Origin of the sequence: Pseudomonas sp. Fl4BN1 (assembly GCF_009908285.1) — a bacterium.
GTDB lineage: Bacteria > Pseudomonadota > Gammaproteobacteria > Pseudomonadales > Pseudomonadaceae > Aquipseudomonas.
This window is the reverse complement of record NZ_JAAARM010000019.1, coordinates 1-56,636: the sequence shown is the minus strand read 5'-3', so window position 1 is coordinate 56,636 and position 56,636 is coordinate 1. Positions and strand designations below refer to the sequence as shown.

The 56,636-nt window shown below is 58.9% G+C and carries 53 protein-coding genes and 1 pseudogene (1 of these 54 running past the window's edge); 23 read left to right on the top strand and 31 right to left on the bottom strand.

Annotated features, from left to right (window positions below):
- Together GV818_RS20995 and GV818_RS20990 are read right to left on the bottom strand one after the other, a co-directional pair.
- Nucleotides 1-326, bottom strand: the 5' portion of a protein-coding gene (locus GV818_RS20995; RefSeq protein ID WP_161777402.1) for a transporter substrate-binding domain-containing protein. It extends 3,322 nt beyond the left edge of the window; only the first 326 of its 3,648 coding nucleotides appear in the window; its start codon is at nt 324-326; its stop codon lies beyond the left edge, outside the window.
- A gap of 134 nt (nt 327-460) precedes the next feature.
- Nucleotides 461-1,636, bottom strand: coding sequence for an EAL domain-containing response regulator (locus tag GV818_RS20990; RefSeq protein ID WP_161777401.1), 1,176 nt, complete (start codon nt 1,634-1,636; stop codon nt 461-463).
- A gap of 394 nt (nt 1,637-2,030) precedes the next feature.
- On the opposite strand from GV818_RS20990, the gene GV818_RS20985 reads away from it, so the two are divergent.
- Nucleotides 2,031-2,660, top strand: coding sequence for a response regulator transcription factor (locus GV818_RS20985; protein WP_161759291.1), 630 nt, complete (start codon nt 2,031-2,033; stop codon nt 2,658-2,660).
- A 1,758-nt stretch (nt 2,661-4,418) separates the two neighbouring features.
- Here the strand turns inward: GV818_RS20985 and GV818_RS20980 are convergent.
- Nucleotides 4,419-5,627, bottom strand: a complete 1,209-nt coding sequence (locus GV818_RS20980) for a M24 family metallopeptidase (RefSeq protein WP_161759290.1) — start codon at nt 5,625-5,627, stop codon at nt 4,419-4,421.
- Nucleotides 5,628-5,934: 307 nt separating this feature from the next.
- Between GV818_RS20980 and GV818_RS20975 the strand changes: the two genes are divergently transcribed.
- Entirely contained in the window at nt 5,935-6,693 is a 759-nt protein-coding gene (locus tag GV818_RS20975) for a LuxR family transcriptional regulator (RefSeq protein ID WP_161759289.1), read from the top strand.
- Between the two features lie 94 nt (nt 6,694-6,787).
- On the top strand, nt 6,788-7,690 hold the full coding sequence (locus GV818_RS20970) for a proline iminopeptidase-family hydrolase (protein ID WP_161777400.1): 903 nt from the start codon (nt 6,788-6,790) through the stop codon (nt 7,688-7,690).
- A gap of 73 nt (nt 7,691-7,763) precedes the next feature.
- Here the strand turns inward: GV818_RS20970 and GV818_RS20965 are convergent, their stop codons facing one another.
- The 3 genes from GV818_RS20965 to GV818_RS20955 form a co-directional block, all read right to left on the bottom strand.
- Nucleotides 7,764-9,062, bottom strand: a complete 1,299-nt coding sequence (locus tag GV818_RS20965) for an NAD(P)/FAD-dependent oxidoreductase (RefSeq protein WP_161777398.1) — start codon at nt 9,060-9,062, stop codon at nt 7,764-7,766.
- 60 nt (nt 9,063-9,122) lie between these two features.
- Complete coding sequence (locus tag GV818_RS20960) at nt 9,123-9,296, bottom strand: DUF3094 family protein (RefSeq protein WP_043274580.1); 174 nt, start codon at nt 9,294-9,296, stop codon at nt 9,123-9,125.
- A gap of 190 nt (nt 9,297-9,486) precedes the next feature.
- Nucleotides 9,487-10,116 carry a DUF1780 domain-containing protein gene (locus GV818_RS20955; RefSeq protein WP_161759286.1) on the bottom strand — a complete coding sequence of 210 codons (630 nt, stop codon included), beginning with the start codon at nt 10,114-10,116 and terminating at the stop codon, nt 9,487-9,489.
- 156 nt (nt 10,117-10,272) lie between these two features.
- Here GV818_RS20955 and GV818_RS20950 point away from each other — a divergent pair, with 156 nt between their 5' ends.
- The 3 genes from GV818_RS20950 to GV818_RS20940 all read left to right on the top strand — a co-directional run bounded on the left by GV818_RS20950 (nt 10,273) and on the right by GV818_RS20940 (nt 11,705).
- The gene (locus GV818_RS20950) at nt 10,273-10,740 is read left to right on the top strand and encodes an FAD/FMN-containing dehydrogenase (protein ID WP_161777397.1); all 468 of its coding nucleotides are present in this window, start codon (nt 10,273-10,275) and stop codon (nt 10,738-10,740) included.
- Nucleotides 10,737-11,426 (top strand): energy-coupling factor ABC transporter permease, encoded by a 690-nt coding sequence (locus tag GV818_RS20945; protein ID WP_161777396.1) that lies wholly within the window; start codon nt 10,737-10,739, stop codon nt 11,424-11,426. Before GV818_RS20950 ends, GV818_RS20945 begins: the two co-directional genes overlap by 4 nt.
- A gap of 63 nt (nt 11,427-11,489) precedes the next feature.
- Nucleotides 11,490-11,705 (top strand): hypothetical protein, encoded by a 216-nt coding sequence (locus tag GV818_RS20940; RefSeq protein WP_161759283.1) that lies wholly within the window; start codon nt 11,490-11,492, stop codon nt 11,703-11,705.
- Between the two features lie 19 nt (nt 11,706-11,724).
- Here GV818_RS20940 and yacG read toward each other — a convergent pair whose 3' ends face one another.
- The 4 genes from yacG to GV818_RS20920 are packed head-to-tail and all read right to left on the bottom strand — an operon-like array spanning nt 11,725 to nt 14,637.
- Nucleotides 11,725-11,928 carry a DNA gyrase inhibitor YacG gene (gene yacG / locus GV818_RS20935; RefSeq protein ID WP_161759282.1) on the bottom strand — a complete coding sequence of 68 codons (204 nt, stop codon included), beginning with the start codon at nt 11,926-11,928 and terminating at the stop codon, nt 11,725-11,727.
- Complete coding sequence (gene coaE / locus GV818_RS20930) at nt 11,925-12,548, bottom strand: dephospho-CoA kinase (protein WP_161777395.1); 624 nt, start codon at nt 12,546-12,548, stop codon at nt 11,925-11,927. The genes yacG and coaE overlap by 4 nt, the downstream gene beginning before the upstream one ends.
- A complete protein-coding gene (locus tag GV818_RS20925; protein WP_161759280.1) occupies nt 12,545-13,417 on the bottom strand; it encodes a prepilin peptidase in 873 nt (290 codons plus the stop codon). The genes coaE and GV818_RS20925 overlap by 4 nt, the downstream gene beginning before the upstream one ends.
- Before the next feature lie 2 nt (nt 13,418-13,419).
- Nucleotides 13,420-14,637 (bottom strand): type II secretion system F family protein, encoded by a 1,218-nt coding sequence (locus tag GV818_RS20920; RefSeq protein ID WP_161777394.1) that lies wholly within the window; start codon nt 14,635-14,637, stop codon nt 13,420-13,422.
- Between the two features lie 332 nt (nt 14,638-14,969).
- Here GV818_RS20920 and GV818_RS20915 point away from each other — a divergent pair, with 332 nt between their 5' ends.
- Together GV818_RS20915 and GV818_RS20910 are read left to right on the top strand one after the other, a co-directional pair.
- On the top strand, nt 14,970-15,386 hold the full coding sequence (locus GV818_RS20915) for a pilin (RefSeq protein WP_161777393.1): 417 nt from the start codon (nt 14,970-14,972) through the stop codon (nt 15,384-15,386).
- A 240-nt stretch (nt 15,387-15,626) separates the two neighbouring features.
- On the top strand, nt 15,627-15,983 hold the full coding sequence (locus GV818_RS20910) for a BON domain-containing protein (protein WP_161759277.1): 357 nt from the start codon (nt 15,627-15,629) through the stop codon (nt 15,981-15,983).
- 193 nt (nt 15,984-16,176) lie between these two features.
- Here GV818_RS20910 and GV818_RS20905 read toward each other — a convergent pair whose 3' ends face one another.
- The 15 genes from GV818_RS20905 to dksA form a co-directional block, all read right to left on the bottom strand.
- Nucleotides 16,177-19,089: a DUF748 domain-containing protein gene (locus GV818_RS20905; RefSeq protein ID WP_161777392.1), complete on the bottom strand. Its 2,913-nt coding sequence runs from the start codon at nt 19,087-19,089 to the stop codon at nt 16,177-16,179.
- A 105-nt stretch (nt 19,090-19,194) separates the two neighbouring features.
- The gene (locus tag GV818_RS20900) at nt 19,195-20,211 is read right to left on the bottom strand and encodes a class I SAM-dependent rRNA methyltransferase (RefSeq protein ID WP_161777391.1); all 1,017 of its coding nucleotides are present in this window, start codon (nt 20,209-20,211) and stop codon (nt 19,195-19,197) included.
- Nucleotides 20,212-20,334: 123 nt separating this feature from the next.
- On the bottom strand, nt 20,335-21,201 hold the full coding sequence (locus GV818_RS20895; protein ID WP_161777390.1) for an oxygenase MpaB family protein: 867 nt from the start codon (nt 21,199-21,201) through the stop codon (nt 20,335-20,337).
- Nucleotides 21,202-21,254: 53 nt separating this feature from the next.
- A complete protein-coding gene (acs, locus tag GV818_RS20890) occupies nt 21,255-23,192 on the bottom strand; it encodes an acetate--CoA ligase (RefSeq protein ID WP_161777389.1) in 1,938 nt (645 codons plus the stop codon).
- A gap of 127 nt (nt 23,193-23,319) precedes the next feature.
- Nucleotides 23,320-24,984: a glucose-6-phosphate isomerase gene (pgi, locus tag GV818_RS20885; protein WP_161759272.1), complete on the bottom strand. Its 1,665-nt coding sequence runs from the start codon at nt 24,982-24,984 to the stop codon at nt 23,320-23,322.
- Nucleotides 24,985-25,229: 245 nt separating this feature from the next.
- A complete protein-coding gene (panD, locus tag GV818_RS20880; protein ID WP_161759271.1) occupies nt 25,230-25,610 on the bottom strand; it encodes an aspartate 1-decarboxylase in 381 nt (126 codons plus the stop codon).
- Between the two features lie 104 nt (nt 25,611-25,714).
- A complete protein-coding gene (gene panC, locus GV818_RS20875; protein ID WP_161777388.1) occupies nt 25,715-26,575 on the bottom strand; it encodes a pantoate--beta-alanine ligase in 861 nt (286 codons plus the stop codon).
- Nucleotides 26,572-27,372, bottom strand: a complete 801-nt coding sequence (panB, locus tag GV818_RS20870) for a 3-methyl-2-oxobutanoate hydroxymethyltransferase (RefSeq protein WP_161759269.1) — start codon at nt 27,370-27,372, stop codon at nt 26,572-26,574. The genes panC and panB overlap by 4 nt, the downstream gene beginning before the upstream one ends.
- 394 nt (nt 27,373-27,766) lie before the next feature.
- Nucleotides 27,767-28,246, bottom strand: coding sequence for a 2-amino-4-hydroxy-6-hydroxymethyldihydropteridine diphosphokinase (folK, locus tag GV818_RS20865; RefSeq protein ID WP_161759268.1), 480 nt, complete (start codon nt 28,244-28,246; stop codon nt 27,767-27,769).
- Between the two features lie 3 nt (nt 28,247-28,249).
- Nucleotides 28,250-29,647: a polynucleotide adenylyltransferase PcnB gene (locus GV818_RS20860; protein WP_178125036.1), complete on the bottom strand. Its 1,398-nt coding sequence runs from the start codon at nt 29,645-29,647 to the stop codon at nt 28,250-28,252.
- 745 nt (nt 29,648-30,392) lie between these two features.
- Nucleotides 30,393-31,814, bottom strand: coding sequence for a sigma-54-dependent transcriptional regulator (locus GV818_RS20855; RefSeq protein WP_161759266.1), 1,422 nt, complete (start codon nt 31,812-31,814; stop codon nt 30,393-30,395).
- Between the two features lie 22 nt (nt 31,815-31,836).
- A complete protein-coding gene (locus GV818_RS20850; protein WP_178125035.1) occupies nt 31,837-34,791 on the bottom strand; it encodes a sensor histidine kinase in 2,955 nt (984 codons plus the stop codon).
- Entirely contained in the window at nt 34,775-34,951 is a 177-nt protein-coding gene (locus tag GV818_RS20845) for a hypothetical protein (RefSeq protein ID WP_003176118.1), read from the bottom strand. Before GV818_RS20845 ends, GV818_RS20850 begins: the two co-directional genes overlap by 17 nt.
- Nucleotides 34,952-35,028: 77 nt before the next feature.
- The gene (gluQRS, locus tag GV818_RS20840) at nt 35,029-35,913 is read right to left on the bottom strand and encodes a tRNA glutamyl-Q(34) synthetase GluQRS (protein WP_368668951.1); all 885 of its coding nucleotides are present in this window, start codon (nt 35,911-35,913) and stop codon (nt 35,029-35,031) included.
- Nucleotides 35,914-36,080: 167 nt separating this feature from the next.
- Nucleotides 36,081-36,521, bottom strand: coding sequence for an RNA polymerase-binding protein DksA (gene dksA, locus GV818_RS20835; RefSeq protein WP_011063504.1), 441 nt, complete (start codon nt 36,519-36,521; stop codon nt 36,081-36,083).
- Nucleotides 36,522-36,859: 338 nt separating this feature from the next.
- Between dksA and GV818_RS20830 the strand changes: the two genes are divergently transcribed.
- Nucleotides 36,860-38,032 (top strand): pyridoxal phosphate-dependent aminotransferase, encoded by a 1,173-nt coding sequence (locus GV818_RS20830; RefSeq protein ID WP_161777387.1) that lies wholly within the window; start codon nt 36,860-36,862, stop codon nt 38,030-38,032.
- On the top strand, nt 38,032-38,745 hold the full coding sequence (gene sfsA / locus GV818_RS20825; protein WP_161777386.1) for a DNA/RNA nuclease SfsA: 714 nt from the start codon (nt 38,032-38,034) through the stop codon (nt 38,743-38,745). The genes GV818_RS20830 and sfsA overlap by 1 nt, the downstream gene beginning before the upstream one ends.
- Here the strand turns inward: sfsA and GV818_RS20820 are convergent.
- Nucleotides 38,742-39,059: a Rieske (2Fe-2S) protein gene (locus GV818_RS20820; protein ID WP_161759261.1), complete on the bottom strand. Its 318-nt coding sequence runs from the start codon at nt 39,057-39,059 to the stop codon at nt 38,742-38,744. The two genes, sfsA and GV818_RS20820, sit on opposite strands and share 4 nt — an antisense overlap.
- Nucleotides 39,060-39,275: 216 nt before the next feature.
- Here GV818_RS20820 and GV818_RS20815 point away from each other — a divergent pair, with 216 nt between their 5' ends.
- From GV818_RS20815 to GV818_RS20800, 4 genes and pseudogenes are all read left to right on the top strand, one after another.
- Nucleotides 39,276-40,151 (top strand): heme/hemin ABC transporter substrate-binding protein, encoded by an 876-nt coding sequence (locus GV818_RS20815; protein WP_161777385.1) that lies wholly within the window; start codon nt 39,276-39,278, stop codon nt 40,149-40,151.
- Nucleotides 40,152-40,201: 50 nt separating this feature from the next.
- Nucleotides 40,202-41,185 (top strand): FecCD family ABC transporter permease, encoded by a 984-nt coding sequence (locus GV818_RS20810; RefSeq protein ID WP_178125042.1) that lies wholly within the window; start codon nt 40,202-40,204, stop codon nt 41,183-41,185.
- The gene (locus GV818_RS20805) at nt 41,185-41,952 is read left to right on the top strand and encodes a heme ABC transporter ATP-binding protein (protein ID WP_161759258.1); all 768 of its coding nucleotides are present in this window, start codon (nt 41,185-41,187) and stop codon (nt 41,950-41,952) included. Before GV818_RS20810 ends, GV818_RS20805 begins: the two co-directional genes overlap by 1 nt.
- A gap of 20 nt (nt 41,953-41,972) precedes the next feature.
- Nucleotides 41,973-42,823: pseudogene (locus GV818_RS20800) on the top strand (ChaN family lipoprotein).
- A 233-nt stretch (nt 42,824-43,056) separates the two neighbouring features.
- Here GV818_RS20800 and GV818_RS20795 read toward each other — a convergent pair.
- From GV818_RS20795 to GV818_RS20780, 4 genes are all read right to left on the bottom strand, one after another.
- Entirely contained in the window at nt 43,057-43,857 is an 801-nt protein-coding gene (locus GV818_RS20795; protein ID WP_161777384.1) for a Crp/Fnr family transcriptional regulator, read from the bottom strand.
- A 13-nt stretch (nt 43,858-43,870) separates the two neighbouring features.
- Entirely contained in the window at nt 43,871-44,143 is a 273-nt protein-coding gene (locus GV818_RS20790; protein WP_161759255.1) for a TfoX/Sxy family protein, read from the bottom strand.
- A 228-nt stretch (nt 44,144-44,371) separates the two neighbouring features.
- A complete protein-coding gene (locus GV818_RS20785) occupies nt 44,372-44,716 on the bottom strand; it encodes a pentapeptide repeat-containing protein (protein WP_161759254.1) in 345 nt (114 codons plus the stop codon).
- A 93-nt stretch (nt 44,717-44,809) separates the two neighbouring features.
- The gene (locus tag GV818_RS20780) at nt 44,810-46,366 is read right to left on the bottom strand and encodes an AAA family ATPase (protein WP_161759253.1); all 1,557 of its coding nucleotides are present in this window, start codon (nt 46,364-46,366) and stop codon (nt 44,810-44,812) included.
- Between the two features lie 115 nt (nt 46,367-46,481).
- Here GV818_RS20780 and mrcB point away from each other — a divergent pair, with 115 nt between their 5' ends.
- The 9 genes from mrcB to msrQ all read left to right on the top strand — a co-directional run bounded on the left by mrcB (nt 46,482) and on the right by msrQ (nt 56,432).
- The gene (gene mrcB / locus GV818_RS20775; protein ID WP_161759252.1) at nt 46,482-48,806 is read left to right on the top strand and encodes a penicillin-binding protein 1B; all 2,325 of its coding nucleotides are present in this window, start codon (nt 46,482-46,484) and stop codon (nt 48,804-48,806) included.
- Between the two features lie 16 nt (nt 48,807-48,822).
- Nucleotides 48,823-49,569, top strand: a complete 747-nt coding sequence (locus GV818_RS20770; protein ID WP_161759251.1) for a tetratricopeptide repeat protein — start codon at nt 48,823-48,825, stop codon at nt 49,567-49,569.
- Nucleotides 49,569-49,904, top strand: coding sequence for a YqcC family protein (locus tag GV818_RS20765; RefSeq protein ID WP_161759250.1), 336 nt, complete (start codon nt 49,569-49,571; stop codon nt 49,902-49,904). Before GV818_RS20770 ends, GV818_RS20765 begins: the two co-directional genes overlap by 1 nt.
- A gap of 546 nt (nt 49,905-50,450) precedes the next feature.
- Entirely contained in the window at nt 50,451-52,175 is a 1,725-nt protein-coding gene (locus GV818_RS20760) for an acetolactate synthase 3 large subunit (protein ID WP_161777383.1), read from the top strand.
- 2 nt (nt 52,176-52,177) lie between these two features.
- Nucleotides 52,178-52,669 carry an acetolactate synthase small subunit gene (ilvN, locus tag GV818_RS20755; protein WP_161759248.1) on the top strand — a complete coding sequence of 164 codons (492 nt, stop codon included), beginning with the start codon at nt 52,178-52,180 and terminating at the stop codon, nt 52,667-52,669.
- Nucleotides 52,670-52,714: 45 nt separating this feature from the next.
- Nucleotides 52,715-53,731, top strand: a complete 1,017-nt coding sequence (gene ilvC, locus GV818_RS20750; RefSeq protein WP_003228216.1) for a ketol-acid reductoisomerase — start codon at nt 52,715-52,717, stop codon at nt 53,729-53,731.
- 146 nt (nt 53,732-53,877) lie between these two features.
- Nucleotides 53,878-54,735, top strand: a complete 858-nt coding sequence (gene pssA / locus GV818_RS20745) for a CDP-diacylglycerol--serine O-phosphatidyltransferase (RefSeq protein ID WP_161759247.1) — start codon at nt 53,878-53,880, stop codon at nt 54,733-54,735.
- A 63-nt stretch (nt 54,736-54,798) separates the two neighbouring features.
- Nucleotides 54,799-55,812 carry a protein-methionine-sulfoxide reductase catalytic subunit MsrP gene (msrP, locus tag GV818_RS20740; RefSeq protein ID WP_161777382.1) on the top strand — a complete coding sequence of 338 codons (1,014 nt, stop codon included), beginning with the start codon at nt 54,799-54,801 and terminating at the stop codon, nt 55,810-55,812.
- Entirely contained in the window at nt 55,812-56,432 is a 621-nt protein-coding gene (gene msrQ / locus GV818_RS20735) for a protein-methionine-sulfoxide reductase heme-binding subunit MsrQ (RefSeq protein WP_161759245.1), read from the top strand. Before msrP ends, msrQ begins: the two co-directional genes overlap by 1 nt.
- Nucleotides 56,433-56,452: 20 nt before the next feature.
- Here msrQ and GV818_RS34260 read toward each other — a convergent pair.
- Nucleotides 56,453-56,636, bottom strand: a 184-nt coding sequence (locus GV818_RS34260) for a hypothetical protein (protein ID WP_218586300.1), incomplete at its 5' end; no start/stop codon positions are given.

Below are 56,636 nucleotides of genomic sequence, written 5' to 3'. Positions count from 1 at the left end.
GCTTTTTCTCGGCTTGCAAAGGGCACGACCTTGATGCGAACCCCAAGCATCTGCCCAATCAGTGCACTGACATCGGCGGTAATACCCTCGTAGTGACTGTCGTTGTAGCTGACATTGAAGGGAGGTGACTCTGTGGCGACAGCGCCGATTTTCAGTTCCGACTTGTGGCGCAGCCAGGACCAGTCTTCATCCTTGAGTGCGAGATCGTGGTGATCGAGACGGACCATGCTGTACAGCGTGTCGGGCATGGTCAGTGTCTGGGCCTTAGCCGGTTGGGCGCCCATTATCGCCAAGCAGATAAAAAGCCAGATAAGTCGTGAATGCATGATCGCTTCAGAAAGTAGGGAGCAGGATGACGTGACCAACGAGTAGAAACGTAATGATTGTTGGAAGGACGGTACAGGAACATGGGCTATGGGTCGTCATCTTGATCTGTGGGTCAAGCCGTTTCCATGAGGGGCTAGCGCATGCAATAGGCGATGAAATGGCTTTCCGGCATCGGGCGTGCAAACAGAAAACCCTGGGCGACGCTGCATCCGAGTTCCAGTAGGCGTTCCTGCTGTTTGCGGGTTTCCACTCCCTCGATAATCAGTGACATGCCCAGGGAGCGGGCCAGGGCCACGGTGTAGCCAATCACCGCGCAGCTTCTGGATTGATGCCCCATCTTGCGTACGAAGCTGCCATCGAGCTTGATCTGGCTGAAGGGCAGCTCACACAAACGATCGAGGGAGGAGTAGCCGGCACCGAAGTCGTCCATGGCCAAGCCGCAGCCCATTACACGCAGGCGCACGAGGTTTTCCAGGCTGCTGGCGGGAGCGCTGATCAAGCTGGTTTCGGTGATTTCGAAGGTGATGCTGCTGGACGGAACCTGAAACAACGTAAGAAATGAAGTAATGGATTCGGTCAGGGTCTGGGAGGCCAGTTGCGATGGGTGCAGGTTGAACGAAAAACCCAGGGGAATGCCTTTCTGCGCCAGTCTGCGACGCAGAGCCAGGCCCTGATCAAACAACTGCCAGAATAATCGGTCCAGCAGATTGTGGTGTTCCATGATGTACAGGAAGTGCGACGGTGGCAGTACTCCCAACTCTGGGTGATTCCATCGGGCCAGTGCTTCTACGCCCAGCAGCGAGGCGCTGTCGAGGGCTACCTTGGGTTGGTAGTAGGGGCTGAATTCACCGTTATCCAGGCCGCGAACCACATCCGTCAGTGTTGGCAGTTCGGATGTCTTCAGAGGGCTGATCAAGTCATGACGCAGGGCTCGATAGCGGGTCAGCAAGCTGGTGAGGCGTTCCAGATCGAAGGGCTTGCCCAAGTCTCCAAGGAAGTTAAGGCCCAGGCGCTTGATCATCGAAATGGCGGTTTGCCGCAGGATCGGATCTATCTGACTGCACAGGATCACCGAGTGAAGCTTGCCACTTTGGCTGGCGTGGCGCAGGAATGCCAAACCGTCCATTCCGGGCATCTTCAAGTCACAAATGGCAATTTCCATCCTCTCGCAGTTCTCCAGCAACGCAAGTGCTTCGCTACCGCTGGCGGCCTCATGCACCCTTCCCGGCATTACTTTCTTCAATGCGGCGATGGTGACCAGGCGTTGCAGAGGTTCATCTTCCAGAACCAGAACGTTCAAGTCTTGCATTGCAGGCTCGCGTAATTATTTGCCGGCCATCTTACTTAAGCCTTTTGAGCTGATGCCATTAGGCGAATCCCTATGCGGTGTAGGAATTTTCCTAGCGAAAAATCAGACCGTCTGATTCGTTAAACAGAAGTCATTAACCTCTTGTGTCCTAAGATATTTGCCCGGAGTCTGACTTTCTTGGGAGCGATCCGGCTGTTGGAATTTTAAAATTCCATTCAGGCCGGCTGCAGGGAGGCGAGTTGAAGTGACAGCATCATCGTATCCTGTACGTGGCGCCCGCGAAGTCAGAACTTTATGTGAATACGAAAGTTGCACTTGATTGAGATGCAATAACGTATATTTTTCGAGCGCTCATGGCTGACTGAAGGCCAAGTTTTTAAGGTGAAATGACAATATGCACAGCGTATTGATAGTTGATGATCATCCTGTTGTTCGACTTGCTGTTAAGGTCCTGTTGGAAAAAAACGACATACATGTGGTGGCCGAAACGGACAATGGACTGGATGCGTTGGAACTGGTTCGCGAGCACATGCCGAATGTGGTGATTCTGGATATTGGCATTCCCAAGCTGGATGGTCTCAAGGTGCTTTCACGCATCAAGGCGCTGGCCTTGCCCACCGAAGTACTAGTGCTCACCTCGCAGTCCGTTGAAAGCTTCTGCAGGCGCTGCATTCAGTTGGGCGCGCGGGGCTTTGTCAACAAGGAGGAAGGTCTGAGTAATTTGGTGGTGGCCTTGAATGCCGTGTTGGCGGGTTACACGTTTTACCCATCTTTGGCGCTGGATGCTTCCGTTCCGGCCGCGGAACAGCAGTCCGAGGCTGAGCAGATCGGCTTGCTGACCGATCGGGAAATGATCGTGCTGCAATACTTGGCTCAGGGGCATTCGAACAAGGCCATTGGTGAAAAACTGTTTCTGAGCAACAAAACAGTCAGTACCTACAAAACCCGTCTGTTGCAGAAATTGGGCTTGGGTTCACAAGTAGGCCTGGCGGAATTTGCCAAGCGTAACGCGTTGATTCCTTGAGGCTGGTACTGCTGAATAGTTGCTTAAGAGGGGAGCGGTGCTCTGTGCCTGTTTTTCTATTTGATAATGGGTGATACACCAATCTTGCTGTTTGTGAGCAACTAAATAAGTGACAGGTCAGGTGCCTGGCAGTTTTCGAGTTGTCTGGTTTTTTGGACTTCAGGGCCCATCATGGGTGGGTCTCTGAAGGGGCTTGATCATTAAGATTTTTCTTGTTGATGTTGTGGTCGAATTAATGGTTTTTTGAAGTTTCTGATGTGGCTCTTGCTTGGTTCCTAAAATGTAATGGAACGTGCTTCGGAGGTTTTCTACGTAAATGTCTGGCCTGTATTTTTTGTATATTATTTGTTTGTAGTTTAAGTCGGTTTTGGCATGATGTAAGTAGAGGTAAATATATAAGTCGTGCTCGGTGGCTTGAATATTCCCAGTAGACGTTGCTGCCATAATAATTGCTCGTGGCGGCATCTACGCTTATGGGCGGCGGCAGGTCATGGGAGCGAAAAAACAAACTCAATGGTTAAAGCTGTCGCTTCAATGTTTGGTTTCCTGGAGTTGTAAGATCCAGATAGTAGATGTTGACTCTATTTAAGCCTGTGCTCTAGAAATGGTGGAAAGCCTACTCGAAGGGAGTTGCCCATCGAGTTGGGCGGTTTTTATTTTTCAGCGCTGAAGACCGCTATTCTCACCTGGATCTTTTGCGGCTAGCCCGGGATAGGGCTCAAGGCGCCAGTCTGGCGATTGCCAGTGGTTACTGCAGGTTGCTCACGTTGGGTACCACTTCGCCGCCCTATTAGCTGTCCAACGGTAGCAGTTTTCTGTATTTCACGGCCTGCTTGGGCAACACTGTTCCCGCGAAAAGCTATGGCGAATCGCTAGCAGCGGTAGTCGTTTCGGGCTCGATGTTATTGCCAACTTCACTCTGGCTTGTCCGCAAGTTCCGGTGCAGATGAGGCTGCAGAGGACCATCGACACTAATGTGTGGTCCAGATGCTCGGAGCAATTGCCGATGTTGCCCGTGCGGTACGTCTTGAACGTCAAGTATCAGGCTGTCTACATGCGCTAGCCCCAACAAGTAACGGTTTTTACGGTGGTCATTCGGTGCGTTTTCTGCAGTTTGTGAAAGGGGGAGAGTGCTCGACTCCTGATCATTTCCAGGCATCATCCAGGATATTGGCATTCAAATTAAGGACGCTGGTAGTGAGGCGATCTTTAGCGATTTTCCTACTACTGGAAGTGAAGTATTCGCCTCTGGCATAGAGCTGGTTACTTGTTGGCGCTTATCGGTGGTGGTCCTTTGCTTGGTTCGAGAAAGCATCACGCGACTATCAGGTTCAGGACTTGTCATTGCAGATGGATGAGTGTTCTTAAGCTTGCAAGGAAGTTTGCCTCTTGGCTCCGTCGAGCGTATGGGTAACCACACACTTTGTGGCCTGTCGCGGGTTTGGCTGGAGCAACTGAAGAGTCTGGATTTCAAGGGCTAGCAGAACCTTGACCTGAGTCTGCTCTCTAAGGCCAACTTCACTTTGGCCGGCCAGTACCTTCTAGCGGTTCATGTCAACCGTGACCCGCTCGCATAAAAGGCCGGCACGGTCCGCTGCAAACTCGCAGCCGGCCAATCTTGGAAATGTGGATGAACGCCCTTTCGCCAGCAACGAGCTCTCCGGGGGAGCAGTGGCTGGTCTTGGGGTGAAGGACTATTCGTGAGTGGCCCAGGGAGGCTTCGCCGGAGTATTCGACCCACAGGCACGATGACGAGCTTCAACCAAAAATGTTGTGCTGCGGTCCATAAGGCAGCCGAGTGATGTTCTCCGCGCCCAGTTGATTGACGATCAGGATGTCGTGCTCGCGATATCCTCCGGCGCCGGGCATGCCCTCGGGCAACCTGATCATCGGCTCCATGGATACCACCATGTTTGGTTCCAATATGGTGTCTACGTCTTCGCGAAACTCCAGCCCGGTCTCGCGCCCGTAATAGTGGTTGAGAATACCGAATGAGTGGCCATAGCCGAACGTGCGGTATTGCAGCAGGTCGTGCTCCAGGTAGATCTCGTTCAACTGCCGGGCGATGTCACTGCAGCGGGCCCCGGGCCTGATCAACTGCAAGCCTGCCTCATGCACCTGGACGTTGATTTCCCATAGCCGTAGATGGGCCTCGGGGCAATGCCCAAGGAACAGTGTGCGCTCCAGCGCGGTGTAATAGCCGGATATCATCGGGAAGCAGTTGAGGCTGAGAATTTCTCCTGGGCTGACCCGTCGCGAAGTCACCGGATTATGGGCGCCATCGGTGTTGATCCCTGATTGAAACCAGGTCCAAGTGTCCATTAACTCGGCGGCGGGAAAGCTTCTGGCGATCTCTCTCACCATTGCCTGGCTGGCGTGCAGTGCCACTTCGTACTCCGGTACTTGATCCTGCAATGCTTCGATGGCGGCGGCTCCGCCAATATCGGCGATGCGTGCGCCGTGGCGGATCAGCGTCTGTTCCTCGGCGGATTTGAGCATGCGCATGCTCATGCAGGGCGCGGCGATGTCCAGCAATTGTGCCTGGGGATAGAGTTCGGTGAAGGCCAGGTGATTGGGCAGGGTCAGTTGATCAAACTCCAGCCCCAGCCGTGCAACCCGGGGCAGGGCTTGCTTGACCGCAATGAAGAAGTTGCCACGTTGCCAGTCGGTGTAGACCACCTGCGCGTCACAGACCGCCCGGCGTCCAGGCTGGCCGCCGTCGATATTGGCGCTGATCAGCACCGTACCTGCCTGGGTCACTGCCAGAGCGTACTGGCGGCCAAAGGAGCAGTACAGGAAGTCGGCGTAGTAGTTGATGTTGTGATACGAGGTGAACAGCACCGCGTCGATTTCATGCTGTGTCATGTAGGCACGCAAGCTGTTCAGGCGTCGGGCATATTCTTTCGTCGAGAAGGTTGAAGGGGATTTTTCACCGTTGCGGATCTGAAGGGTCTGGGGCATCTGCATGGCACGGGTCCTTGTCTGCAATGAACGATGCTTGACGCCACATTTGGGTGGGCCATGAAGCAGCATTGCAACAGATAGAGGATGCGCGAGCATGCGCAGTACCGACCTTGAGGTGGTCGCAAGCGCTGTTATCCGGGCGAGCGGCACGCACCAGCAAGCCTTGGAACGGATCAGGGACGCGCTAAGGGCCGAAGCCAGTTGCAAATCACAACCTGGTAGTTCTTATAGGTTTTGCCTGGCTCGTTGCTATCGGGCGTGGCATCCTAGGTGCCTGCGTTAAGGCCCAAACAGTAAGGAAGCTGAAAGGATGCAGAGCAGACTTGCGGAAGTTAACACGCGTATTTTGTCTGGAAACTCATTACACGAGCGGATGACGGGGACCATGACAGTGGCCTCCGAGTTGGGTTTCGATGCCTTGGTTTACGACTACAGCCCGGTTCCCTTCGACCAAGAAGGCGAGCTGATCATCCCCGGTGCAATGGTCTGTAATACCCCCAAGGACTGGCTGGAGCTCTGGTGCGATGAGGGCTACTACCATATCGATCCGGTTCAGCAGGTCGCGCTGGACAGGACTTCTCCCTTTATCTGGTCGTATAAACCCGAGGCGGAAACCGTCTTGCGTCAGGCCATGGGGCAGCAGCACGCTCCAGTATCGAGCTATCTGCAGCATCATCAGATGGCCCATGGTGTGACCGTCCCTATCCACCTGCCCAGGGGTGGCTTCGCCAGCCTGACCGGTTTGCGTTCGGGCAACACCCAGGTAGCGCTGCACGACCTGCAGCATGTCCTGCCCCACTTCACGCTTCTCGCTCATGTGTTGCAGGAGCGTCTCTATCCGCAACTTAGTAAAAGTGCTCACAGTTATCCGGTTCATCTGACCAGGCGTGAGCGCGAGTGCCTGAAATGGGCAGCAGAGGGAATGACCTCCAGCGAAATTGCTGAACGACTGAAGCGCTCGGTGGCCACGATCAATCTGCATCTGACGTCGGCGATGCACAAGTTGGGTGCGAAAAACCGGGTTCAGGCCGTGGTTCGAGCGGTTCACTATCGCTTGCTGGATAACTGACGCGAGCACAACCCGCTCTGTCGTATCGGTGATGCCGGGCGCGGGGCAGAAGATTGAATGACGCAGGGTGATTGTCATCAGGGAGTGAGGCGCAATGAATGCAAGTAAACCGCCACAGGAAGGCTATGCCTCCTTCGGCGCCAACAAGACCTGGTATCGAGTGACAGGAGATCTGCAAAATGGTCTTACGCCTCTGGTGATCCTGCACGGCGGTCCGGGCTGCACCTACGATACTGTCGATGCCTTCAAGGATGTGGCGGCAAGCGGGCGGGCGATCATTCAGTTCGATCATCTCGGTAGTGGATTCTCCACCCGCCTGGTGGATAAGGATCCGTCATTCTGGACGGTTGAGCTGTTTCTGGAGGAACTGGACAACCTGCTGGATCACTTGCGCATCAGTGAGGGTTACGCGCTGCTTGGGCACTCCTGGGGAGGCGTGCTGGCCAGCGAGCATGCAGTATTGACCCCCTCGGGCCTGCGGGCCTTGATCATTGCCAATGCTCCAGCCGATATGCGCACCTGGGAGGCTGAAACCCTTCGATTACGCGAAGCTTTGCCGGAAGAGGTTCGGCAGGTGTTGATCCGGCACGAGCAGGCCGGGACGCTCCAGAGCGCCGAATCTGTGCAGGCTTCGCAAGTGTATTTTGAGCGACACGTCTGTCGACTCCGGCCATGGCCCGAAGAGGTGGTGCGGATGTTTGCCAGAGGGCGTTGCGACAGTGCGATGGGCGGTGCGGCTCAGCGTGCTGAAGACTTCCCACTCCTGGGTAATCTACGGGACTGGAGCGTTGTCGAGCGTTTGTCTCGTATCCAGATACCGACCCTATTGATCTCCGGACGCTATGACGAAGCCACTCCAACGGTGGTCAAGCCCTATCTGGAGAATATCCCAGACATCCGCTGGGCCTTGTTCGAAAGCTCCAGCCACATGCCCCATGTCGAGGAGCGAGTCGCTTGCATGGGGACCGTGGTGAGCTTTCTGGATGAGTGCTTGTAAGCGAGCAACCACTGGATCAGCGACCCGCACGTCCCACTACATTGCGTAGTGTGGCGTGCGGGGTTTCAGGCGCTTAGTGCAACTTCAAGCGTGGATCTGTGCCTCGTCCAATCCGGCTGCCAAGCATCAGCATCGCGGTGCGGAAGACGCCGTACAGCGCCATCTGGTGCATGCGGTACAGCGAGATGTAGAACATCCGCGCGAGCCAGCCTTCCAGCATTACGCTGCCGGTCAGGTTGCCCATCAGGTTGCCTACCGCCGAGAAGCGCGACAGCGAGATCAGCGAGCCGTAGTCGGTGTACTTGTAGGTCGGCAGGTCCTTGCCTTCAATGCGCAGCTTCAACGACTTGGCCAGCAACGACGCCTGCTGATGCGCGGCCTGTGCCCGTGGTGGCACGTTACGGTCGCTGCCCGGCTGCGGGCAGGCGGCGCAGTCGCCGAAGGCGAAGATGTTCTCGTCGCGGGTGGTCTGCAGAGTCGGCAGTACCTGGAGTTGGTTGATGCGGTTGGTCTCCAGGCCATCGATATCCTTGAGGAAGCCCGGTGCACGGATACCCGCCGCCCACACCTTGAGGCTGGCGGCAATGGTCTGGCCATCGGCAGTGATGAGACTGTCGGCGGTCACTTCGCTGACCGAGGCGTTGGTCAGGACCTTGACCCCAAGTTTCTCCAGGGTTTTGTGCACCGGTCCGCTGATGCGCTCGGGCAGGGCCGGCAACACCCGTGGCCCAGCCTCGATCAGGGTGATGTGCATGTTTTCCGGTTGAATCCGGTCCAGGCCGTAGGCGGCCAGTTCGTGCGCGGCGTTGTGCAACTCCGCCGCCAGCTCCACACCGGTGGCACCCGCGCCGACGATGGCCACGCTGATCTGTTCCACTGCATCGGTTTGCCCTGCGTGGGCCCGTAGGTAGTGGTTGAGCAGTTGCTGATGGAAACGCTCGGCCTGTTTACGGGTGTCGAGGAACAGGCAATGTTGGGCCGCGCCCTGGGTGCCGAAGTCGTTTGTAGTGCTGCCTACGGCGATCACCAGGGTGTCGTAGCCCAGCTCGCGGGCCGGCAACAGCTCCACGCTTTCTTCGTCGTAGGTGGCAGCCAGCTGGATCTTTTTCTGCTGACGATCGAGCCCGCTCATACGTCCCAGCTGGAACTCGAAATGGTTCCATTTTGCTTGGGCAACATAATTGAGTTCGTCTTCGGAAGAGTTCAGCGAACCGGCGGCCACTTCATGCAGCAGCGGTTTCCAGATGTGGGTCAGGTTGGCGTCCACCAGCATCACGCTGGCGGTGCCGCGCTTGCCCAGAGTCTTACCCAGGCGGGTCGCCAACTCCAGGCCGCCGGCGCCGCCGCCAACGATGACAATACGATGAGTCATGGGGATATCTCGCAAGGCTAAAAGAAATCGGGGCAGTCAACCGAGCGAGCGCGATGCAGCTCATAGCGTCAGGTAACTGATGAAACGGCTCAACAGGCCCAGGGCGACGGTCACCACCACGACCACCACGAGGAGCATCCACGGCCGGAAGGGCCGGCGCTCGACTCGATGCTGGGGCAGTTGTAGGTATTCTTCGACATGGCGTTGGTCGTCGGGGTTCAGACGGCTGCTCATAAAAGGCCTCGTCAGGTAGACGTTGCAACTCGAAGGAATGTTACAGAGCGGTGTAATCCGCACTTGTAACGGAGCATAGCCGCTGCCGCGTGGGGTCCGAGGGCGAGATTCCGGTGTCGGCTGGCAAGTGCGCTTTTTTACCATTGCCGAGCAAATTCCGCCATGCCCACGCAAGGCTGATTGACGGGTTTTACAAACTGATGCCGACGTCGAAAACGATGCTGCGCCCCAGGTTATTGCGCAGAAACTCCGGAGCATCCGGGTGCGCGAACAGTACCCGGGCGAAGGTCGGCCCCACCAGGGATAACGAGCGCCAGCCCTGGCGCAGGTATTCGGTGGGCGGCGGGAAGTGGCTGTTCAGGTCCAGCACTTCGCGCTTCAGGGCAGCGAAGGCAATGATGTCCAGCTCCCCGAGGTTCATCCCACGCTCCTGGTAGTTGTGGGCTTTCTTGCGCAAGGTCGGCGCCAGGCGCAGCAGTAATTCGTTGGCCGGGATGCGCTTGGGCTTGGCTTCGCGGCGTACCAGCTGGCTCAGGGAAAACGCACTGCGTCGGCGTTGCAGTTCAACACGCCATTCATCGTTGAGCCGACGGCCTTCGTCTAGAACGAAAAACACTTCGAAGCTGGCTTCGCGAAACAGCACATCCGGCGGCTCCTGCCCGGCGGCGGTGAACTCGTCATTGCGGTAGGGAATATTCAGGCCTTGCAGCAGGCGCTGGCAGACCCAACGCTCACGCTCCCATTTGCGGGCATTGGACAGGAACGCGTTGGCTTGTTCGGCCTGGATGGTAAGCAGGCGCAAAAAATCTGAGTCATCCATATCCCCAAGCTTAGCGCCCAAATGTGACCTTAAAAACCAGGGCCTTGGAAAAAAGCGTCCGAAGGCGCTGTTCTGAGGTGCTTATGCACCGTGCTGGAGCCTGGTCAGGGGCGGTGTAGACTGTTTGCCGTGCAATCGATCAATAAGGAGTGTGCCGTGAAGCGCTGGTCAATTCTGTTGCTGGGCCTGTTGCCGTTATGGGCCCAGGCCCTTGAAATCGGCGAGCGTCTGGCGCCCTGGACCTTGCTCGATCAGTACGATCAGGCCTACAGCCTCGATAGCCAGGCCAAGGTCCTGTTGGTGGCGCGTAGCATGGACGCGGCCAAGGTGGTGAATGCGGCGCTCAAGGACCAGCCCAAGGGTTATCTGCAGGCGCGCCATGGCATCTTTGTCGCGGATATCCAGCGTATGCCGACACTGATTGCCAAGATGTTCGCGGTACCGGCCATGCGTGACTATCCCTATCGGGTGATGCTCGACCGGGACGGCCGGGTGGTTCCGCGTTACCCAGGCGCCGAGGACAAGGTCCTGTGGTTGCAACTGCAAGATGGCCAACTGGTTGGCCGGCAGGAATACGCTACCGCCGAGCAGTTGGCTGAGGCCCTGGAGCGGCTCCAGCCATGATCAGTTCGGCACTGCTGTCGTCGCAGAGCCTGATCTTCGGTTGGCTGCTGTATGTGCCGCTGCTGCTCTGGGCGGTGTGGCGGGCGCCGTGGGTCGAGTTGTTCACCGACAGTCGTCGTCAGCATCTGCTGTTCGGTACGGTATTCGCCTTGTTCCTGCTGTGGCTGGTTCGTCGGGACTTCGATACCGGAGTGTCCTACCACTTCATCGGCATGACCGCGGTGACCTTGCTGCTGGACTGGCCGCTGGCGATGGTTGGAGGTTTGATTGCGCAACTCGGATTGTTGGCTCTGGGCCGCCAGGACCTGGCGGCGCTAGGGGTCAATGGCGTTCTGCTGATTCTGCTGCCGGTGGCGGTGACCGAGGCTTGTGCTTGGCTGGTGGAGCGGGCCCAGCCGCGTAATCCCTTTGTGTATATCTTCTGTTCCGGGTTCTTTGCCGCGGCACTGTCGGCGCTATTGTGCCTGCTATGTGGCCTTGGGCTCTTGTGGTTCGACGAGCGTTTCGTCATGCCTGAGTGGCTGGAAGACTTCGTCGGCTATCTATGGCTGATCATTTTTCCGGAGGCGTTCATCAACGGCATGGTGATCAGTGCCCTGGTGGTGTTCTGCCCGGAATGGCTGGAAACCTTCAATCGCACCCGGTACCTGGCCGCGCCCTGGAAAGACGAGGAACCGCGCCCTTGATCCATATCAACCCCGAGGTTTCGGCCGGGCTGCATGCTCGGCGAAAATCTCAGGAGTGCGATCATGAGTGTCTACCAGTGGGCGCGGCAGGAAGTGCGTGACAGTCTGCAAGGTGCCCAGCAGGAAGGGTTCGAGCCAGGGTTGAGCTTGCGCGCCCTGCTCAGTGCGGTGGTGCAGCAGAGCAAGAGCGTGCGCAGTATTGAAGACCTGGCGGACGAGTTGCAGTTCCTCGCGGAAAACCTCGACGACGATCAGGACTACAGCTTCATGCGGCCCTGACTGGCGTCAGACTGAGCACTCAATGAGCGCGGGGCGGCAGCTCTTCGGAGAACAGGTCGTCCTCGGCATCCGGGCTCACCGGAATCTTGTGCTCCTCGGCAGCCCAGGCTCCTAGGTCGATCAGTTTGCAACGGTCAGAACAGAAAGGCCGGTTGAGGTTGGCCGCAGTCCATTCCACGGGGGCGCCACAGGTTGGGCATTCGACGGTCAGGGATTGGCTCATGACTGGCCTCCACGCAAAGTTAGGTAAAAGTGATGCAGGCGTTCGACCTCGCTGCGCAACCAGGCGTGGTCGCGGTCGTTGACCAGCACATCGTCGGCGTGACGCAGGCGCTCCTCGCGGCTGGCCTGGGCCTGGAGGATCGCTTGGACCTGCTGTTGGCTGATCTGGTCACGCTGCAGGGTGCGTTCGATCTGCAGTTGCTGCGGTACATCGATCACCAGAATCCGTTGGGTCATCCGCGATTGGCCGGACTCGATCAGTAGCGGCGACACCAGAATCGCGTAGGGCGATTCGGCACGGGCCAGATGGTTGACGATCTCCTCGGCAATCAATGGGTGCAGCAGGGCCTCCAGCCAGCGGCGTTGCTCGGGGACTTCGAAAATCAGCTTGCGCAGGGCCGGGCGGTCCAGTTGGCCGTCGGCCTGCAGCACACCGTCACCAAAGTGTCGGGCAATCTGTTCCAGGGCCGGACGGCCGGGTTCCACCACCCAGCGAGCGGCGTGATCGGCGTCGATCACGTGCACTCCCAGGTCAATGAAGTGCTGGGCGGCGGCGCTTTTACCGCTGCCGATGCCGCCGGTGAGACCTAGGGTCCAGGGTGTGTTTACGGAGCGAGTCATTGGAAACCGACAAACTGCAAATAGAAGTTGGTTATTTGACCACCCCAGAGCAAGGCAATCCAGCCGGCAATGGCCAGAAAGGGGCCGAAGGGGATCGGCGTTGAGGTCTTTGCCTGGCGCAGGCGTAGCATGACAGTGCCAAGGATTGCCCCTGTCAGGGATGACAGGAGCAAGGTCAGTGGCAGAATTTGCCAGCCACCCCAGGCCCCGAGCATCGCCAGCAGCTTGAAGTCGCCGTGGCCCATGCCGTCCTTGCCGGTCAGCAGCTTGAACAGCCAGAACACCGACCACAGGAACAGGTAGCCGATCACCGCGCCCCATAAGGCATCTTCCAGGCTGACCAGCAGGCCGAAGCTGTTGGCGATCAATCCCAGCCACAGCAGCGGCAACACCAGTACGTCCGGCAGCAACTGGTGATCGGCGTCGATCAGGCCCATGGCCAGCAACCCCCAGCTCAATATCAGCAAGAGGCCCGCCGGCCAGCCGAAGCCGAAGTGCCAGGCAACGAATGCCGAGATCAGGCCGCACGCCAGTTCGGTCAGCGGATAGCGCAGGCTGATGCCGGTCTTGCAGTGCGAGCAGCGACCGCGCAGCCACAGATAACTGAGCAACGGGATATTTTCCCAGGGGCGGATTGGCTGCGTGCAGTGCGGGCACTGGGAGTGGGGCAGCAGCAGGTTGTAGGGGGCAGCCGCGGGCTCAGGTGGCAGCCCCAGTACTTCGTGGGCCTGGGCTCGCCAGTCACGTTCGAGCATCTTTGGCAGGCGCCATACCAGCACGTTGAGAAAGCTGCCGATGATCAGTCCCAGTACCAGGGCCGACACCACGAATGCCAGGGGGTAAAGGGTCAGGACTTCAGTCAGGGACATGTTCAGATCGCTGTACCAAGTTGAAAGATGGGCAGGTACATGGCGACCACCAGGGTGCCGACGATACTGCCCAGAATGACCATGATCAGTGGCTCCATGAGGCTGGTCAGGCTGTCCACCAGGTTGTCCACCTCGACCTCATAGTGCGTTGCGACTTTTTCCAGCAAATGATCCAGGGTCCCGGATTCCTCACCGATGGCCGTCATCTGGATCGCCATAGTAGGGAAGACGCCGCTGGCGCGCATTGCAAAGTTCAATTGCATGCCGCTGGCAACCTGCTGGCGGATGCGCTCGATCGCTTGCCCGAAGACCAGGTTGCCACTGGCCCCGGCCGCTGACTCCAGGGCCTGTACCAGGGGGACACCGGCAGCGAAGGTGGTGGCCAGGGTGCGGGCATAGCGAGCCACCGCTGACTTGTGCAGCAAGGGGCCGGCCAGGGGCAGCCGCAGCAGACTGACATCCAGGCCTGCGCGCAATCGTGATGAGCGTCGATACGCCCAGCGCACTCCCAGCCCGGTTGCCAGGCTGCCGGCCAGCAACAGCCCACCGTGGCGCTGAATGAAATGCGAGAGGGCAATGACCCATTGGGTCAGCAATGGCAGTTCTGTGTGGAAACTGGCGAATAGGCTCTGGAACTGAGGGACGACCTTGAGCAACAGGATGCTGCTGACGATGATCGCTACGCCGACCACCGCCAGGGGATAGACCATGGCCTTCTTCAGTCGGGCCTTGAGGTTCGCGCTCTTTTCCTTATAGGTGGCGACCCTTTCCAGCAGGGTATCCAAAGCCCCGGCCTGTTCGCCGGCTTCCAACAGGTTGCAGTACAGCTCGTCGAAATAGCGTGGGTGCCTGCGCAGTGCGGTGGCCAGGTTGGAGCCGGCCTCAATGTCGCGTTTGAGGCTGACCAGCAGCTGGCGCATCTGGGGGTGATCGAAGCTCTCGGCGATGATCTCGAAGGACTGCAGCAGCGGCACACCGGCCTGCGTCAGCGTCGCTAACTGCCGGGTGAACAGGGCAATCTCCTGGGCCTTGATCCGCTGACCCAGTCGGGGCCAGCCCCTTGGCTTGCGTCTGACCCGGGTTGGGGTGATGCCCTGCTTGCGCAGTCGTGCCCTGATCAGCGCCGGATTCGCCGCGCTCAGTTCGCCGCTGATTGTCTGGCCCTGACTGTCGGTGCCTTGCCAGAGATAGACACTGGCTGCGGGTGCTCTTACCGCCATGGTTCGATCCTTGATGAAACGGTGGGTTTCAGGGCCGGTGTGCCCCACGAATATTGAGCAGGCGATAGATCGCCAATGCTCCCCCATACGTTTCCCGACAGGGGCATCGGCCTGGCCGTCGGGTTGCCATTGGCCTGTTGAAGCCTAGCTGCCTAGCACCTGCCGAATAGGGTCAGGGAGTGACGGAATTTGTCAGTTTGTGCGACTCCTTGCGCTCAAGGCCATGGGCTATCGCCCTTGCAGGTCACGTATCCCGCGGGTGCGGTGCTGGCACAGGGCGTGCTTCAAGCCTTGCTGATCATGCAACTTTCGTTCATGCCAGGAGGCAGCCCATGAAAAACCAATCCGCTTTTACCCTGATCGAATTGCTGGTGGTGGTGGCGATCATCGGCATTCTCGCCATGGTGGCGATGCCGCTGTATTCCAAGTATCAGGCGCGGGCCAAGGTGATTGCCGCGCTGGCTGAAGCCTCGGCCCTGAAGGTCAGCATCGAGGATCTGCTGAACCAAGGGATCGACCCGACCCTGACGTTGGCCGGTGGCACAGCCCTGACTTCGAATTGCCGGATGAGTGCCGAGGGTAATGCGGCCTCCGGCGAAGGAAGCATTGCTTGCACGATCCTCAATGCCCCGGGGCCGGTGTTGAACAAGACCCTGACGCTGACCCGCTCGGCGACTGCGGGGTGGATCTGCAGCACCAGCGTGGAGGCCGACTATGTGCCCAAAGGTTGTGCTGTGGATGAGGTTTGAGCCCTGGCCTGCGAGGCCGGTGCCGGCTTGTCAGTCGGTTGCGGAAAAACCGCAACTTGCATGCAGAACGGCGAGCGGTCATGCATTTTGCATGAGTCCGGGTTTTTTGTGTATTTCATAAGTAATTGATTTATAACAATATTTATTGTTTTCTGGACTTGGCACAGCACCTGCAATATTCCTCATAACCCTGCTGCCAGGACACGGCGCAGGCTTTCTAAAAGAACAGGAGTTACTCGTATGAAGAAGTTCGCTATCGCTGCTGCAACTGCTACCGCTCTGACCCTGACTCTGGCCAACGCAGCTTTTGCGCAGACCACTCAAAGCACTCAGTCGCCAATGGTTGTGGCTGCCGGTGAAATGACCAAGGCCGAAGAGGCAACCTCTGATACCTGGATCACCACTAAAGTGAAAAGCGATCTGGTAACCGAGAAAGGCATTCCTGGCACCGATATCAAGGTCGAAACCAACAAGGGCGTCGTGTCGTTGTCGTCCACTGTCGCCATCACCGAGTCGCAAAAAGCTACTGCAGTGGCGATCACCAAGAAAATCAAAGGCGTGAAGGCGGTATCCGCTGATGGCCTGAAAGCCGAGTAATCCACAAGCTTCTCGCCTGGACAGGGAGAGGGGGCGGCAGACGAGTTGAGCGATACGTCTGCCGCTTCTTTAATGGGTTCATGCGGACGATCACAAGGATGTGATCATTACAGGCCCCGGCACATTGTGTCGGGGCCTGTTCTATTGGGCGGGGGAAATACATGACCATGCTCGCTTGAGCCTGGTGTACACCTCATTCGCTATCCAGATGCAGCGGGGTGATTACCTTGCCATCGCTTTCGGCCTGGCCCAGGTTGGCATCGATGAAGTAGACCCGGTCGTCGGCCAACTGGCCTTTGTCCACCAGGAAGTCCTTGATGCTACTGGCCCGCTCCTGGCCCAGCTGGCGCAGCAACACGTCACTGCCGCTCCAGAACTTGATCAGGCCTTCACGCAGCTTGGCAGTGCGCTCGTCACGGCTGAGCTGGGTCCATTCGGCAGGAGGCTGCTGTTTCAAGCGGGTGCGGTAGATGCCTTCCAGCAACGGGGCTTTCTCGCCTTCGGGTACCTGCAACAAGGACGCCTGGGCCGGGACCTTGTCGCCGCGCCGTTGCAGAATCTTGTAGTAGTTGTACTGGTATTCCCGCTCCAGGCGCTGCTGGGCGATCAGTGGGCCATCGCTGCTTTGGGCGCTGGTGCCTTCGATCTCCAGGCGCAGGGCCGGACGCTCCTTGAGGGCCTTGGCCAAGGTGGTCAGGGCCGACTCGGATTCCTTGCTCAGTTCGCTGGAACCTGGGGCGAAGGACACATTGCTCAGATCTTCCGAGCCGCCACCAGTGATCAGGCCGCCGATGAACTTGAACGGTGCCTCGGCCGCGCGCAGTACCAAGTTGCGCAGGGTCTGCCAGACAATCGGCATGACGCTGAACTGTGGGTTGTTCAAGTCGCCAGAGATGGGCAGCTCGATGGAAATCTTGCCGTCGGTGTCTTTCAGCAATGCCACCGCCAGACGGATTGGCAGGTCCACGGCGTCCGGGCTATCGACCTTTTCCCCCAGTTGCAGTTGCTCTACCACCAGTTTGTTCTCGGCCTTGAGTTGGCCATTGGTGATCATGTAGTGCAGATCGAGGTTGAGTCGGCCTTTGCGAATGCGGAAACCGGCGAACTTCCCGGAGTAGGGCGTCAGGGTGGTCAGCTCTACCCGTTTGAAACTGGTGGCAATGTCCAGGGCGGCCATTGGGTCGAAGGGGTTCACGCTGCCCTTGATGGTCACCGGTGCATAACGGTCGACCTTGCCCTTGACGTCCACTTCCGCCGGTTTGGCCTGGCGGCTGTCGATGGTGCCGACATGCCCGTTGAGCTGCTGGACGGCAGTAGCGAAGTTCGGTGTCAGGCTGAGGTCGGCGAAATTGGCTGAACCGTCGTTGATGGCGATTTCACCGATGTGGATGCCCAGCGCCTTGCTGGTGCTCGGGGCCGGCTTCGCTGCGGGCTTGCTGCTCGCGGGTTGGGGAATCAGCAGGTCATCGATATTGGTGGTGCGGTCATCGTTGATGATGAAGCGTGCGTAGGGCTGGGTCAGGTTGAGCCGGCTGATGCTCAGGCTGTCACCGTGCTGATAGTTCAGGCCTTCTACCACCACCTGCTTCCACTTTACGAAGTCGCGGGTCTTGAGAGTATCCAGGGTGTGCAACTGCTCCACCTCGGCCCGGCCGGTGACGCTGAAGGTCAGCGGCTCGACCTTCTTCAAGTCCACCGCCAGATCGCTGCCGAGCATGCCGCTACGCAGTTCCAGGCGAATGAACGGACTGATGTAGGACTGGGCGACACGCAGGTCGATGTCCTTGGTCTGCACCTTGAGCTTGGCGGTGATGGGGTTGAGATTGACCTCGCCGCTGGCGCTGACCTTGCCTTGTTTACCCAGGCCGGTGTCGAGCTTGAGGGTGAAGGGCGACTGGTTGAGGCTATCGAAGTTCTTCAGGTCCAGGTTCAGTGGACCCAGTTCCAGGGCCACGGCCGGTTTGGCCTGACGATCGGCCAGGTGCACTTGATAATTGCGCAGTTCTACGTCCTTGAGCAGCACCTGCCAGGGCTTGCTCGGCGCTGCCGGTTCCTTGGGGCTCTCGGCAGTGGCTGGTTGAGGCGCTGTTGCAGGCTTGGCTGGTTGGCTGGCAAAGAGTTTCTGCCAGTCCAGCTGGCCGTCGGCTTCCAGGGCGGCCCAGGTTTCCAGCTTCTGGCTGCTGATCTTGCCGACAATCACTTGCTGCTTGGCCAGGTCCAACGTGGTTTCGCTGACGTCCAGGCGTTCCAGGCGTGCCAGTGGGCGACCGTCCGGAGCCTTGATAGCGAACGGCGCGATGCTGATCGAAGTATTGTCCAGCAGCAGTTCGGTTTCCTTGGCCAGGCTGAACTTGTAGTGGGTACTGAGGTTCACTACGCCGTCTTCCAGTACCAGCGGCACTGCATCGCGAACATAGGGCCACCAGGCTTTCATCTTGCCGTCGGTGACTTTCAAGGTGCCTTCGGAAGTCAGCGGGGTGACGCTGAAGTTGCCGCTCCAGTCGATCTGGCCGCCTTCGGGGCCGGTAGCCACCAGGGTCATATCGGCGCTGTCATCAGGCAGGGTGCTGAGGTTCTTCAGTTCGAATTCGAGCTTGTTGTAGATGAACTCGATGGGCTCGCTAGGGCGCAGGTCCTGAAAGTGCAGGTAGCCGCCAGCCAGCTTGATACGCTCGATGCGTACCGGGAACGGCTTGGCGTTGGGATCGCTCGGGGTTGGCTCGCTGGCGGGCAGCTTGAACAGGGCCAGGAGGTTGAGCTTGCCTTCCTTGTCGAAGAGGATCTCGGTCTTGGGTTGGTCCAGCTCGATGTCTGCCAGGTGCAGCGCACGGGTCCAGAGGCTGTCCAGTTGAAGGTTGGCATAGAGGCGTTCGAATGCCACTTGTTCCTTGCCTGGCTCTCCGATAGACAGGCCCCAGAGAGTCAGCTCCAGACTGAAGGGGTTGAGTTCGATGCGCTGGATATGGGCCGGGGTCGTGGCGTAGTTGGCCAGTTGCTGATTGGCCACCCGCAAGGCGATGCCCGGCAATATTAGAAAGCCCAGCAGACTGTAAAGGGCGAGAGCGGTCAACAAGGCGCCGAGAGCGCGAATCAATCCTTTGGTCATGCGAGGCTTCATCTATCTGAATCGGAAGTGCCTTGGAGTATGGCACGCGTTTACGGTTCCGAAACCATCACAGTCTTCAGGATTGTTCAGATTTCTTACCCTTGGTCAAAGTTGCAGGATCAGGGTTTTCAGCGGCGGCTGGCCATCCTGGGAAGGAAAGTCCACAGCTGGGGCCAGGACCTGGCATTCACGTACTGGCCGCCCGGCTTTATCGGCGCAGCGCAGCACCTGTTCGCGCCAGTCCTGCATCGAGACCTTGGCCAGGTTGTTACAGCAGATCAGTACGCCATCCTCTGCTGTCGCCAGCAACGCTGGTTTCAGCAAGCTCTGGTAGTCGCGCAACAGGTCGACGGTGCCGAATGCGCTCTTGGCCCAGGCGGGCGGGTCTAGCAGTACCAGGTCGTATTGGCGTTGTTCAAGGCGCGGATAGCTGGGCAGTTTCTGCCCACGCCGCTGGCTGATGGGCAGGCCGGCCAGTTGGCGGATGGCCGGAAAGTAGTCTGATTGTACGAACTGCATCTCGGGCAACTGCGGGTTGAGCTGGCCGTTTTCTCGTCCGACCGCGAGGTTGCCTTCGGCGAAGTCCAGGTTGCAGACCTCCCGGGCTCCCCCGGCTGCGGCACTGAGGCCGACACCGCAGGTATAGGCGAAGAGGTTGAGCACGCTTTTGCCAGCACTGTGCTGCTTGACCCAACCGCGGGCGTTGCGCAGGTCGAGAAACAACAGCGGGTCCTGCCCGGCATGCCGCCCGCGGACCCGGTAGTTCAAGCCCCACTCGTGGCCGACGAGATCTTCCAGAGCGTGCTCTTCAGCGTGGTACACCGAGTCTTCACGGTCGATACGCGAATTGCCCCGGGAGCGATCGTTGTAGACCAGCAGGGTGGACAGGTTCAGCCGTTGATTGATGGTCTCGTGCAGTTGCAGCAAGGCGTCGCGTTCCAGGGCCTGGTGAAAGCTTTGCACCAGCAGTTGTGGCCCATAGCGGTCGATGGTCAGGCCGCCGGCACCTTCCTGGCTGCCATGGAACAGGCGGTAGCAGTCAGTGCCCTGCTGATGCAGTTCGGCGAGCAGTTCCTGACGGTGATCGAGGGCGGCGCGCAGCGCCTGATTCAAGGAAGACATGCAGGGCGCCTTGGAGCAGAGGAGTAAGGCGCCGCAGTCTACCAGCGTCGAGACTGTTGTAGGAGTGGCCGGACGGCGTTCGGTTGACCGGCGCAGGTGAGCTTGTGTTGGCAAGCCGACGCCTTACAGCCCCATGCGCCGTTTTGCCCGATGCACTGAACTGTCGCGTACTGCCCAGCGCAGCATCGGTGTACTGCGCTTGACGCTGGCACGAATCAACTGGCGTTGCAGCGGGTTCTGGTTGACCTCGAGCATGGAGCTGGCCCAGTCCGGCAGCAGGTCGATACCCGCCTGCATCATCAAGGTACCAAAGGGTTTGGCCAGGCGGCTGGGGGCGGGAGCCGCCAGCAGCAGGCGCAGTACTTCGCGGCTGCGTTCGTCACAGAGCAATTGCTTGCGCATGGCTTGCAGGTAATCGGCCACGGCTTGTCGTGAGCGTGGTACATCGCGGGCGCCGAGGCGTTCGGCAATCAGGGCAATCTCGTTGTAGTAGCGATCCTGGTCAGCCCCCGACAGATAGGGGTTGAGGTAGCGCAGGTGAGCGGCAAGAAAACTGCTGACTTCCGCCACATGCACCCAGGTCAGCAAGTCCGGGTCGCTGGCGGCATAAGGCCGGCCATCGGGAGCCGTGCCGACAACCTGCAGGTGAATGGTGCGTACCTTGTCGATGAGCCACTCGGCGTCCTGGCGCGAACCGAAAGTGGTGCCGGAAATGAACTGCCCCGTACGGCGCAGACGACCGATCATGTCCTGGCGAAAATTCGAGTGATCCCAGACTCCGGCCAGGGCCAGTGGGTGCAGGGCTTGCATCAGCAGGGCGCTGATGCCGCCAATCAACATGCTGCCGAAGTCGGCGTGTACTTGCCAACTGACTGACTCCGGTCCGAACAGGCCAGGATCACCCTTGGGATTTTCCAGGTCGAGCTGACCCAGGGACAGGCCAGACAAACTCATGACCTGCTTTTCGATACGGCTGCGAATGAATTCCATGACAGCTCGGTGCGGATATTGGAAAAAGGGGCGCGGCCATCGCCGCGCCGGTTTCAAGCGTTCAGGCGCTTGTCGATCAGACCTTCCACTACGCTGGGGTCTGCCAGGGTCGAGGTGTCACCCAGGGTATCGAGCTCGTTGCAGGCGATCTTGCGCAGGATACGCCGCATGATCTTGCCAGAGCGAGTTTTCGGCAGGGCGGGTGCCCACTGGATCAATTCCGGCTTGGCAAAACTGCCGATCTCGCGGCTGACCAGGGCCAGCAGCTCCTTCTTCAGTTCCTCATCGGGTTCGACGCCCTGCATCGGCGTGACAAAGGCGTAGATCCCCTGGCCCTTGAGGTCATGTGGGTAACCCACCACCGCCGCTTCGGCAATGCTGTCGTGGAGCACCAGGGCGCTTTCCACCTCGGCGGTGCCGATGCGGTGCCCGGAGACGTTGATCACGTCATCGATACGTCCAGTGATCCAGTAGCTGCCGTCCTCATCGCGACGTGCGCCATCGCCAGTGAAGTAGTAGCCGGGGTAGGGCGCGAAGTAGGTTTCGATCATGCGTTTCGGGTCGCCATAGACGCTGCGGATCTGCGCCGGCCAACTGGCCTTGATTGCCAGGATGCCACTACCTACGCCGTGGATCTCTTTGCCCTGATCGTCCAGCAGCACCGGTTGTACGCCAAACATCGGGGTTGAGGCGCAGCCGGGTTTGACTTGCCGGGCGCTGACCAGGGGGCTGAGCATGATGCCGCCGGTTTCGGTCTGCCACCAGGTGTCGACAATCGGACAGCGTTGCTCACCCACCGTATTGAAATACCACTCCCAGGCTTCCGGGTTGATCGGCTCGCCGACGCTGCCCAGCAAGCGCAGGCTGGCGCGGGAGGTATGTTGCAGCGGTTCGCTGCCTTCGCGCATCAGTGCGCGCAAGGCGGTGGGTGCGGTGTAGAAGATGTTTACCTGATGCTTGTCCACCACCTCCCAGAAGCGCGAGGTGCTCGGGTAGTTGGGCACGCCTTCGAAGATCAGCGTGGTGGCGCCATTGGCCAGTGGCCCGTAGAGGATATAGCTGTGACCGGTGACCCAACCGACGTCGGCGGTGCACCAGAAGACTTCGCCGTCGCGATAGTCCAATACGTACTTGAAGGTCATGGCGGCCTGCAGCAAGTAGCCGCCAGTGGTGTGCAGCACGCCTTTGGGCTTGCCGGTGCTGCCGGAGGTGTAGAGGATAAACAGTGGGTCTTCGGCGTCCATGGGCTCGGGGGCGCATTGATTGCTCGCGGCGGCTACGGCCTGGTGATACTGAACGTCGCGGTCCTGCACCCAGTTCATTGGATTGTGGGTGCGCTCGACCACCACCACGCTGCTGACGTCCGGGCAACTGAGCAGGGCCTTGTCGACGTTACTTTTCAGCGGGACCAGTTTACCGCCCCGCACACCCTCATCGGCGGTGATCACGGTGCGACAGTCGGCGTTGAGAATCCGGTCGCGCAGGGCTTCCGGGGAGAAGCCGCCGAACACCACCGAATGCACGGCGCCGATCCGCGTGCAGGCGAGCATGGCGTAGGCTGCTTCGGGAATCATCGGCATGTAGATACACACCCGGTCGCCTTTCTTCACGCCGCGGCTTTTGAGGACGTTGGCCAGGCGGCAGACATGCTCGTGGAGTTGCTGGTAGGTGATGCGCAGGGAGTCGGCAGGGTTGTCGCCTTCCCAGATGATCGCTGCCTGATCGCTGCGTTTTTCCAGGTGACGATCAATGCAGTTGTAGCTGACGTTGAGCTGGCCGCCGCGGAACCAGCTGGCTTCACCGGTGCGGATATCGTGGCTGTGCACGCTGTCCCAGGGGCTGCTCCAGTGCAGGAAGCGCTTGGCCTGCTCGGCCCAGAACAGATCTGGTTGCTCAATGGATTGACGGTAGAGGTGGTGGTAGTCGTCCTGACTCATTTGTGCCGCCCGGCGGACGGCATCGGCTTTCGGAAAAGTGCTGATATCGAACATGACGGTTCCTTATTCTTGTTTTGCGACAAGTCATAAGGGTGCGCACAAGTGTCAGGAAGGTTCAAGGGGGGAGGGGCGAGCCCCGGACGGGAGCCGGCGTACCGACTCCCGTGGGAGAGAAGCTTGATCAGCCGCGGTGACGGCCACGGAAGTAGTTGATCAGGCCTTGGGTCGAGGCATCGTCAGCCAGGGTTTCATCGCTGCCGGTCAGACGGTTGTAGACGCCTTTGCCCAGCTCCTTGCCCAGCTCCACGCCCCATTGGTCAAAGGCGTTGTTACCCCAGATCACGCTTTGCACGAAGACTTTGTGTTCGTACAGCGCCACCAGGGCGCCGAGGCGTCGCGGGCTGATGCGTTCGACCACCAGGGTGTTGCTCGGACGGTTGCCGGGAATCACTTTGTGTGGCGCGAGTTTCGCTACTTCAGCCTCACTCAGGCCCTTCTCCCGCAGTTCATTCTCAGCTTCGGCGCGGGTCTTGCCCAGCATCAGCGCCTGGCTCTGGGACAGGCAGTTGGCATACAGCCATTGATGGTGGTCGGCCACTGGATTGAAGCTGACGATCGGCACGATGAAGTCGGCCGGAATCAACTGGGTGCCCTGGTGCAGCAACTGGTGGTAGGCGTGTTGTCCGTTGCAGCCCACGCCGCCCCAGATCACCGGGCCGGTATCGGTGGTCACTGGCGTGCCGTCCTGGCGCACGCTCTTGCCGTTGGATTCCATGTCCAACTGTTGCAAATGCTTGGTGATGTTACGCAGGTAGTGGTCGTACGGCAGGATTGCGTGGCTTTGCGCGCCCCAGAAGTTGCCGTACCACACGCCGAGCAGAGCCAGCAGTACCGGCATGTTCTGTTCGAACGGGGCGCTCTGGAAGTGCTGGTCCATGGTGTAGGCACCAGACAGTAGCTCCTTGAAGTTGGACATGCCGATGGCCAGGGCGATCGGTAAGCCAATGGCGGACCACAGCGAGTAGCGCCCGCCAACCCAGTCCCACATCGGGAAGATGTTCTCTTCACGGATGCCGAAGGCCACTGCCGCAGCGTTGTTGCTCGAGACGGCAATGAAGTGGCGATGCAGCTCAGCCTCGGAGCCACCCTGGGCCAGGTACCAGGCACGTGCAGCCTGGGCGTTCTTCAGGGTTTCAAGGGTATTGAAGGACTTCGAGGAAACGATGAACAGTGTGGTTTCCGCACGGATTTTAGCCGAAAGCTCATGGAATTCACTGCCGTCGATGTTGGCCAGGTAATGGCAACGCACGCCTTTGTGGGCGTAGGACAGCAGCGCTTCGGATACCAACTCCGGGCCGAGGAAGGAGCCACCGATACCGATGTTCACCACGTCGGTAATGGGCTTCTCGGTGTAGCCGCGCCACAGGCCATCATGGATGCGCCCTACCAGCTCGGTGATCTGGTTCAGCACCTTGTGGACTTCCGGCATCACGTTGACACCGTTCACTGCCAGCTTGTCGCCAACCGGGCGACGCAGCGCCGTGTGCAGGGCAGGACGACCTTCGGAGGCGTTGACCAACTCGCCGGTCATCATGGCCTTGATGGCATCGGCCAGGCCTACTTCCTTGGCCAGGTCTACCAGCAGGTCACGGGTCTGGCTGGTGATCAGGTTCTTCGAATAATCGAGAAACAGTCCGCAGCTGCTCAGGGTAAATTGGCTGAAACGCTGTGGATCGGCATTGAACGCCTCGCGCATGCTGAAATCCTGCATGGCTTGGCGGTGGTCTTTCAACGCTTGCCAGGCGGGCAGAGCGGTAACGTCTTGAGGAGTGCGGTAGTACGCCATCGCTGCGGTTTTCCTTTTGCTTGAACTGCCTTTTGGACACTGAAAAGCCCGGAACGTCCTGCGTGGTCCCAAGGACCCCGTTCGGTCAGCCCGGTGCTGATACGATTAATCACTCAGGGGGATAACAGTAACCCCGGCGTGCTGTTCTGTCTTGGCTTTGTCCGACCTGTGGCCAGTACTATTTTGTACCCGCGGGCCAACCAGAGCTGCATGCGGGCTTTCAGTGCGAAGAAACGGGGTTGGGTTCAGGCGACCTGGACCGCAATCGCATGGCTGGTATGGCTCAGCTCGTTGCCGGGGGCCATGTACAGCATGCGAGGTTTGAAATTGAGCAGATCGGCTTCGCTGTAGTGAGCGTAGGCGCAGATGATTACCCGATCACCGACCTTGGCCTTGTGCGCGGCGGCGCCGTTCACCGAGATCATTCGTGAGCCTGGTTCGCCGCGGATGGCATAGGTGGTGAAGCGTTCGCCATTGTCGAGGTTATAGATCTGGATCTGCTCGTATTCACGAATGCCGGAGAGGTCCAGCCAGTCGCCGTCAATGGCACAAGAGCCTTCGTAATCAAGCACGGCGTGGGTGACTTCTGCGCGATGCAGCTTGGCCTTGAGCATGATGGCATGCATGGGATGTTTCCTGGGGCTGATCCTCGAACGGGGTCTGCAGTATTGGCTGCAGGCCCCAGCCGGCGGCAGTTTGCCCGAAGGTTTGAGTTCGGGCAATCAGGCGTTTATGCCGGTGTGTCGAGGTTCAGATGCAGGTTGTCGATCAGCCGTGTCACACCCAGATACGCCGCCACCAGAATCACCAGGTCGCGGTCTTCGGCGGTGGCTGGACGCAGGTTCTGTGCCTGGCGGATTTCCAGGTAGTCACCACGCAGACCAGCCGCTTCGAGCAGCTGTTGATGCTCGGCCAGCAGCTTCGCATAGTCGCGCTCGCCACCCTTGATGGCCTGAGCTATCTGGCTCAGGCTGCGGTACAGCACCGGCGCAACGGCACGCTGCTCTTCACTCAGGTAACCATTGCGTGAGGACAGGGCCAGGCCGTCGGCAGCTCGCACCGTGGGCTCGCCGATGATCTGGACTGGCATGTTCAGGTCATGCACCAGGGCACGGATGACGGCCAGTTGTTGATAGTCCTTCTGGCCGAATACCGCCAGATCGGGCTGGACCATGTTGAACAGCTTACTGACCACCGTGGCCACACCTTCGAAATGCCCGGGCCGACTGGCACCGCACAGGCCTTCGGACAGTTGTGGAACGCTGACTCGGGTCTGCCCGGCCATGCCGTCGGGGTACATTTCTTCGACGCCGGGAGCGAACAGCAACTGGCAGCCGGCCTGGAGCAGTTTTTCCTGGTCGGCGGCGAGGGTGCGAGGGTACTTGTCCAGATCCTCCCCTGCACCGAACTGCAGCGGGTTGACGAAGATACTGGCGACCACGAAGTCCACTCGTTGGGCCGCTTTGGCCACTAGGGCCGCGTGACCGCTGTGCAAGTTGCCCATGGTCGGCACGAAGCCGATGCGCTTGCCTTCGCTGCGGGCGCGGGCGACCGCAGCGCGCAATTCGCGCACGGTTTTAACTGTATTCATGCAGAGAACCCGTGTTCGACGCCAGGGAAGGTAACGGCTTTGACTTCTTGAACATAAGCGCTCAATGCGGCCTGGATGCTGTCTTTACCGGCCATGAAGTTTTTCACGAACTTGGGCGAGCGACCGCTGAGAGACAGCCCCAGCATGTCGTGGATCACCAGGACCTGGCCGTCGGTAGCGCTGCCGGCACCGATACCGATCACCGGGATCTTCACCGCTTGAGTGATTTCGGTCGCCAGCTCGCTGGGCACGCATTCCAGCAGCAGCATTGCCGCGCCGGCCTGTTCCAGGGCGATGGCATCGGCGCGCATCTGCCGTGCCTGGCTTTCGTTGCGCCCCTGGACTTTATAGCCGCCCAGTACATTCACCGTCTGCGGGGTCAGCCCCATGTGCACGCAGACAGGAACGCCACGTTCGTTCAACAGGCGAACCGACTCGGCCAGCCAGGCTGCGCCTTCGATCTTGACCATGTGCGCACCAGCCTGCATCAGCTGGGCTGAGCTGCTCAGCGCCTGCTCGGGGGTGGCGTAGGACATGAAGGACAGGTCAGCAACGATCATTGCGCCGTTGTTGCCGCGTTTCACCGCAGCGACGTGGTAGGCCATATCGGCAGTGCTGACGGGCAGTGTGCTGTCGTGCCCTTGCAAGACCATGCCGAGGGAGTCGCCTACCAGCAGAACGTCGACGCCGGCTTCGCAGCAGGTGTGGGCGAAGGTCGCGTCATAGCAGGTCAGCATGGCGATTTTCTCGCCTTTGTGCTTGAGGTTTTGCAGGGTGGTCAGAGTGATGTCTGGCATAAAAAGGGGTCCTCATTTCAGGCGCTTTGGAAACTACTGCGAGTAACGCGCGTGATTCTTCGTTATTCAGGCGCACGGTCTTTTGTCGTGCTTATACAGCCTGGTTCCAAGCGATATGAAGGCGGTGCCGGGACTCGCGCTTACGGCGCAGTGCGTATCATCCTGTGCTCAGTCCAGCTGTTTGGCTACGGGTGCCACCGCTGCGTGACAGCTGATTCTGCCTGGCCTTTCCTGTGTTTTCCGCAAACAGACCTTGCTTGAATTGCGCCCTTTAACGCCGTGATGGCGGCAGCGGGACGCCTATAGTCGTGATGAGAACTCGGGAAGTCAATTAGATGTGTTACCGCATTGTTACGCTGCGAGTGTTACCGCCGTTACTGATGCGTTTCAGCGGTCAGGGTAGGCGTTCCAGCCCGACAAATGGACAGGCAGCGAGCAGCTCTTGCAGGGTACGTCCATCGGCCAGTTGCAGCTCGGCAGGAGCCAATTCCGCCAGCGGATAGAGGACAAAGGGACGGGCCTGCATGTGGTAGTGGGGCACCTTGAGGCGCGGCTCGTCGATCAGCCGATCACCGAACAGGAGGATGTCCAGGTCCAGTGTGCGCGGCCCCCAGCGCTCATTGCGTTCGCGGCCTTGCTGGTTTTCGATGGCTTGCAACGCATCGAGCAGCACTAGCGGTTGCAGGTCGCTGTCCAGTGCCGCCACGGCGTTGGTATAACGCGGCTGGCCGGGAAGCAGGGAGTCGCTTTGATAGAACCCCGACACGCTCAGCAGCTGGCTGGCGGGCAACTGCGCCAGTGCCTCGATGGCACTGCGCAGTTGCTCTTCAGGGGCGGCCAGATTGCTACCCATGCCGATGTAGATGCGCGCCATCAATCATTCGCCTGATGCGTTGGAGCTGCCGGCCCGCTTGCGTTTGGCGCCACTGCTGCGCCGACGCTTGCGGGGCGCACCACTGGCGTCTTCCTTGCCACTCAGGTCTCGGATCATGTCACGGCGTTCGGCATCGTTGGCGTCCTGGTAGTCGGTCCACCATTCACCCAGGCCATCGGTCTGCTCGCCGGCACTTTCACGCAGTAACAGGAAGTCGTAACCAGCACGGAAGCGTGGATTGTCCAGCAACTGGTCGGCCCGCTTGCCGCTGCGCCGTGGCAGGCGCTCCTGCATATCCCAGATCTCGCGGATCGGCATGGTGAAGCGCTTTGGAATCGCGATGCGCTGGCACTGTTCGGCGATCAGCTCGTGCGCAGCTTCCTGCATGGCCGGAATCGGCGGCATGCCACGGTCCTGCAGGCGCAGTACCCGAGCCGGCAGGGCCGGCCAGAGCAGGGCGGCGAAGAGGAAGGCCGGGGTTACTGGCTTGTTCTGCTTGATCCGCAAGTCGGTGTTGATCAAGGCTTCGCTGATCAGCGTATGGGTGTAGGTCGGGTTGCATTCCAATGCTTCGGCGCTGGCCGGGAACAGAGGATCGAACAACTGCAGGTCCACCAGCATTTCGAAGGTGTCGGCGGCGTACCCGGAGAGGAACAGCTTGAGCACTTCTTCGAACAGGCGTGCCGAAGGGATCTCCCGCAGCATTGGTGCCAGTTCGCGGATCGGCATCGCGGTATGTTTCTCGATACCGAAATTCAGCTTTGCCGCGAAGCGCACCGCCCGCAGCATCCGCACCGGGTCTTCCTGGTAGCGCTGCCGAGGGTCGCCGATCAAGCGGATCAGGTTGTTGCGAATGTCGTGTACGCCGTTGGCGTAATCGAGGATCCGTTCGCTGACCGGATCGTAGTACAGGGCATTGATGGTGAAGTCACGGCGTTGCGCGTCTTCTTCCAGGGTGCCGTAGACATTGTCCCGCAGGATCCGCCCGCTTTCGTTGCGTGAGGATTGGTTACTGTCCTCCTCGACTTCGTTTTGCGGGTGGTTGGCGCGGAAAGTCGCGACTTCGATGATTTCGCGACCGAAGTGGATATGCACCAGTTTGAAACGACGACCAATGATCCGTGCGTTACGAAACTCGGCCTTGACCTGCTCTGGCGTGGCACTGGTCGCGACGTCAAAATCCTTGGGGGTGATATTGAGCAGCATGTCGCGCACGCAGCCGCCCACCAGGTAAGCCTGGTAGCCGGCGTTCTGCAGGCGCTCGACGATATTCACCGCATACCGACTGAACTGGGCACGTTGCAGCGAGTGTTGGCTGCTGTTGAGCACTTCAGGCGTGCTGCGTTTGTGTTGCGTACGACGCAAGGGAGAACGGAATGACTGGAACAGCTTCTTCAGCATGGGATGCACTGTTTGAAGGAATGTTCGGCCAAAACAGAAGAATGACCGCATGATGGGCGGGGATTCTAGCATTTAGTCGAAGGATGGTGTAGGAAGCTGCCGCGACTTGTGCAGTCGGGCGCAAAGCAGCGGTCTAGTGGGGCTGGGATGAGGTATTGGGCTAAAAAAGCTGAATTCCAGAAACCACAAGGGGAGCCGAAGCTCCCCCAGAATAGTTGCGTGCTCTATTTTTATTATTGGTTTCGGGCTTCTTGTTTTTGTTAAACGCCCTTGTCACCTGATTTACTCAGAGTGACCCTCCCAATCGGGAGCCAAGAGCAAACGGATTGCTTTGATCGCTGTGTTGCAATGACCTTTCGATCCAACCAGTTCAGGCTCTGCCTTAGGGCAGTTTTTGTTGTTCTCGGCCTGGTTGTGGGGCATGCCCCAAATACAACGCCTCTCCAAAAGAATCAGTTAGCTGCGCCTCCGCCGTGTTGTTTTTATTATGCGTGAGTCGATTCGTCTTATTTTTATTGTCTTGTGCATTGCTTGTTATTGTTCTTGTACTAAGCATATAGCAGGTGTCGTGCCAACTTTTGCGATCTCCAATGAAACAAGGGGTTAGGCGCGTTGTCGGGTGTTTTTCGAGCCAAAAAAAACCGGGGCTTCGTTACCTTTAGCCCCGGTTCTTGTTACGTGCAATTACACAGGTAACAGTTTTTTCACAAACGCGAGTGTTACCCGCATGTTTGTCAGCAATGGTTCAGCTTTCGCTGGCTACTCCGCTTTTGCGCCGAGGGATGCCCAGGCGTTGGCGTCGCTCCCAGAGGCATTTGCGGCTGACCCCCAGTTTGCGTGCCAGCTCGGTCTCGGTCATGTGGTCCTGGTGTTCGAGGACGAAGTGTTGGAAGTAGTCCTCCAGTGACAGGTCTTCGGTCGGTTCATGGCTGGTGTTACCCGACTGAGGCGCCAGGCTGACGAAGTCGTCGTCCTCCAGGTCGCTCAATTCGATATCGATGCCCAGCAGGTCGGCGGAGATTTCCGGGCTTTCGCACAAAATCACTGCGCGCTCGACAGCGTTCTCCAGCTCACGCACGTTCCCTGGCCAGGAATAATGGCGGATGGCTTGCTCAGCATCAGCAGCGAACTGCAGGTCCGTGCGACCGATGCGTGCACTCTGGCGCGCGAGAAATGCATGGGCAATTTCATTCACGTCGGCGCCACGCTCGCGCAGGGCGGGTAGTTTCAGGGCAATCACGTGCAGACGGTAATACAAGTCTTCACGGAACTGCCCGATCTTCGACAGGCTCTTCAGGTCGCGGTGAGTCGCGGCGATCAGGCGCACATCGACTTTCTGCGACTGTACTGAACCCACGCGGCGAATCTCGCCTTCCTGCAGGACTCGCAGCAGTCGCGCCTGGGCCTCCAGTGGTAGTTCGCCGATCTCGTCAAGAAACAGTGTGCCACCGTCCGCTGCCTCCACCAGGCCGGCACGACCGGCACTGGCACCGGTGAACGCGCCTTTCTCGTGGCCGAACAATTCGGACTCGATCAGGGTTTCCGGAATCGCCGCGCAGTTCACTGAGATCATCGGTGCCTTGGCGCGCTTGGAAAGGTTATGCAGTGCCCGAGCGACCAGTTCCTTACCGGTACCGGACTCGCCCTGGATCAGGACATTGGAGTCCGTCGGCGCGACCTTGCGGATCTTGCTGTACAGATCCTGCATGGGAGGGCAGGAACCTATGATGCCGATTTCGCCGTTGCTGTTGCCAGGCTTGTCGGCAGTCGTACCAGCCTTGCTCGACGGACGCTCTGTCGGGGCGTTTTCGGCGCTTTGGCGGTCCCGAAGGATTCGCGCTACAGCCTGGAGCATTTCATCGTGGTCGAAAGGTTTGGCGATGTAGTCCACCGCGCCCATCTTCATCGAATCCACGGCTGAGCGCAGGCTGGCGTAGCTGGTCATGATCAAAACCGGAGTGCCTTGCCCCAGCTTGATCAGCTCGGTGCCCGGCGCGCCTGGCAGGCGCAGGTCACTGACGATCAGGTCGAACGTGGGGATGCTGAAGCGCTCCTGGGCTTCCTGCACGGAGCCGGCTTCGCTGACCTGATATTGGTTGCGTTCGAGCAGGCGGCGCAGGGCCGAGCGGATAATGGTTTCGTCTTCGACGATCAGAATATGCGGCATTGATTCAATTCTCTCGACGGTCTCAGTTCACAGCGGACGTCGCTTCGACATGACGCGGTAAAGTCACCCGTATACGGGTGCCGCGCTGGCTTTGAGGATCGGCCGGGCTGTCGATGGTGATTTGTCCATAATGCTCTTCAACGATGGAATAGACCAGTGCAAGGCCCAGACCGGTGCCTTCTCCAGGGTCTTTGGTGGTGAAGAAAGGTTCGAACAATCGGTCCATGATGTTCTTCGGAATACCACTGCCTTCATCTTCCACGATCAGGTCGACCGTGTGCTCGAAAGCCTCGCTCTTGACACGTACCGCGCTGCCGGGAGGAGAGGCATCGCGCGCGTTGGACAAGAGGTTGATCAGTACCTGGGCAAGCCGTTGCGGATCACCGTCGACCCAATGCTCGGGATCGCACAAATTGAAGAACTGCACTTCGAAATTGCGCCGGTTCAACGCCAGCAGGCCGATGGCGTCCTGGGCAACTTCGGCCAGGCACACCGCTTCGTCGTTGTGTTGATGGCTACCGGCGTGGGCAAAGCTCATCAGCGATTGGACGATGCGCGAGATGCGCTTGGTCTGTTCGAGGATCTGCTCGCTGATTTCCGTCAGCTCGCCGTCTTCCTCGCGTTCTTCTCGCAGGTTCTGCGCCAGGCAGGCTATGCCGGTGATCGGGTTGCCGATTTCGTGGGCCACTCCGGCAGCCAGGCGGCCGATGCTGGCTAGGCGTTCGGAATGCACCAGCTTGTCTTCCAGGGTTTGAGTCTCGGTCAAGTCTTCCACCAGCACGACCAGGCCGCTGTTGCCTGGGGCCAATGGTTCGTCAATGGCAGCCTTGTGCAGGTTCAGCCAGCGAGTCTGGCCATCGAGGGCCAGGTGCTGCTTGTGCAAGTGTTCGTCCGGTAGATTGGTAAAGCCCAGTAACAGATCTTTCCAGGGGTTGGCGATGGTACTCAGGCGTGAACCTACCACGTGCTGGGCAGGTATTCCGGTGAGCTCCTCCATGGCTTTGTTCCACATGAGGATCTCCTGGTCCTTGGCCAAGGAGCAGACGCCCATCGGCAATTCCTGCAGGGTTTGCCGGTGGTAGCGGCGCAAGGCATCAAGCTCGGCTGCCAGGCCGGTCAGGCGCGAGTGGTAGTCCTCTAGCCGGCTTTCGATGAAGTGGATGTCCTCGGTGACGTAATTTTCTCCACCGGCCTTGTAAGGCAGGAAGGTTTCCACCATGTCTTGGGCGACACTTGGCCCCATGAGGCCGGACAGGTTGGCCTCGATCCGATCACGTAGGCGCCGCAGTGCGTAGGGCCGGCGTTCGTCGAAGGGTAGATACAGGTCACGCAGAGCCTGTTCCACTTCCTTTTGTGCTGCCTTGGCCCCCAGGGGTTTGGCCAACTGAGTCGCGAACTCCTGGGGCGAGGCAGCGTGCAGTTCCCGGCGTTGCGGGCGCCGTACGTTATCCACTGCGCAGGCTTCGGCCGCGCTGGCCTCTTCGCTACTGGCGTTGGTAAATAGTGATATCAGCGTGAACATCAGCACGTTAGCCGCCAACGAGGCGATTGCCGCCATATGCCAACTGGTGTCGTCGAGAACGTAGATCATGTTCAGCAGCGGGATATAGAACCCCTGCAGATTGCCGATCAGCGGAAGCAGCATGGTCACCAGCCAGACCAGGATCCCTGCCAGCAGCCCGGCGATGAAACCGCGGCGGTTAGCGGTTGGCCAATACAATACCGACAGCACGCCAGGGAGGAATTGCAGGGTGGCGACGAAAGCCACGATTCCCAGGTTGGCCAGGTCCTGTTCTGCCCCCAGCAGCAGGTAGAAGGCGTAGCCGGCCATGATGATGGCGACAATCAGGGCACGGCGGGTCCACTTCAGCCAGCGATAGATGTTGCCTTCCGCCGGTGGTTGGTAAAGCGGCAGTACCAGATGGTTCAGGGCCATTCCCGACAGGGCCAGGGTGGTAACGATGATCAGGCCACTGGCGGCAGACAGGCCGCCAACATAGGCCAATAGCGCCAGGGCCCGGCTGTTGGCGGCAATGCCGATGCCCAGAGTGAAGTATTCCGGGTTGGTGGTGGCGCCGAGCTTGAGGCCGGCCCAGAGAATCAGCGGCACTGCCAGGCTCATCAGCAACAGGAACAGTGGCAATCCCCAACTGGCGCTAACCAGAGCGCGGGGGTTGAGGTTCTCGGTAAACGTCATGTGGTACATGTGCGGCATGACGATGGCTGAGGCGAAGAACACCAACAGCAGGGTGCGCCACGGACCTTCCTGCAATGGAGTGTGCAGTGCAGCAAGGGCGGTCTGGTTCTGCAGCAGCCAGAGCTCCAGTTGTTGCGGGCCATCGAACACCCCGTATAGCGCGTACAGGCCAACGCCGCCGATGGCGATCAGCTTGATCACCGACTCGAAGGCAATGGCGAACACCAGCCCCTCATGTTTCTCCCGGGTGGCGATGTGCCGCGAGCCAAAGAAAATCGTGAACAGGGTAATCAGCGCGCAAAAGCTCAGCGCCACCCGATGTTGCACCGGCTCATGGGTCAGGATGCCAATGGAGTCGGCCACCGCCTGGATCTGCAGGGCCAGCAGGGGCAGCACCCCCACCAGCATGAAGATGGTGGTCAGGGCCCCAGCCCAGGTGCTGCGAAAGCGAAAGGCGAACAGATCTGCCAGGGATGACAGCTGGTAGGTACGGGTGATCTTCAGAATCGGATACAGCAGCACCGGTGCGAGCAGGAAGGCCCCGGACACCCCCAGGTAGCTGGAGAGAAACCCATAGCCGTATTGATAGGCCAGGCCCACCGTGCCGTAGAACGCCCAGGCGCTGGCATAGACCCCCAGCGACAGGGTGTAGGTCAGCGGGTGGCGAATGATCGAGCGCGGAATCATCCCGCGCTCACTGATCCAGGCCACCCCGAACAGCACCAGCAAATAGGCGGCGCTGATCAGGATCATCTGGGTCAGGCTAAAGCTCATCGGCATCTTTTTGGCTCTGCAGGATGAAGGTCACGACGATCAGAATCAGCCAGAGCAGATACGGGCGATACCAGGCGCCAGTAGCATCGATCCACCAATCCATGATGGCGGGGGAGAACAGATAGATCCCCACTACCAGGAGCAGGACCAAGCGATAGATGTACATCTCGGCCTCTCTTTATTGTGTGCGTGCCCGAAAACGTGCGGCGATGGTAACGGATGGGCGCCAAGCTGCAAGGGGCGTCAGCTTAATTGCGCTTCTGCCACGCTCAGTGTGCGAGGAATCAGGGCGACATCCCAGTGGGCAATACCCCAGGCAATGATCTCTGCCACGCTGGCATCATTGAGCTCGGTCGCCGGCTCCTGGCCCAATGCACGTAACGCGCGCAGCAACAAGGGCGGAGCCTGGTCCTCGGTCAATGGTGGCGACCTGTAGGACTTGCCTAGTTTGTGGCCGTCTGGCTGGGTGATCAGCGGAACATGCAGGTAGCGAGGCTGGGTCAGTCCGAGTAGCTCTTGCAGGTACAGCTGACGCGGTGTGGAGTCCAGCAGGTCGGCGCCACGAACGATATCGGTGATGCCCTGCCAGGCGTCGTCGAGCACCACGGCCAGTTGATAAGCGTAGAGGCCGTCACGACGACGGATCACGAAGTCCCCGACTTCACGGCCCAGGTGCTGGCGATATTCCCCCTGGACCCGGTCGACGAAGCGGTACTCAAGCTCTGGTACCCGCAGGCGGATCGCCGCGTCTGCCTGGGCATGGCCGAGGTTGCGGCACAGCCCCGGGTAAATGCCGTGGTAAGGCTCCAGCTGTTTGCGCGAGCAGGTGCAGGCATAGGCCAGGCCCTGGTTGAACAGGCGATTGAGTACCTCGGCATAGGCGTCGTGGCGGTCGCTCTGAAGGATCATTTCGCCGTCCCATTCAAAGCCGTAGCTTTCCAGGGCCTTGAGAATCGCCGTTTGGGCGCCGGGTTCTTCCCGGGGCGGGTCGAGGTCTTCCATGCGCAATAGCCAACGGCCGCCAACGGCGCGTGCATCAAGGTAAGAGGCGAGGGCAGCAACCAGCGAGCCGAAGTGCAGGTAGCCACTGGGAGTAGGGGCGAAGCGCCCGATGTACGAAGAGGGTATGGAGGCAGTCATAGAGCGAATGTTACTTCGTCTGGCCCCGAGGTGACGAGGCGCTCAAGAGGGGCATCATTACGAGCAAATCCTTGCCTGCTGAGGGAGGCAAAAAGGGAATCGCAGAAACAAAAAACGGAGCGTTGTTACGCTCCGTTTCAGGTTCAAGCCGGCGATTACTTGCCGACCTGTTTTTCCTTGATTTCTGCCAGGGTCTTGCAGTCGACACACATATCGGCGGTTGGACGGGCTTCCAGGCGGCGGATGCCGATCTCGACGCCACAGGACTCACACCAGCCGTACTCTTCGTCTTCAATCAATTGCAGGGTCTTGTCGATCTTCTTGATCAATTTGCGCTCACGATCGCGGGCACGCAGTTCAAGGCTGAACTCTTCTTCCTGGCTGGCACGGTCAGCCGGGTCAGGGAAGTTGGCTGCTTCGTCTTTCATGTGATCAACAGTGCGGTCGACTTCCTGCATCAAGTCCTGTTTCCACTTGTTCAGGATCTTGGTGAAGTGCTCGCGCATGGGCTTGCCCATGTACTCTTCGCCCGCAGTTTCAACATAAGGTTCAAAACCGCTGATCGATTGAATCTGTTGCTTTGCTTGGGTGGGCATGAATGGACCGCCTCTACTCTTGTAATCCATTGCGCAGGATTGCTCCATCTCCGACACTTGCCGGCCCTGCGGCTGCAAGCGGGCGAACTTACCAGATCAAACCAGAGCGCGCTACTCCCGGTTGTCGAGCCTATGTCCTGCATAGCCTGTAGCAACGGGGAAAGTCTGGTATGGCTTGTTGATCGGTCTGTTCAATCGTTGATTTTAGTCAAGTCTGCAAGTTCTGTTTGCGCCAATTGACGTAACGCAGCAGACCGCTTGGAAGGCGTTGGGTTCTCCCAGGCTTCATCGGATGGGTAGAATCGGACTTTTGCTCCCCCTTGAATGAAGGAAGGCTAATGGCTCTGCCCTACAGTGCGCGCAGTCGCGCTATCGAACCTTTCCATGTCATGGCCCTGTTGGCCCGTGCCAATGAACTGCAAGCCGCCGGCCACGACGTGATTCACTTGGAGATCGGCGAGCCGGACTTCACCACCGCCGAGCCGATCATCCAGGCCGGGCAGGCCGCGCTGAGCGCAGGCAAGACCCGCTACACCCCGGCGCGTGGCATTCCTGAGCTCAGGGCGGCAATCTCGGGCTTCTACCAGCAGCGTTATGGTCTGGACATCGACCCCGAGCGGATCATGATCACTCCCGGTGGTTCCGGCGCGTTGCTGTTGACCAGCAGCCTGTTGGTAGACCCAGGCAAGCACTGGCTGCTGGCCGACCCGGGCTATCCGTGCAACCGGCACTTTCTGCGCCTGGTGGAAGGCGCGGCACAACTGGTGCCAGTGGGGCCGGATGTACGTTATCAACTGACCCCGGACCTGGTGGAGCGCTACTGGGACCAGGACAGCGTCGGGGCCTTGGTCGCCTCACCGGCGAACCCCACTGGCACTGTCCTCAGTCGCGATGAGCTGGCGGGGCTATCCGCTTCGATCAAGGCGCGTAATGGGCACCTGGTGGTGGATGAGATCTACCACGGCCTGACCTATGGCACCGACGCTGCCAGCGTACTGGAAGTCGATGACAGCGCTTTTGTCTTGAACAGTTTTTCCAAGTATTTCGGTATGACTGGCTGGCGCCTGGGCTGGTTGGTAGCACCGCCAGCGGCTGTGGGTGAGCTGGAGAAGCTGGCGCAGAATCTCTACATCAGTGCACCGAGCATGGCTCAGTATGCGGCCCTGGCCTGTTTTGAGGCGCAAACCATCAGTATCTTGGAGGAGCGCCGTTGCGAGTTCGGTCGCCGTCGGGATTTCCTGCTGCCCGCTTTGCGCGAGCTGGGTTTCAGTATCGCCGTTGAGCCTGAAGGGGCGTTCTACTTGTACGCCGATATCAGTGCCTTTGGTGGCGATGCCTTTGCTTTCTGCCGCCATTTCCTGGAAACCGAGCATGTGGCCTTTACCCCAGGCCTGGATTTTGGCCGCCATCAGGCCGGCCATCACGTGCGCTTTGCCTACACCCAGAGCCTGGAGCGCCTGCAGGAAGCTGTGGCGCGTATCGCCCGTGGCCTGCAGAGCTGGCAAGGCTGATGCGTTTCGATCCGCCCCTAGAGGAAGGGCGCCTGCTGCGTCGTTACAAGCGCTTTCTGGCAGACATCGAAACCACTGCGGGTGAGCAGTTGACTATCCACTGTCCCAATACCGGTTCGATGTTCAATTGCATGGTCGAGGGCGGGCAGGTCTGGTTCAGCCGCTCCAATGATCCCAAGCGCAAGCTGCCAGGCACTTGGGAAATCAGCGAGACGCCCCAAGGTCGATTGGCCTGCGTCAATACCGGACGGGCCAACGGGCTGGTTGAGGAAGCGTTGCGGGCTGGCTTGATCAGTGAATTGAACGGGTTCACCGGGCTCAAGCGCGAGGTGCCTTATGGGCAGGAAAACAGCCGCATCGATTTTCGTCTGGATTACCCGGACGGTCCGGCCTACGTTGAAGTCAAAAGTGTCACCCTGGGTTTCGATGGCTCGTCAGTTGCGGCGTTTCCCGATGCCGTGACCCAACGTGGCGCCAAGCACCTGCGTGAGTTGGCGAGCCTGGCGCGCGAGGGGGTACGTGCGGTTCAGTTGTATTGCGTCAACCTCTCGGGGATAGATGCAGTACGTCCAGCAGAGGAAATCGACCCGGGGTATGCCGCCGCCCTGCGTGACGCGAAGGCGGCTGGTGTCGAGGTGCTGGCTTATGGTGTCTGTTTGACCGCCCAGGAGGTTTTTATCGACCGGCGCCTTGAGGTGCTGCTGAAGGGCTAGAGAGCGACCCAGATGCCCTGACTGTCTTCACGGCAGTCAACCGCCTCCAGGAACTGGCCGGCGCAAGGCCCGGCCACACACTCCCCACTCTCGATCAGAAACAGTGCGCCATGGGTGGCGCACTGGATCAGGCTGGCGCTGGGATCGAGGAAATGATCGGGTTGCCACTCCAAAGCCACTCCCCGGTGCGGGCAGCGATTGGCGTAAACATAAGCTTGGCCCTCGCGGCGCACGGCAAAGAGTTTCAAGCCCTGAAGCTGGAAACCTCGGCTGCTGGCTTCGGCCAGATCGCTCCCGGCGCACAGAAATTTCATGTCTATCCTCATGATCCAAAGGCTCTGCGTCTGGACTGTCACAGTTTTCCGTGGCTGCAGGATGAAACATGTCAGCGCTTGACGGTCAAATGAAAACAATTATCAAATGGCCGCCTCGCTCGTCATGGGGCGCCTGCTCATTTTGATGCCTGGACTGCTTGGTATGTCACATGGACAGCCGCTTCGCGGGCCCACTTCTATATAGGAAATGTTCTTATGCGCCTGAGTGCCAGCGCCATTGCGTTCTGTGCCGGATTGCTGGTGAGCCCATGGGCCGCCGCCGATGAGTTGCCACAGCGCTGGGTCAGTGCTGGTGGGGCCTTGTCGGAGTGGGTCGCAGCCATGGGCGCTGAGTCGAAACTGGTAGGCGTCGATACCACCAGCCAGTATCCGGAATCACTCAAGGCCTTGCCGAGTATCGGCTATCAGCGCCAGTTGTCGGCGGAGGGGATCTTGAGCCTGCGGCCGCAGATCCTGGTGGGAACCGAAGAAATGGGGCCGCCGCCAGTGCTTTCGCAGATTCGCAGCGCGGGGGTCAAGGTCGAGCTGTTTTCTGCCCATGCAGATCTGCCGACCCTGCAGCACACCTTGCAGCACTTGGGGCAGCTCCTGGGTCGTGAGGAGCAGGCCGGAAAACTGTTTGAGGAGTATCAGCAGCAACTCGAACAGCAGAAGACCTGGGTTTCCCAGGCTCAGGCGCAACAAGCCGCGCCCGGGGTACTGCTGTTGCTCGGACATGCCGGCGGCAAGCCACTGATTGCAGGCAAGGACACTGCGGCAGACTGGTTATTGCAGCAGGCTGGCGGGCGCAATCTGGCGACTCATACGGGTTACAAACCGTTTTCGGTGGAGTCCCTGGCGGGATTGAATCCAGATGTCCTGGTGTTCTCCGACCGCAGCCTGAGCGGTGAAGCGGCACGTGCCGCGCTGTTCAAGGAGAACCCGGTGCTGGCGTCCACGGTGGCGGCCAAAGCGGGGCGAATGGTCGAGCTTGATCCAACCTTGTTGGTGGGAGGCTTGGGCCCACGCTTGCCGGACAGCCTGAAACGCCTGTCGACAGCTTTCTATCCTTTGGCCAAGTCTGCCCAATGAGTCGTCTGGTCAAGCCTCGTACGTTGTTTCTCGGCCTGGGGACTGTGTGTCTGCTGGCCATCTGGTTGTCCCTGGCCCTGGGGCCGGTCAGCCTGCCGTTGTTCGATACTTTGCGCGCTGCCCTGCGGCTGCTCGGTTTACCCATAGACGGGCAAGGACTGGAGCAGGCGGAGTTGATCCTTGGGCAGATTCGCCTGCCGCGGACCCTGCTCGGCTTGGCCGTGGGGGGCGTGCTGGCCCTTTCTGGCGTGGCCATGCAGGGGCTGTTTCGCAACCCCCTGGCAGATCCGGGGCTGGTAGGCGTGTCCAGTGGTGCAGCGCTGGGCGCGGCCATCGCTATTGTCGGGGGCTCGATGTTTGGTGGCTTGCCGGAGGTCATCGGTCCCTACCTGCTCTCAATTTGTGCCTTTCTCGGTGGTTTGGGGGTGACGGCACTGGTCTATCGACTGGGTCGGCGCAATGGCCAGACTCATGTCGCGACCATGCTGTTGGCGGGGATCGCGTTGACCGCCCTGGCCAGTTCGGCGGTGGGTTTGTTCACCTACCTGGCGGATGACGCTACCTTGCGTACTTTGACCTTCTGGAACCTGGGCAGCCTGAACGGTGCCAGTTACCAGCGCCTGTGGCCGCTGTTGCTGGTGACGGTAGGCGTCGCGCTGTGGCTGCCGCGCCGCGCCAAGGCGTTGAATGCGCTGCTGCTGGGCGAGTCCGAGGCCAAGCACCTGGGCATCGATGTCGAAGGGCTCAAGCGCGAACTGGTGTTTTGTACTGCTCTGGGCGTTGGTGCCGCCGTCGCGGCGGCAGGGATGATCGGTTTTGTTGGCCTGGTGGTGCCGCATCTGGTGCGCCTGTTGTCTGGGCCGGATCATCGTACTTTGCTGCCAGCATCAATCCTGGCGGGAGCCAGCCTGTTGCTGTTGGCCGATCTGGTGGCGCGCCTGGCGCTGGCGCCGGCTGAACTGCCTATTGGTATTGTCACCGCTTTTATCGGCGCACCTTTCTTTTTGTACCTGTTGCTGCGAGGGCGCGCCTGATGTTGCAAGTAGAGAATCTGCACGTCCGGCGCGGCGGCAAAGAAGTGTTGGCAGGCATTGACCTGCAGTTGTTGCCAGGTGAAGTGCTGGGGGTATTGGGGCCCAATGGCGCGGGTAAAAGCAGCTTGCTCGGGGCCTTGAGTGGTGAGTTGGCGGCCCATCAGGGGCGGGTGTTGTTGGATCAGCAAGAACTGGCGCGGTGGGAGGGTGGACTGCGTGCGCAACGCCTAGCCGTTCTGCCCCAGGCATCGAGCCTGGATTTTGCGTTCAGGGTCGAGGAAGTAGTGGGGCTGGGACGTTTGCCCCACCAGAGTGGCCGCGTGCGCGATGAGGAGATAGTCAGTGCCGCGCTTGAGGCGGCCGATGTCGCGCATCTTTGGGGGCGCAGTTACCTGGCGTTGTCCGGAGGCGAGCGACAGCGGGTGCATCTGGCGCGGGTCCTGGCCCAACTATGGCCCGGGCAGGCGGGGCAGAACTTGCTGCTCGACGAGCCTACTTCGGCCCTCGATCCATTGCATCAGCACATCACCTTGCAAGCCGTTCGAGCGTTCGCCGATCGCGGGGCGGGAGTGCTGGTCATTCTCCACGACCTGAATCTGGCGGCGCGTTACTGTGATCGTGTGCTGTTGCTTGAGGGGGGCCGACCTCATTCATTGGGGACTCCGGCCACGGTTCTGCGTCCTGAACCCTTGAAAGCCGTGTTCGGCCTGGAGGTTCTGGTGCAGGCGCACCCTGAGCGCGGGCACCCCTTGGTCATCGCCCGCTGAACTGAGAGGGGGAAGACTTGATGCGCCCACTTCTGCTCCTGATGGCAATGCTCCTGGCAGCCTGTCACAGCACGCCTGGAGTTTTGCCACCTCCTGTGGCAGGGGCTCCTGGAAACATTATCGATCTGCGCAGTGGCGAGGTATTGAGCCCAGCCGAGTTGGTGGAGCGCCTGGCGCGCGCTCCACGAGTAATCGTTGGCGAACAGCACGATAATGCCTGCAGTTGTGGCTATTGCGCTCGATGGCCCTGGATCGACCCCAAGGCAGTCTGCTGCTGGAAATGCTCAACCCTGATCAGCAGCCACGAGTCGATGCGCTCAAGGGCTCTCTTGGCGGGCGACGTTTGCCTGATGGCCTGCCGGGCTTGTTGGCTTGGCAATCGGGTTGGGACTGGAGTCTCTACGGCCTCTTGGTGAGTTATGCCCTGGTGCAGCCGTATCCGTTGCTGGCGGCCAATCTGGATCGTCAGGAAGTACGTGGGATCTATGCTCAGGCGCCGCGGCTGCCCGGAGGGCGGGCCAATGCCAGTGCAGTGACCGAAGCCCTATCCACACAAATCCGTGAATCGCACTGTGGCTTGCTGCCCGAGAGTCAGGTACCGGCGATGCTGGCGGTGCAGCAGCAACGGGATCGGCGTATGGCCGAGCGACTTCTGGCTGCGCCGATCCCGGCCTTGCTGTTTGCCGGAACATTTCACGGGCGCAAGGATCTTGGCGTGCCTTTGCATGTGGCGGATCTGGATCAGACGCAGAGCGTTGCAGTGTTGCTCCTGGCGGAGCAGGGCAGCCAGGTGTTCGCCTCGGCCGCCGACTTTGTCTGGTATATGCCGCCCCAGCCGGACAAGGATTACTGCGCGCAACTCAGACCTTGATTGCAGTACTTTTTCGCGGGCAAAAAAAGACCCGGCAAGAGCCGGGTCAAATAACCGTGATTAGCCTGATGAGGAGATAATCTGAGAGTCCGAACCACTGGTCTTCCAGGTTATCGACTGATCTCGCGACCAGTTGTGATAATCATAACGATTCTCATTTCGAAGTCAACAAAGCTTTTTCAGTTTCCGCATATTTCTCCGAACGCTTGTTTGGATCACCGGTAAACCAGCCTTTATTCCGGGGTGTTCAAGGTCATGAGCCGGGTGACTTCCTTGTTCAGCAGGTCGATGCGCCGGGCCATGCTTTCGATCAGGCTGTGGGCGATCCGCGGATTGCTCTGAGTCAGGCTGAGAAACTGCTCCTTGGGAATCAGCATGACTGTACTCGGTTCACTGGCGATCACGCTGGCGCTGCGTTTCTCTCCGGTAAAGATGGCCATGGCGCCGAAAATTTCGTCTTTGGGTACATCGCCGACCTTGTGACCGTCGACAAAGGCTTGTGCATGGCCTTCGAGTATCACAAACACGTGATCAGCTTCATCGCCCTGGGCAATCAGCAGTTCGCCCGTCTCCACGCGTTTGAAGCCGTTGTTGCTACGTAATTGCGGAGGTTTCAAGCGGGCGATTGCATCGGAGAGCAGGGCGGTCTGGCCGATCAGGTACTGCAGAAACAGTTCCGAGCGTTGCTCGTCAGCGTAGACATGCCGAAATACTTCAGCCCTCAGGTAGGGGATCAGACGCAATGGTGTATCGCAATTCAGATGCCATTGTGGGTGTTCGATACCGCGACGCAGCCCGACCAGATCGCCTTCATGCAGGTAGAACAAGGGCCGTTCTTCGACACTGGCCTGGATCACGCCACTTTCCAGCAGGAACAGCTGATGGTCTGGCAATACGCGGGACAGATCCTCCATGGGCTCAAGCTCCAGCACTGGATCACTGGGCGAGAGACCTTCCAGCAATTGAGTCGGGATGCTTTGCAGCCGATTGATCAGGGCGTCGGCATAATCCGGTTGTTCTCCCAATAGATACATGAGGATCTGCCAGTTAGTTTTTATGACGAGTGGAAATGGCATCCAACTGTCTGTTCAACGCCTCTTTGCGCTCAATGGGGAGATCGTTCCAATGCATGTCCATCAGCGCGCCCTCGATGGCGTAGAGGAGGACTTTCGACGCACGAAAACCGCGGGTACGCACCGCTCGGTAGGCGTCCACCGCGCCCAGGCGACGCAAGTCGGAAGCACTATGGATACCCACTGCATGCAGCCATTGTGCGGATGTCTTGCCAAGGTTTTTCAGGTGTTGCAGTTCATCATTCATTAAGCCTCCTGGCGATGGCCGAATGGTGTGTGGGTAGCCTCACAGGAGTGTAGCGCTCAGCAGAAAACGCGCTGTTCTTTGGTCGGGTTTGGCGCAAATGCTTCTAAGGCCGATGAATCAAGGCTCGACAACAAGACGTGCCCAGGCCTTGCAGGGGCGGGGGAAAGGCGAGAGAGGAAGTCTATAGTCCGGCCTGAACAGTGCGCCGGACATAGAGGGGCAGGAAGCTCAGCGGGTGTTGTAGCGCAGGCGGGTGCCGAAATTGACCGACATGAGAATCTCATCGGCAGTCAGTTCGACCGGGAAGTAGGCGCCGGAAATCTGCGCATGGGCGAGGCTGGCGCCTTCCATGGAGGCGTTTCGCAGGTCCAGGCCACGCAGATCCGCCGAGCGGAAGTAGGCGTCAGTGAAATCGATGCCCTGGGCGTTCAGTTCGCGCAGATCAAGGCCACGGAAGTCGCCGCCGCGCATGTCTACGGGGTGATCCTTTGGACGTTCGCGGTTGAAACCGACGATGTCGTCTTTATGCAGCAGGGCGTAGAGCGGAGTGTCGAGAAGTTTCGGTTGGCTCATGGTGACATCACCGGTGTTGGATTTATGACGCCAGTATAGTGCCACTATTTTTCAGCCGTGAAGTCTTTGCCACTTCACGGCTGAAATAATCGCTTACAGGCCCGGGAGACGCTGACGAATGTTGGCAACCAGGGCATCCAGGCTGCCACTTTCGTTGGTTTCGATGCGTTTGCTACGCAGCAGTTCTTCGTCTGTCAGGGCTTCGCGAGTGGCTTGTTGATTGGCGATCACTTCTAAGGTGGCGTCGGAAGGGTCGTTCTGATCGGCCTGGCGTTGCGCCAACCAGCTGGCAACCACCGCCTCAGGAGCATTGCAGTCGATGATCAGGCAAGGCGTGCCAGTGGCTTCGGCAACCTTGGCAGCGGCATCCCGTTGGGCGCGCTTGAGGTAGGTGGCATCGATCACGACCGGGAAGCCGGCGCGCAGGATGGTTTCGGCGATTTCATGCAGGCGTGCGTAGGTAGTACTGCTGGCTTCGCTGCTGTAGATGCCAGCGTGCGGGTCGTTCGCTACTTGCTGTTCGCCGAACAGGCGCTTGCGTTCCACGTCGGAGCGCAGGCGAATGGCGCCGAGAGCTTCAACCAGGCGCATGGCAACGCGACTTTTGCCGACCGCCGAAATACCTGAGGTGATAGCCAGGAAGCGCGATGGAATGGTGCTGTAGCTTTCTGCCAGGTTGGCGTAGTTGCGGTATTGACGCAGGGTGGTGGCGCGCTGCACCGGGGTGGCGTCGGCGGGCATGCTGAACAGGCTGACCTTGGCGCGTACCAGGGCGCGATAGGCTTTATAGAAGTTGAGCAGCTCCAGGCCTTGATAGTCACCGGTCAGTTCCAGGTACTGGCTGATGAAGCGCCGAGCAAGGCTTTTCAGGCCGCGGTCTTCCAGGTCCATGGCGAGGAAACCGGTGTCGGCATACACGTCGGTGAACCGAAAAGGCTCGTTGAATTCAATGCAGTCGAAAATCACCACTTTGCCATCGATGATCGTGGCGTTGCCCAGATGGATATCGCCGTGGCATTCACGGATGAAACCTTCGCTCTTGCGCTGGGCCAGCAATGGCTTGAGACGTTCGAAGCTGGCCTCTGCCCAGGCTTCCAGGGCTTCGAGTTGCTGCAGGTCGGCCTTGTCGCTGAGAAACGGACGGATCTGTTCGAAGTTCTGGCGCACCGGCGCCATTACGCTGTCTGGAGTGCCAGCCTCGTGAGCGGCGGGAACCTTGGGAGCGTTTAGGTGAAATTGAGCGATCTGTTGGGCCATCTCGTCGATGTGTGCGGTGGTCAGTTCGCTGTTGGCCTGCAGGGTGCTGAGTAACTGGCTTTGAGGAAACTGGCGCATTTTCAACGCGTATTCGATGACCGGGCTGCTGCCGCCCAGTTCAGGGGCCTCAATGCTGCCGGTGATCGGCAGCACTTCCAGGTAAAGATCATCGGTCAGGCGCTGGTTCAATCGCAGCTCTTCACCGCAGAAATGTTCGCGAGCATCCAGGCTGGTGAAATCGAGGAAGCCGAAGTTGACCGGCTTCTTCACTTTATAAGCAAAGGGGCCGGTGAGCAGAACCCAGGAGATGTGGGTTTCGATGACCTGAAACCCGTCTACGGGATGAGGATACAAAGCAGGGTTTTGCAGGGCGGCGATCAGTGACTGGCTCACAGGCGATCCTTCAGAGTCGGGAAAATCGAGGGCGTCATTATGGCTGCTGAGAGCGCTAAGGCAAACCTCGGGCGGCACATGTTGAGGATGAATAAAGTGCGTATAATCCGCCGCCATGACTCGTACCCGATCCCCTCGTTCCGCTAAAAAAACTTCGTCTGGTGGCCTGCGCCCCTGGCTGGGCTGGGCGCTCAAGCTCAGTCTGGTTGGTTTGGTGGTGCTCGCCGGCTTTGCGATTTACCTTGATGCTGTGGTCCAGGAGAAGTTCTCCGGCAAGCGCTGGACCATTCCGGCCAAGGTCTATGCACGTCCGCTGGAGCTGTTCGTCGGACAGAAGCTCAGCAAAGACGACTTCCTGACGGAACTCGATGCCCTGGGCTATCGTCGCGAAAGTGTCGCCAACGGCCCCGGCGCTGCGGCGGTCAGCGGCAATACCGTTGACCTGAATACCCGCGGTTTCCAGTTCTATGAAGGGCTGGAGCAGGCGCAGCCCGTGCGTGTGCGTTTCTCCGGCGACTATGTGGCTGAACTCTCCGGCAGCAAGGGCGCGAAACTGGCGGTGGTGCGTCTGGAGCCGCTGTTGATCGGTGGTCTGTACCCTAAGAATCTTGAAGACCGGATTCTGATCAAGATCGATCAGGTCCCTCCATATCTGCTGGAAACCCTGGTGGCGGTGGAAGACCGTGACTTTTATTCGCACTTCGGGGTGTCGCCGAAGTCGATCGCTCGAGCGATCTGGGTCAACACGTCGTCGGGCCAGATGCGCCAGGGCGGCAGTACCCTGACCCAACAGTTGGTGAAGAACTTCTTCCTGACCAACGAGCGCAGCCTGTCACGCAAGCTCAATGAAGCGATGATGGCGTTGCTGTTGGAGTTGCATTACGACAAGCGCGAAATCCTTGAGGCTTACCTCAACGAAGTTTTCGTCGGTCAAGATGGCCAGCGTGCAGTGCATGGCTTCGGCCTGGCCAGTCAGTTCTTTTTCAGTCAGCCGCTGTCCGAACTCAAGTTGCACCAGGTGGCGCTCTTGGTGGGGATGGTCAAGGGCCCCTCGTATTACAACCCGCGGCGTTACCCTGAGCGTGCACTGGAGCGGCGTAACCTGGTGCTTGATTTGCTTGAGCAACAGGGCGTGGCCACGGCGGAGCAGGTTGCCGCAGCGAAGAGCATGCCCTTGGGCGTGACCAAACGTGGCAGTCTGGCGGACAGCTCGTTCCCGGGTTTCCTCGACCTGGTGAAGCGCCAGTTGCGGCAGGACTACCGCGACGAAGACTTGACCGAAGAAGGCCTGCGCATTTTCACCAGTTTCGATCCGATCCTGCAGATGAAGGCGGAAGCCTCGGTCAACGATACCTTCAAGCGCCTGTCTGGTCGCAAGGGCTCGGAAGACGTCGAGGCGGCGATGGTCGTGACCAATCCGGAAACCGGTGAAGTCCAAGCCATGATCGGTAGTCGCCAGGCCAGTTTCGCCGGATTCAACCGAGCGCTGGATGCGGTGCGCCCGATCGGCTCGTTGATCAAGCCGGCGGTCTACCTGACCGCTCTGGAAAAGCCCAGTCAGTACACCTTGACCAGTTGGCTCTCGGATGAGGCGTTCTCGGTAAAAGGTGCGGATGGCCAAGTCTGGAAGCCGCAGAACTATGATCGGCGCTCCCACGGTACGGTTTTCCTCTATCAGGGGCTGGCCCACTCCTACAACCTGTCCACTGCGCGGCTCGGTCTGGAAGTGGGCGTACCCAATGTGTTGAAGACCCTTGGGCGCTTGGGGGTTACCCGGGAGTTCCCGGCATTTCCTTCGATGTTGCTGGGCGCGGGGGGCATGAGCCCGATCGAAGTGGCGACCATGTACCAGACGCTGGCCAATGGCGGTTTCAATACGCCAATGCGCGGGATTCGCAGCGTGCTGACCGCCGAAGGCGAGCCGCTCAAGCGCTATCCGTTCCAGATTCAACAGCGATTCGATGCTGGGTCGATCTACCTGATCCAGAGTGCGATGCAGCGGGTGATGCGTGAAGGCACGGGCAGCTCGGTGTACAACGTATTGCCCAAGACCTTGGCGCTTGCCGGCAAGACCGGTACTAGTAACGACTCCCGTGACAGTTGGTTCGCCGGTTTCAGCCAGGACTTGCTGGCCGTGGTCTGGTTGGGGCGCGACGATAACGGCAAGACACCGTTTACCGGTGCCACCGGTGCCTTGCAGGTCTGGACCAGTTTCATGCGCAAGGCTGACCCATTGCCACTGGACATGCCGCAGCCGGACAACGTGGTCCAGGCCTGGATTGATTCGCGTACGGGGCAGGGCTCCGACGCCAACTGTCCGGGCGCGGTGCAGATGCCGTATATTCGCGGCAGCGAACCGCCTCCCGGCGCCTCTTGCGGTGGTGAAACCCCGGCAGGTGGTGATTCGGTGATGGATTGGGTCAAAGGCTGGATGAACTAAGCGATGAGGGTTTGACGTGAACAAATGGTGGGTTCCAGCTATTACAGCGCTGGCGTTGCTCAACGGTTGCGCCAGTGTGCAGCGCGGTTCCATTCCCGTCGTGGACTCTGGGACCGCCGTGTCCAACAGTGAGCGAATTTCCGCCTCTGGAGGTTTTCGTCAGACGACTATCAAGCGTCCGGCGCAAGCCCAGGCTCAGGCGATTCCGGCAGACTCCGGAGTCGTGGTGATGGTCCCTGGCGGCGGTGCAACGGCCTCGGCGCCGATCAGCAGTTCGCCGATTACTCCGGGTCCTGTCACTTCTGGCCCTATTACACCGGGACCGGTGGATGGTTCGAGTTATCAGTCGGCTCCGATCAACCAGGGCACCTACAATATGCCTTCGACGCCGAGTGGCATTCCTTCGGCCCGTGCGGGTGGCTTGTCGGCCGATGAACAGCTGGACGGCCCGGTATTGGCGTTGCTGACCACTGCTCAGCAACAGCAGTCCAGTGGTGATCTGAACGGCGCGTCCTCCAGTCTCGAACGCGCTCAGCGTGTGGCGCCGCGCGAGCCGCAGGTGTTGTACCGTCTGGCTCAGGTGAGAATGGCCCAGGGCGATGCTCCTCAAGCAGAGCAGTTTGCCCGTCGCGGTCTGAGCTTCTCTGGCGGTCGTCCCGATCTTCAGGCGAGCTTGTGGGAGTTGATCGCTCAAGCCCGTGAAAAGCAGGGCGACGCCGCTGGTGCGGCCCAGGCCCGTCAGAAAGCCCGGGTTTCGCTGTGATGGATATGCGTTTTCCGAGAATCGCCGAGCACCTGCTGTTGATCGAGCGCGAACTGCGATTGCAGGGCTTGTGGGGTGACGTTGCGCCCAGTGCCGAATCTTTGGCCAGTACCCAGCCTTTTGCCGTGGATACGCTGGAGTTCGAGCAATGGCTGCAGTGGATCTTCCTGCCTCGCATGAAGATGATCCTGGAGCAGGATCTGCCGCTGCCCAATGCTTCCGGTATCCAGGAAATGGCCGAGATGGTGTTCTCTACCCGTCCCATGCAGGGGCGCGACCAGCAGTTGCGTGCTCTGCTCAAAGAGTTTGATCAGCTCATCGTAGCTACTCGCTGACGCTGGACTGCCAGGTTCACCTGGCAGTCGTTCCCTATAGCCCTGTGTGTTCTCGTCTGGCGCTACCGCGGGGCTTTCTCCTTATGCATCAGGTTCAGGACCTGGGCCGTTCAATAGGTCTGTGAATAAAGTCAAGGTTCGCAATTCTGATTTGCTTGTTGGAGATTGCGCAATTGAAGCGCAGAGAGTTGTTGTTTTGAGGTTTTTTCTTGCGTTCTCATGCGCTTAGTTCGAATTAGCTACATAGACGACTTGACTTGAAGAGGACGAAACAGAAGAATCCAAAGTCCGCTGTAGAGGGACTGCCAGAAGCAGACCCACTCAGCAGATCATGAGGCGCACACCCGCGCCGAAGTGCTACACCCGCAACGCGTTACCTCGCGCTGGGTGGGAAAACCCCGCAACACTTTGGGGGGCTCCCAATACTTGCTCAGTCAGTGCTGACGTAGTCGGCGACTACCGTCGCTCATGCTCTGCTGAGAAGTAAACCTATTAAGACCCGCTCCCTTTTGAGGGCGGTATTCTGGCGTTTTAGAGGTGAACAACGTGGAGCTTTTATCTGGCGGTGAGATGCTCGTCCGCTTTTTGCGTGACGAAGGCGTCAAATATATCTACGGGTACCCGGGTGGTGCTCTCCTGCATGTTTACGATGCCCTGTTCAAAGAACCGGAAGTGACTCACATCCTGGTTCGTCATGAACAAGCGGCAACCCATATGGCTGACGGCTATGCCCGTGCCACCGGTAAAGCCGGTGTGGTACTGGTGACTTCCGGCCCGGGTGCGACCAATGCCATTACCGGTATTGCCACCGCCTATATGGACTCGATTCCAATGGTGATCATTTCCGGTCAGGTGCCTAGCACCATGGTCGGCACCGATGCGTTCCAGGAAACCGACATGATCGGTATCTCCCGGCCGATCGTGAAGCACAGCTTCATGATCAAGCACGCTTCGGAAATCCCGGAAGTCATGAAGAAGGCGTTCTATCTGGCGCAATCCGGTCGTCCTGGCCCGGTGGTGGTCGATATCCCCAAGGACATGACCAACCCGGCTGAAAAGTTCGAATACGTTTTTCCCAAGAAAGCCAAGCTGCGCTCCTATAGCCCGGCTGTGCGCGGTCACTCCGGGCAAATTCGCAAGGCAGCAGAAATGCTCCTGGCGGCCAAGCGTCCTGTGCTTTATGCAGGCGGCGGAGTGATCCTCGGTGGCGGTTCCGCACCGCTGACCGAACTGGCCAAGATGCTCAATCTGCCAGTGACCAACACCCTGATGGGCCTGGGCGCATACCCCGGTACCGACCGGCAGTTCGTCGGCATGCTCGGCATGCACGGCAGCTACACCGCCAACCTGACGATGCACCATGCTGACGTAATCCTGGCAGTCGGCGCGCGTTTCGATGACCGGGTTATCAACGGCCCGGCGAAGTTCTGCCCGAACGCCAAGATTATCCATGTCGATATCGACCCGGCGTCCATCTCCAAGACCATCAAGGCCGATGTACCTATCGTGGGCCCGGTGGAGAGCGTCATGACCGAAATGGTTGCGGCCCTCAAGGAAATCGGCGAGACCCCGAACAAGGATGCGGTCGCGAGCTGGTGGAAGCAGATCGATGAGTGGCGCGGTGATCGCGGCCTGTTCCCTTACGATAAGGGCGATGGCAGCATCATCAAGCCACAGACTGTGATCGAAACCCTGTGCGAAGTGACCAAGGGCGATGCCTTTGTGACCTCCGACGTGGGTCAGCACCAAATGTTCGCCGCGCAGTACTACAAGTTCAACAAGCCGAACCGCTGGATCAACTCCGGTGGCCTGGGCACCATGGGCTTCGGTTTCCCGGCTGCCATGGGCATCAAGTTGAGCTTCCCGGATGCCGACGTTGCTTGTGTAACGGGGGAGGGCAGTATCCAGATGAATATTCAGGAACTGTCTACCTGCCTGCAGTACGGGTTGCCGGTAAAAATCGTCATCCTGAACAACGGTGTTCTGGGTATGGTTCGCCAGTGGCAAGACATGAGTTATGGCAGCCGTCATTCGCACTCCTATATGGAGTCGCTGCCTGATTTCGTCAAGCTGGCAGAAGCCTATGGTCACGTCGGCGTGCGCATCACCGAGTCGAAAGACTTGAAGTCGAAGATGGAAGAGGCGTTCGCCATGAAAGATCGCCTGGTGGTGATTGATATTTCGGTCGACACCAGCGAGCACGTCTACCCGATGCAGATCAAAGACGGCTCCATGCGCGATATGTGGCTGAGCAAGACGGAGCGTACTTAATCATGCGGCACATTATTTCCTTGCTTCTGGAAAACGAACCGGGTGCTCTGTCTCGTGTAGTTGGCCTGTTCTCGCAGCGCAACTACAACATCGAAAGCCTGACTGTGGCGCCTACAGAAGACCCGACTCTGTCGCGTCTGACGTTGACTACTGTCGGCCATGATGAGGTCATCGAGCAGATCACCAAGAACCTGAACAAGTTGATCGAAGTGGTCAAATTGGTTGACCTGTCGGAAAGTGCTCACATCGAGCGCGAACTGATGCTGGTCAAGATCAAGGCCACTGGTGCCCAGCGCGCCGAGGTTAAGCGCACTACCGATATTTACCGTGGGCAGATCGTTGATGTCAGCGCTAGCGTGTATACCGTTCAATTGACCGGTACCAGCGATAAGCTCGACAGCTTCATTCAGTCCGTCGGCACCGCCTCGATTCTGGAGACCGTCCGTAGCGGCGTAACCGGTATCGCCCGCGGCGACAAAGTACTCAGCATCTAAACCAAATTAGCGAATGGCCGGAACGGCCTGATATAGGGGAAATTCATGAAAGTTTTCTACGATAAAGACTGCGACCTGTCGATCATCCAGGGCAAGAAAGTCGCCATCATCGGTTACGGCTCCCAAGGCCACGCTCAAGCGTGCAACCTGAAAGACTCCGGCGTTGACGTGACTGTTGGCCTGCGTAAAGGTTCGGCTACCGTTGCCAAGGCTGAAGCCCATGGCCTGAAAGTGACCGACGTTGCCAGCGCTGTTGCTGCTGCCGACCTGGTCATGATCCTGACTCCGGACGAGTTCCAGTCTTCCCTGTACAAGAATGAAATCGAGCCGAACATCAAGAAGGGCGCCACCCTGGCCTTCTCCCATGGCTTCGCGATCCACTACAACCAGGTTGTGCCGCGTGCCGACCTCGACGTGATCATGATCGCGCCGAAAGCACCGGGTCACACCGTGCGTTCCGAGTTCGTCAAGGGCGGCGGCATCCCTGACCTGATCGCCATCTACCAGGACGCTTCCGGCAACGCCAAGAACGTTGCTCTGTCTTACGCTGCTGGCGTAGGCGGCGGCCGTACCGGCATCATCGAAACCACCTTCAAGGACGAGACTGAAACCGACCTGTTCGGCGAACAGGCTGTTCTGTGTGGCGGTACCGTCGAGCTGGTCAAGGCCGGTTTTGAAACCCTGGTTGAAGCTGGCTACGCGCCGGAAATGGCCTACTTCGAGTGCCTGCACGAACTGAAGCTGATCGTTGACCTCATGTACGAAGGCGGTATCGCCAACATGAACTACTCGATCTCCAACAACGCCGAGTACGGCGAGTACGTGACTGGCCCTGAAGTCATTAACGCTGAATCCCGTCAGGCCATGCGCAACGCTCTGAAGCGCATCCAGGATGGCGAGTACGCGAAGATGTTCATCAGCGAAGGTGCTACCGGCTACCCATCGATGACCGCCAAGCGCCGTAACAACGCTGCTCACGGTATCGAAATCATCGGTGAGCAACTGCGCTCGATGATGCCGTGGATCGGTGCTAACAAAATCGTCGACAAAGCCAAGAACTAAGTTCGAGTTTTGTCAGGAAAGACGCGGCCTAGGCCGCGTTTTTTCGTTTGGGCGGGTAGGTTCTGGTATAAAGCTGGATCCTTTGTGGCCGAATCGCGGTCCTGGGTATCTGTCGAAACTATTCACACCGTTGCAAGGTATTGTCCATGAGCGAACGTCCCGAAGAGCCAAACCAGGCCTCTGACGCCGAAAGCCTGCTACCGATCGATGAGCATGTCGAAGAAGGGCATGACGCTGAAGGCCGTAAAGTCCGGCATCGTGGTATCTATCTTCTGCCGAATCTGTTCACCACTGCGAATCTGTTCGCGGGGTTCTATTCCATCATCAGTTCGATGAGTGCCCAGAGTGCATTGAGCGCCGGTGATACGGCAGGGGCGAGCAAGTATTTCGCCTTTGCCGCCATCGCGATTTTTGTCGCCATGGTGCTCGACGGCCTGGATGGGCGAGTCGCCCGTATGACCAACACCCAGAGCGCCTTCGGCGCCGAGTACGACTCTTTGTCGGACATGGTCGCGTTTGGCGTTGCGCCGGCGTTGCTGGCCTTCGGTTGGGCCCTGGGTGATATGGGCAAGGTCGGCTGGATGGTTGCCTTTATCTATGTTGCTGGCGCTGCGTTGCGCCTGGCGCGTTTCAATACTCAGGTGGGGACCGCTGACAAGCGTTACTTTATCGGTCTGGCCAGCCCTGCGGCGGCGGGCGTGGTGGCCGGTATTGTGTGGGCCTTCAGTGACTACGGTATCCAAGGTTCGAAGATGTCGTTCCTGGTGGCACTGATGGTCGCGGCAGCAGGCATGCTGATGGTCAGCAACATCAAATACAACAGCTTCAAGGATCTGGATCTGAAAGGGCGCGTGCCTTTTGTAGCGATCCTGGCGGTGGTGCTGGTCTTTGCCGTGGTGTTCAGCGATCCGCCACGTATTCTGCTCCTTGTCTTCCTTGCCTATGCAGCTTCGGGCCCGGTTCAGTACTTGTTGCATCTGCGTCGGCGCAAAAGCACCGAGTGATGTAATTTCCCCCATACTCCGCAGTCTATTGGTACATCTGTTCTCCAATACTGCGGAGTTGTCATGCTGATCCAAGTCCCCAAGTCGTCTGACTGCAAAGAGTCGGACGTCACGCCTGAATCCCTGTATTTCTCTCGTCGCAGCCTGTTGGGTGGTGCCATTGTTGGCCTGGCGGCTAGCAGCTTGCCCAGTTGGGGCTGTGCCGAAGAGGCGAGTCGCTACCCCGATGTTGAGCCCGGCAAGCTGCCGTCATGGTTTGCTCAAAAACTCCCGGCGACCCATTGGCAAGCCGTCACCGCCAAGAATGAGGCGATCACGCCGTTCAAGGATGCGACGCACTACAACAACTTCTATGAGTTCGGTACGGATAAGGGCGACCCTGCTGCGAATGCCGGTGCGCTGAAAACCGAGCCTTGGACTGTCGTTGTGGATGGGGAGGTTGGAAAGCCAGGACGCTACGCGCTGGAGGACTTCATGAAGCCCTATCAGTTGGAAGAGCGAATCTACCGTCTTAGGTGTGTAGAAGCCTGGTCGATGGTTATTCCGTGGATAGGCTTTCCGATCTCTGAGCTTCTTAAGCAGGTTGAGCCGACCTCCAAAGCCAAATTTATTCGTTTTGAAACCCTTCAGGACCCCAAGAGTATGCCAGGCCAGCGCTCGGGTTTTGCTTTGATTGATTGGCCTTATGTCGAGGGGTTGCGTCTGGATGAGGCGATGAATCCTTTGGCGATTCTTGCCGTGGGCATGTATGGCCGCGAGTTGCCCAATCAGAATGGCGCGCCCCTGCGTTTGGTGGTGCCATGGAAATATGGCTTCAAGAGCATCAAGTCGATTGTGCGTATCAGTCTGGTGGAAGAGCAGCCGAAGACGACCTGGCAGAGTATTGCTTCCGATGAGTATGGTTTCTACGCCAACGTGAACCCCACGGTTGATCATCCGCGTTGGACTCAGGCGCGGGAGCGACGCTTGCCGAGTGGTCTGTTCAGTCCGAACGTCCGCGAGACGCAGATGTTCAACGGCTACTCGGACGAGGTTGCTTCTTTATATAGCGGCCTGGATCTGCGGAAGAATTACTGATGCGTTATCCCATCTGGCGTATTGGTGTATTTGTCATGATCTCCATCTGGCCTTTGCTCTGGTTGTACCAGGCCTGGAGCTTGGCGCTGGGGCCGGACCCTGGAAAGGTACTGGTTGATCGTTTGGGATTGGGTACTTTGATACTGTTGCTGGTCACTCTGGGCATGACACCGTTGCAGAAGCTAACCGGCTGGGCAGGGTGGATTATGGTTCGCAGGCAACTTGGCTTGTGGTGCTTTGCTTATGTAGTGCTGCATCTAAGTGCCTATGCAGTGTTTATTCTTGGTCTGGATTGGTCGCAGCTGGGGGTTGAGCTGCGTAAGCGGCCGTACATTATTGTCGGGAGCCTGGGGTTTCTCGGACTGTTGATGCTTGCGGTTACCTCCAATAGATATAGCCAGCGTCTGTTGGGGCGTCGATGGAAGGCGCTGCATCGGTTGGTTTACGTCATTCTTGGCTTGGGTTTGCTGCACATGCTATGGATTGTGCGGGCGGATCTTAAAGAGTGGGCTGTGTATGCCTTTATAGGCGCTCTTTTGTTGGGGCTGCGAATCCCGGTGGTAATGTGCAGAATCCCGCGTTTATTGGCTAAGCGGCCTGCTTCTGCAACAAAAGTGTAATTAGGGGTTGACGGCAGATTCTACACGTCTATAATTCGCCCCACTTCCGGCGCAGTCGAAACGGAAAACTCCTTGAGATTCAACGAGTTACGCAGTTTTCGGCAGCGGTTACGCTTCAGTTCATCGAAGCCAGAAGGAGTTGGTAAGGCAGTGAGTTTTAGCCTTATTAACGATTCGATCCTCTCGGTCGAAAGCGGTGAAAAA

Excerpts from the sequence above, each read along its gene's own strand:
- GV818_RS20990 (WP_161777401.1), bottom strand. The coding sequence starts at position 1,636 with ATGCAAGACTTGAACGTTCTGGTTCTGGAAGATGAACCTCTGCAACGC.
- GV818_RS20985 (WP_161759291.1), top strand. The coding sequence starts at position 2,031 with ATGCACAGCGTATTGATAGTTGATGATCATCCTGTTGTTCGACTTGCT.
- GV818_RS20980 (WP_161759290.1), bottom strand. The coding sequence starts at position 5,627 with ATGCAGATGCCCCAGACCCTTCAGATCCGCAACGGTGAAAAATCCCCT.
- GV818_RS20975 (WP_161759289.1), top strand. The coding sequence starts at position 5,935 with ATGCAGAGCAGACTTGCGGAAGTTAACACGCGTATTTTGTCTGGAAAC.
- GV818_RS20970 (WP_161777400.1), top strand. The coding sequence starts at position 6,788 with ATGAATGCAAGTAAACCGCCACAGGAAGGCTATGCCTCCTTCGGCGCC.
- GV818_RS20965 (WP_161777398.1), bottom strand. The coding sequence starts at position 9,062 with ATGACTCATCGTATTGTCATCGTTGGCGGCGGCGCCGGCGGCCTGGAG.
- GV818_RS20960 (WP_043274580.1), bottom strand. The coding sequence starts at position 9,296 with ATGAGCAGCCGTCTGAACCCCGACGACCAACGCCATGTCGAAGAATAC.
- GV818_RS20955 (WP_161759286.1), bottom strand. The coding sequence starts at position 10,116 with ATGGATGACTCAGATTTTTTGCGCCTGCTTACCATCCAGGCCGAACAA.
- GV818_RS20945 (WP_161777396.1), top strand. The coding sequence starts at position 10,737 with ATGATCAGTTCGGCACTGCTGTCGTCGCAGAGCCTGATCTTCGGTTGG.
- GV818_RS20940 (WP_161759283.1), top strand. The coding sequence starts at position 11,490 with ATGAGTGTCTACCAGTGGGCGCGGCAGGAAGTGCGTGACAGTCTGCAA.
- yacG (WP_161759282.1), bottom strand. The coding sequence starts at position 11,928 with ATGAGCCAATCCCTGACCGTCGAATGCCCAACCTGTGGCGCCCCCGTG.
- coaE (WP_161777395.1), bottom strand. The coding sequence starts at position 12,548 with ATGACTCGCTCCGTAAACACACCCTGGACCCTAGGTCTCACCGGCGGC.
- GV818_RS20925 (WP_161759280.1), bottom strand. The coding sequence starts at position 13,417 with ATGTCCCTGACTGAAGTCCTGACCCTTTACCCCCTGGCATTCGTGGTG.
- GV818_RS20920 (WP_161777394.1), bottom strand. The coding sequence starts at position 14,637 with ATGGCGGTAAGAGCACCCGCAGCCAGTGTCTATCTCTGGCAAGGCACC.
- GV818_RS20915 (WP_161777393.1), top strand. The coding sequence starts at position 14,970 with ATGAAAAACCAATCCGCTTTTACCCTGATCGAATTGCTGGTGGTGGTG.
- GV818_RS20910 (WP_161759277.1), top strand. The coding sequence starts at position 15,627 with ATGAAGAAGTTCGCTATCGCTGCTGCAACTGCTACCGCTCTGACCCTG.
- GV818_RS20905 (WP_161777392.1), bottom strand. The coding sequence starts at position 19,089 with ATGACCAAAGGATTGATTCGCGCTCTCGGCGCCTTGTTGACCGCTCTC.
- GV818_RS20900 (WP_161777391.1), bottom strand. The coding sequence starts at position 20,211 with ATGTCTTCCTTGAATCAGGCGCTGCGCGCCGCCCTCGATCACCGTCAG.
- GV818_RS20895 (WP_161777390.1), bottom strand. The coding sequence starts at position 21,201 with ATGGAATTCATTCGCAGCCGTATCGAAAAGCAGGTCATGAGTTTGTCT.
- acs (WP_161777389.1), bottom strand. The coding sequence starts at position 23,192 with ATGTTCGATATCAGCACTTTTCCGAAAGCCGATGCCGTCCGCCGGGCG.
- pgi (WP_161759272.1), bottom strand. The coding sequence starts at position 24,984 with ATGGCGTACTACCGCACTCCTCAAGACGTTACCGCTCTGCCCGCCTGG.
- panD (WP_161759271.1), bottom strand. The coding sequence starts at position 25,610 with ATGCATGCCATCATGCTCAAGGCCAAGCTGCATCGCGCAGAAGTCACC.
- panC (WP_161777388.1), bottom strand. The coding sequence starts at position 26,575 with ATGAATACAGTTAAAACCGTGCGCGAATTGCGCGCTGCGGTCGCCCGC.
- panB (WP_161759269.1), bottom strand. The coding sequence starts at position 27,372 with ATGCCAGACATCACTCTGACCACCCTGCAAAACCTCAAGCACAAAGGC.
- folK (WP_161759268.1), bottom strand. The coding sequence starts at position 28,246 with ATGGCGCGCATCTACATCGGCATGGGTAGCAATCTGGCCGCCCCTGAA.
- GV818_RS20860 (WP_178125036.1), bottom strand. The coding sequence starts at position 29,647 with ATGCTGAAGAAGCTGTTCCAGTCATTCCGTTCTCCCTTGCGTCGTACG.
- GV818_RS20855 (WP_161759266.1), bottom strand. The coding sequence starts at position 31,814 with ATGCCGCATATTCTGATCGTCGAAGACGAAACCATTATCCGCTCGGCC.
- GV818_RS20850 (WP_178125035.1), bottom strand. The coding sequence starts at position 34,791 with ATGCCGATGAGCTTTAGCCTGACCCAGATGATCCTGATCAGCGCCGCC.
- GV818_RS20845 (WP_003176118.1), bottom strand. The coding sequence starts at position 34,951 with ATGTACATCTATCGCTTGGTCCTGCTCCTGGTAGTGGGGATCTATCTG.
- dksA (WP_011063504.1), bottom strand. The coding sequence starts at position 36,521 with ATGCCCACCCAAGCAAAGCAACAGATTCAATCGATCAGCGGTTTTGAA.
- GV818_RS20830 (WP_161777387.1), top strand. The coding sequence starts at position 36,860 with ATGGCTCTGCCCTACAGTGCGCGCAGTCGCGCTATCGAACCTTTCCAT.
- sfsA (WP_161777386.1), top strand. The coding sequence starts at position 38,032 with ATGCGTTTCGATCCGCCCCTAGAGGAAGGGCGCCTGCTGCGTCGTTAC.
- GV818_RS20820 (WP_161759261.1), bottom strand. The coding sequence starts at position 39,059 with ATGAAATTTCTGTGCGCCGGGAGCGATCTGGCCGAAGCCAGCAGCCGA.
- GV818_RS20815 (WP_161777385.1), top strand. The coding sequence starts at position 39,276 with ATGCGCCTGAGTGCCAGCGCCATTGCGTTCTGTGCCGGATTGCTGGTG.
- GV818_RS20805 (WP_161759258.1), top strand. The coding sequence starts at position 41,185 with ATGTTGCAAGTAGAGAATCTGCACGTCCGGCGCGGCGGCAAAGAAGTG.
- GV818_RS20795 (WP_161777384.1), bottom strand. The coding sequence starts at position 43,857 with ATGTATCTATTGGGAGAACAACCGGATTATGCCGACGCCCTGATCAAT.
- GV818_RS20790 (WP_161759255.1), bottom strand. The coding sequence starts at position 44,143 with ATGAATGATGAACTGCAACACCTGAAAAACCTTGGCAAGACATCCGCA.
- GV818_RS20785 (WP_161759254.1), bottom strand. The coding sequence starts at position 44,716 with ATGAGCCAACCGAAACTTCTCGACACTCCGCTCTACGCCCTGCTGCAT.
- mrcB (WP_161759252.1), top strand. The coding sequence starts at position 46,482 with ATGACTCGTACCCGATCCCCTCGTTCCGCTAAAAAAACTTCGTCTGGT.
- GV818_RS20765 (WP_161759250.1), top strand. The coding sequence starts at position 49,569 with ATGGATATGCGTTTTCCGAGAATCGCCGAGCACCTGCTGTTGATCGAG.
- ilvN (WP_161759248.1), top strand. The coding sequence starts at position 52,178 with ATGCGGCACATTATTTCCTTGCTTCTGGAAAACGAACCGGGTGCTCTG.
- ilvC (WP_003228216.1), top strand. The coding sequence starts at position 52,715 with ATGAAAGTTTTCTACGATAAAGACTGCGACCTGTCGATCATCCAGGGC.
- pssA (WP_161759247.1), top strand. The coding sequence starts at position 53,878 with ATGAGCGAACGTCCCGAAGAGCCAAACCAGGCCTCTGACGCCGAAAGC.
- msrP (WP_161777382.1), top strand. The coding sequence starts at position 54,799 with ATGCTGATCCAAGTCCCCAAGTCGTCTGACTGCAAAGAGTCGGACGTC.
- msrQ (WP_161759245.1), top strand. The coding sequence starts at position 55,812 with ATGCGTTATCCCATCTGGCGTATTGGTGTATTTGTCATGATCTCCATC.